The 40,805-nt window shown below is 34.3% G+C and carries 34 protein-coding genes, 4 pseudogenes and 1 riboswitch (1 of these 39 only partly in view); of the genes and pseudogenes, 29 read left to right on the top strand and 9 right to left on the bottom strand.

All coding sequences use genetic code 11. The features are described from left to right. Positions 1 to 531: IS3 family transposase (locus tag AC1M36_RS10235; RefSeq protein ID WP_479845815.1), on the top strand; the 531-nt coding region annotated here is incomplete at its 5' end. 296 nt (positions 532 to 827) lie between these two features. Here the strand turns inward: AC1M36_RS10235 and AC1M36_RS10230 are convergent. After that, positions 828 to 2,114: a TcaA 3rd/4th domain-containing protein gene (locus AC1M36_RS10230; protein ID WP_336454162.1), complete on the bottom strand. Its 1,287-nt coding sequence runs from the start codon at positions 2,112 to 2,114 to the stop codon at positions 828 to 830. A gap of 232 nt (positions 2,115 to 2,346) precedes the next feature. Between AC1M36_RS10230 and AC1M36_RS10225 the strand changes: the two are divergent. Beyond that, a pseudogene (locus tag AC1M36_RS10225) lies at positions 2,347 to 3,207 on the top strand (M23 family metallopeptidase). Positions 3,208 to 3,249: 42 nt separating this feature from the next. Here AC1M36_RS10225 and AC1M36_RS10220 read toward each other — a convergent pair. Continuing rightward, positions 3,250 to 4,548 (bottom strand): Nramp family divalent metal transporter, encoded by a 1,299-nt coding sequence (locus AC1M36_RS10220; RefSeq protein WP_336454163.1) that lies wholly within the window; start codon positions 4,546 to 4,548, stop codon positions 3,250 to 3,252. Between the two features lie 539 nt (positions 4,549 to 5,087). Between AC1M36_RS10220 and trhO the strand changes: the two genes are divergently transcribed. Further along, positions 5,088 to 6,062, top strand: coding sequence for an oxygen-dependent tRNA uridine(34) hydroxylase TrhO (trhO, locus tag AC1M36_RS10215; RefSeq protein WP_336454164.1), 975 nt, complete (start codon positions 5,088 to 5,090; stop codon positions 6,060 to 6,062). Positions 6,063 to 6,124: 62 nt separating this feature from the next. Here trhO and AC1M36_RS10210 read toward each other — a convergent pair whose 3' ends face one another. Then, entirely contained in the window at positions 6,125 to 6,457 is a 333-nt protein-coding gene (locus AC1M36_RS10210) for a DUF1877 family protein (RefSeq protein WP_336454185.1), read from the bottom strand. A 678-nt stretch (positions 6,458 to 7,135) separates the two neighbouring features. After that, complete coding sequence (locus AC1M36_RS10205; protein WP_420792384.1) at positions 7,136 to 7,339, bottom strand: GNAT family N-acetyltransferase; 204 nt, start codon at positions 7,337 to 7,339, stop codon at positions 7,136 to 7,138. Between the two features lie 226 nt (positions 7,340 to 7,565). Between AC1M36_RS10205 and panE the strand changes: the two genes are divergently transcribed. The 6 genes from panE (at position 7,566) to AC1M36_RS10175 (ending at position 16,326) form a co-directional block, all read left to right on the top strand. Beyond that, positions 7,566 to 8,498 (top strand): 2-dehydropantoate 2-reductase, encoded by a 933-nt coding sequence (gene panE / locus AC1M36_RS10200; RefSeq protein ID WP_336454165.1) that lies wholly within the window; start codon positions 7,566 to 7,568, stop codon positions 8,496 to 8,498. Between the two features lie 129 nt (positions 8,499 to 8,627). Next, positions 8,628 to 8,773: riboswitch (cyclic di-AMP (ydaO/yuaA leader) on the top strand. Positions 8,774 to 8,919: 146 nt separating this feature from the next. After that, the gene (locus tag AC1M36_RS10195) at positions 8,920 to 10,746 is read left to right on the top strand and encodes an APC family permease (RefSeq protein ID WP_336454166.1); all 1,827 of its coding nucleotides are present in this window, start codon (positions 8,920 to 8,922) and stop codon (positions 10,744 to 10,746) included. Positions 10,747 to 11,374: 628 nt separating this feature from the next. Beyond that, positions 11,375 to 12,535: a non-hemolytic enterotoxin subunit A gene (gene nheA, locus AC1M36_RS10190; protein ID WP_479845814.1), complete on the top strand. Its 1,161-nt coding sequence runs from the start codon at positions 11,375 to 11,377 to the stop codon at positions 12,533 to 12,535. A gap of 53 nt (positions 12,536 to 12,588) precedes the next feature. Continuing rightward, positions 12,589 to 13,797 (top strand): non-hemolytic enterotoxin subunit B, encoded by a 1,209-nt coding sequence (gene nheB / locus AC1M36_RS10185; RefSeq protein ID WP_431613232.1) that lies wholly within the window; start codon positions 12,589 to 12,591, stop codon positions 13,795 to 13,797. Positions 13,798 to 13,993: 196 nt separating this feature from the next. Then, positions 13,994 to 15,082: a non-hemolytic enterotoxin subunit C gene (gene nheC / locus AC1M36_RS10180; RefSeq protein ID WP_336454169.1), complete on the top strand. Its 1,089-nt coding sequence runs from the start codon at positions 13,994 to 13,996 to the stop codon at positions 15,080 to 15,082. Positions 15,083 to 15,378: 296 nt separating this feature from the next. Continuing rightward, a complete protein-coding gene (locus AC1M36_RS10175; protein WP_336454170.1) occupies positions 15,379 to 16,326 on the top strand; it encodes a sugar-binding transcriptional regulator in 948 nt (315 codons plus the stop codon). A gap of 60 nt (positions 16,327 to 16,386) precedes the next feature. Here the strand turns inward: AC1M36_RS10175 and AC1M36_RS10170 are convergent, their stop codons facing one another. After that, positions 16,387 to 16,749, bottom strand: coding sequence for a hypothetical protein (locus tag AC1M36_RS10170; RefSeq protein ID WP_336454186.1), 363 nt, complete (start codon positions 16,747 to 16,749; stop codon positions 16,387 to 16,389). Between the two features lie 164 nt (positions 16,750 to 16,913). Here AC1M36_RS10170 and deoC point away from each other — a divergent pair, with 164 nt between their 5' ends. The 4 genes from deoC (at position 16,914) to AC1M36_RS10150 (ending at position 20,652) form a co-directional block, all read left to right on the top strand. Then, positions 16,914 to 17,585 carry a deoxyribose-phosphate aldolase gene (gene deoC / locus AC1M36_RS10165; RefSeq protein WP_336454171.1) on the top strand — a complete coding sequence of 224 codons (672 nt, stop codon included), beginning with the start codon at positions 16,914 to 16,916 and terminating at the stop codon, positions 17,583 to 17,585. Between the two features lie 111 nt (positions 17,586 to 17,696). Next, on the top strand, positions 17,697 to 18,878 hold the full coding sequence (locus tag AC1M36_RS10160) for a NupC/NupG family nucleoside CNT transporter (RefSeq protein WP_336454172.1): 1,182 nt from the start codon (positions 17,697 to 17,699) through the stop codon (positions 18,876 to 18,878). A gap of 37 nt (positions 18,879 to 18,915) precedes the next feature. Further along, on the top strand, positions 18,916 to 20,217 hold the full coding sequence (locus AC1M36_RS10155) for a pyrimidine-nucleoside phosphorylase (protein ID WP_431613230.1): 1,302 nt from the start codon (positions 18,916 to 18,918) through the stop codon (positions 20,215 to 20,217). A gap of 39 nt (positions 20,218 to 20,256) precedes the next feature. Next, positions 20,257 to 20,652 (top strand): cytidine deaminase, encoded by a 396-nt coding sequence (locus tag AC1M36_RS10150; protein WP_336454174.1) that lies wholly within the window; start codon positions 20,257 to 20,259, stop codon positions 20,650 to 20,652. 140 nt (positions 20,653 to 20,792) lie between these two features. On the opposite strand, the gene AC1M36_RS10145 is transcribed toward AC1M36_RS10150, so the two are convergent. Beyond that, positions 20,793 to 21,023: a DUF896 domain-containing protein gene (locus AC1M36_RS10145; RefSeq protein WP_431613229.1), complete on the bottom strand. Its 231-nt coding sequence runs from the start codon at positions 21,021 to 21,023 to the stop codon at positions 20,793 to 20,795. Positions 21,024 to 21,527: 504 nt separating this feature from the next. Here AC1M36_RS10145 and AC1M36_RS10140 point away from each other — a divergent pair. The 3 genes from AC1M36_RS10140 (at position 21,528) to AC1M36_RS10130 (ending at position 24,111) form a co-directional block, all read left to right on the top strand. Beyond that, positions 21,528 to 22,424 carry a LysR family transcriptional regulator gene (locus AC1M36_RS10140; RefSeq protein WP_431613228.1) on the top strand — a complete coding sequence of 299 codons (897 nt, stop codon included), beginning with the start codon at positions 21,528 to 21,530 and terminating at the stop codon, positions 22,422 to 22,424. A 58-nt stretch (positions 22,425 to 22,482) separates the two neighbouring features. Continuing rightward, a complete protein-coding gene (locus AC1M36_RS10135; protein WP_336454177.1) occupies positions 22,483 to 23,331 on the top strand; it encodes a YitT family protein in 849 nt (282 codons plus the stop codon). Positions 23,332 to 23,550: 219 nt separating this feature from the next. Beyond that, positions 23,551 to 24,111 (top strand): NADPH-dependent FMN reductase, encoded by a 561-nt coding sequence (locus tag AC1M36_RS10130; RefSeq protein ID WP_479845813.1) that lies wholly within the window; start codon positions 23,551 to 23,553, stop codon positions 24,109 to 24,111. A gap of 106 nt (positions 24,112 to 24,217) precedes the next feature. On the opposite strand, the gene AC1M36_RS10125 is transcribed toward AC1M36_RS10130, so the two are convergent. Further along, positions 24,218 to 24,883: an MFS transporter gene (locus AC1M36_RS10125; RefSeq protein WP_479845812.1), complete on the bottom strand. Its 666-nt coding sequence runs from the start codon at positions 24,881 to 24,883 to the stop codon at positions 24,218 to 24,220. A gap of 293 nt (positions 24,884 to 25,176) precedes the next feature. Between AC1M36_RS10125 and AC1M36_RS10120 the strand changes: the two are divergent. Further along, positions 25,177 to 25,494: pseudogene (locus AC1M36_RS10120) on the top strand (glucose-6-phosphate isomerase); the annotation flags it as partial. A gap of 603 nt (positions 25,495 to 26,097) precedes the next feature. Then, positions 26,098 to 27,156, top strand: a complete 1,059-nt coding sequence (locus tag AC1M36_RS10115) for a lactonase family protein (protein WP_336454180.1) — start codon at positions 26,098 to 26,100, stop codon at positions 27,154 to 27,156. Between the two features lie 228 nt (positions 27,157 to 27,384). On the opposite strand, the gene AC1M36_RS10110 is transcribed toward AC1M36_RS10115, so the two are convergent. Together AC1M36_RS10110 and AC1M36_RS10105 are read right to left on the bottom strand one after the other, a co-directional pair. After that, on the bottom strand, positions 27,385 to 27,594 hold the full coding sequence (locus AC1M36_RS10110) for a hypothetical protein (RefSeq protein ID WP_336454181.1): 210 nt from the start codon (positions 27,592 to 27,594) through the stop codon (positions 27,385 to 27,387). Between the two features lie 52 nt (positions 27,595 to 27,646). Continuing rightward, positions 27,647 to 28,198: a hypothetical protein gene (locus AC1M36_RS10105; RefSeq protein ID WP_336454187.1), complete on the bottom strand. Its 552-nt coding sequence runs from the start codon at positions 28,196 to 28,198 to the stop codon at positions 27,647 to 27,649. 284 nt (positions 28,199 to 28,482) lie between these two features. On the opposite strand from AC1M36_RS10105, the gene AC1M36_RS10100 reads away from it, so the two are divergent. The 11 genes and pseudogenes from AC1M36_RS10100 to AC1M36_RS10050 form a co-directional block, all read left to right on the top strand. Continuing rightward, positions 28,483 to 28,794 carry a metal-sensing transcriptional repressor gene (locus tag AC1M36_RS10100; protein ID WP_336454182.1) on the top strand — a complete coding sequence of 104 codons (312 nt, stop codon included), beginning with the start codon at positions 28,483 to 28,485 and terminating at the stop codon, positions 28,792 to 28,794. A 12-nt stretch (positions 28,795 to 28,806) separates the two neighbouring features. Further along, a complete protein-coding gene (locus AC1M36_RS10095) occupies positions 28,807 to 31,203 on the top strand; it encodes a heavy metal translocating P-type ATPase (protein WP_479845811.1) in 2,397 nt (798 codons plus the stop codon). A gap of 20 nt (positions 31,204 to 31,223) precedes the next feature. Then, positions 31,224 to 31,427, top strand: coding sequence for a copper chaperone CopZ (gene copZ / locus AC1M36_RS10090; protein WP_336454184.1), 204 nt, complete (start codon positions 31,224 to 31,226; stop codon positions 31,425 to 31,427). A 325-nt stretch (positions 31,428 to 31,752) separates the two neighbouring features. Continuing rightward, positions 31,753 to 32,280, top strand: a pseudogene (locus AC1M36_RS10085) (helix-turn-helix domain-containing protein); the annotation flags it as partial. Then, entirely contained in the window at positions 32,277 to 32,984 is a 708-nt protein-coding gene (locus AC1M36_RS10080) for an RNA-guided endonuclease InsQ/TnpB family protein (protein WP_431613227.1), read from the top strand. The pseudogene AC1M36_RS10085 and the gene AC1M36_RS10080, both read left to right, overlap by 4 nt. Before the next feature lie 153 nt (positions 32,985 to 33,137). Further along, positions 33,138 to 33,752 (top strand): annotated as a pseudogene (locus AC1M36_RS10075) (M24 family metallopeptidase); the annotation flags it as partial. Between the two features lie 241 nt (positions 33,753 to 33,993). Continuing rightward, complete coding sequence (topB, locus tag AC1M36_RS10070) at positions 33,994 to 36,138, top strand: DNA topoisomerase III (RefSeq protein WP_336453618.1); 2,145 nt, start codon at positions 33,994 to 33,996, stop codon at positions 36,136 to 36,138. A 341-nt stretch (positions 36,139 to 36,479) separates the two neighbouring features. Then, entirely contained in the window at positions 36,480 to 37,394 is a 915-nt protein-coding gene (locus AC1M36_RS10065; RefSeq protein WP_336453617.1) for a class I SAM-dependent methyltransferase, read from the top strand. Positions 37,395 to 37,882: 488 nt separating this feature from the next. Continuing rightward, the gene (brnQ, locus tag AC1M36_RS10060; protein WP_336453616.1) at positions 37,883 to 39,235 is read left to right on the top strand and encodes a branched-chain amino acid transport system II carrier protein; all 1,353 of its coding nucleotides are present in this window, start codon (positions 37,883 to 37,885) and stop codon (positions 39,233 to 39,235) included. A 187-nt stretch (positions 39,236 to 39,422) separates the two neighbouring features. Next, positions 39,423 to 39,842 (top strand): VOC family protein, encoded by a 420-nt coding sequence (locus AC1M36_RS10055; RefSeq protein ID WP_336453615.1) that lies wholly within the window; start codon positions 39,423 to 39,425, stop codon positions 39,840 to 39,842. Positions 39,843 to 40,208: 366 nt separating this feature from the next. Next, positions 40,209 to 40,805: the 5' end (the start) of a copper resistance CopC/CopD family protein gene (locus tag AC1M36_RS10050; protein WP_479845820.1), read on the top strand. Its footprint extends 1,065 nt past the window's final position; only the first 597 of its 1,662 coding nucleotides appear in the window; it begins with the start codon at positions 40,209 to 40,211; the stop codon falls past the right edge of the window.

Here is a 40,805-nt window from a genome sequence, read left to right as displayed (position 1 = left end):
CAATATGTCGCTGAAAATCGACTTAATCGTGAATTTACGGCAAGCAGACCTAATGAAAAATGGGTAACAGATGTCACAGAGTTCAAATTAAAAAGCGGAAGAAAAATATATTTAAGCGCTATTTTAGATCTTTATGATAGCTCTATTATTAATTATGTATTGGGACATTCAAACAATAATAAATTGGTATTTCAGACATTGGACCAAGCTATCAATATATTAAAAGCGAATGAACAACCATTGATTCATAGTGATCGGGGGTACCAATATACATCACATGGATTTAAGAGAAAAATAGAAAAAGCAAACATGATTCATAGTATGTCCCGTGTAGGGAAATGTATAGATAATGGACCGATGGAATCATTTTGGGGAACGTTGAAATGTGAAAAGTATTACTTACATAAATATGAAACATTTGAAGCCTTACAACAGGCAATAGATGAGTATATCCAATTTTATAATAACGAGCGTTACCAAGAAAGGTTAAACGGCTTGAGCCCATTGGAATACAGGATTCAAGCCGCTTAAGGTTTTTTATTATTTCCACTGTCTACTTGACAGGGAGCTGTTCAAGATTGATCAAAATGGATTCTTCTTTAGCATATTTAAGTTTCGGTTTTATAAAAAAGTTTGATCATTTTTCATCTTAGATTTTCCAAAATAGCGCCCTTTTCTTGAATAAACAAATCAACATGAAATTAATAAATACCTTTGAGTTTTACTCTGTAAATGTTATTTACCTTTACTCTAAAGAAACTGCATTTTTTTAATAAAAATGCGGTTTCCTCAAAATTAATAACCACTCAGACCGTTTAACTTCAACATTAAAATGTTGTCTTTACTACTTCTTCGCTTGTCATATAGTCATCATCGATTCTTAATTGATTTCCTTCATTTTCAATAAGCCAATTTTTTTGTTTTTCATTGTACTTTAGTGTTATTAATTTCTTTAAGAACTTTTCCTGCAAAAGAGAAAGATAACCTTCTTCTGATTTTTCATGATATTCAACCGGAATTTCAAGAAGATAGCTCCCTTTATCAATTCGACATGTTACTTGTGAAAAATCGATTCTAGTGCCTAAGGCGTCGCCTTTAAAATAACGTATATTACCATCATAACGTTCAATGGTTTTTGTGTACTCCAATTTCAAATGATCTGATACATTTGTTAACTGATTAGGGTCTTTGTTTACTTTGGCTGCGATTGAATTCTTGTAAAAATCATTTATCACTGTTGTAATCTGTTTTTTTATGGTCTCATCTACTATTGGATTGGGTGCTAAATTATATTGCTTTTTCGATTTGATTTCAACTTTCTGTAGTTCACTTTTCCCTTTACCCCACGGAAATTCCGTTACTCCTTGTAACGTAATGCCATCTTTTACAGGGCCAAATTGAACATCATCTTCAATTTCTTTTGTTTTCTTACCATTTACCAATAAAGTGGTTGGAATATCGATGCTAACCGGTACTGTTTCACCGGAAAAGTTCAAACTCGCTGTTTCCTCAAAATCGTCTATATCAAAAAGTGTGACCTTTTCTTGATCCTTAACAGTTACATAATCAAAATTTTTTTGCCCTTTAATAACGTATACACCCGGTCCAAATGTACCTAACATGATTGATTCCTTATCCATGTCAATATTTTTGTCATTTAGGATAACTTTTGCTCCCTTTTCTCCATTCACTTTTAGCTTATATCCTCGTGCTTTAAGAATGTATTTATCGCCAAATAGGCTGTCTTCTTTGGTTATGTAAAATGGACCGATACTTGAAATACTATTACCAGGATATAATTGGGAAATTTTATTATTCGATATTCCTTCAGTTTCATAGTAACTTGCCTGTGCATTTAATAACATTATTTGATCTTTGAAATCGCGTTCTTCTTCATTCAAGTAATTAATAATACTTTTAGCGCTATTTTTATCCCATTGTAGCCCTTCATCGACCGTAACCAAATCCATCAACCCTTCGGCATCCCCACTTCTAACCTTTTCTTCAAATTCAGCTGAAAGATCCGATGGGGAAGGTGATTTGCCTATTACTAAAAAAATAATAATTAATACAGCAACAGTTGGTATTCCAAAGATTAATAATTTCTTTTTCATAAAATCCCCTCCTCTAATTCTCATCATTCTTATAATATGTGGGAATCTTCAGATTCATAATGGATATTTAGAATTTTAAAATCTATAAAAAAATGATGTGGAGTAACTTTATTGCTACTCAACAGTTCCTTAATCCGCCTTTCAGTTCAGACCTTCTTTTCACTATAAAAACACCCCTTTAGATAAACAGATCCAATGGGGCAAAACGTCGCGACTTTATTTAAAACATCGCATCTTTTTTATAAACTTCGTGACTTTATTTCAAATCCACAGTAGTGTAGCTATCTTTGCTTGGTGGGGAATACAAGCTTTTAGTTTCTTTTCCATCGTTATTTTAATCATCATAATAACTACAATTAGTTGGGATGTGTTTTCTAGAAGTTGTATAGATAAAATAATTATTTTTATTTTGGTTTTATCTATAGTTGGGGCTTGGCCAGCAGGATGATTTGTTGGAATAGGACAAATTGCTTACCCGGCCGATGTTTATTCAATAAAGCCAAAAGTCATGGTTCGTTTGCCATTGAATCAAGCTGTATTAGTAGGATGGGGAGGGGATGAGCTGGATACGAATTATCACGCTTGGGCACCTAATCAACGCTGGGCATACGACCTTCTCATTCCGCCAGCTGGTATAAAAAGCTCGAAGTTAGAAGATTACGGTATATATGGTGCGGAGGTAGTAGCTCCGGCTTCGGGAACAGTTATATCGGTTCATAATGATGAACCGGATTTGAAACCAGGAACTGATGATTTTGATTCGATGACAGGTAATCACATATATTTACGCTTAGAGGAAACTGGAACATACTTAATCCTTGCTCATTTGCAGAAAGGATCAGTACAAGTGAAAGAAGGGCAATATATAAACGAAGGAACAGTGATTGCAAAAGTGGGGAATTCAGGGAATTCCAGTGAACCGCACCTACATATACACCATCAACGACAAGATCCATCTAAGACGAGTTTGTTTCTTTCAGAAGGATTACCATTGTATTTTCGAGATATAGAGGGAACAGCTATGCCAAATGGAGGAGTCCGTTTGAAGGATGGTAAAGAGGTATCGATAGGGGATGTCATTTCACCTAAATGAAACAAAAAGGATGTGATACAAATGTGTATCACATCCTTTTTGTTATTGTCCTGTAAATGTTTGATACAGTAAGAAAATATTTAAAGCGATAACTAACGCAGCAATTAGCCAAGCAATTGTATTTGTAATACGATGATTCACTAGCGCGCCCATAATGTTTTTGTTACTTGTAAACAGAATAAGCGGTACTAATGCAAATGCAATCCCAAATGATAATACGACTTGACTCATAACGAGAGCGTAAGTTGGATTTACCCCTAAAGCGATAATAACAAGAGGTGGGATCATAGTAATAAATCGTCTTACATATAAAGGAATATGCATACGGATAAATCCTTGCATAATAATATCACCAGACATTGTACCGACGGAAGAACTAGATAAACCAGCAGTTAATAATCCAATTCCAAAAAGGCTAGCTGATACAGGGCCAACTAAGTTGCTAAACTCATTAAAAGCAACGTCTAAATCTTCAACATGTAAGCCGTTTTTGAAGAATAGAGCGGCTGCTACGATGAGCATACTTGCGTTAATTGCTCCAGCAATCACCATTGCGATAATAATATCAATGAATTCGAAGCGGAAAATCTTTTTTCGTTGTTCATCTGTTGTACCGACTACGCGGCGCTGCGTTAAAGCAGAATGCAAATAAATTGCATGTGGCATGACTGTTGCACCTAAAATCCCAGCTGCAAGTAAAATACTATCTACACCTTGAAATTTAGGAATAAATAGCCCTGAAAGAAGGGGGCTTAGCTCTGGTTTTGCGTAAAATACTTGTACACCAAACGCTACAACAACGATAAAGACCATTCCTGTAATAACAGCTTCTAATGGACGAAAGCCTCTGCGCTGAAACTCGAGTATAATAAATGATCCAACTGCGGTAATTAAAGCAGCGGGTAACATTGGAATGCCAAACAATAAATATAACCCTAAAGCCGCACCGATAAATTCGGCTAAATCAGTAGCCATAATCACGAGTTCACCTTGTATCCATAAGCCAATTGAAACGGGTTTTGGAAAGTGCTCACGAGCGACTTCAGGAAGGTTTTTTCCAGTTGCAATCCCGAGTTTTGCTGATAGTGATTGAATTAAAACGGCCATTAAATTGGAAGCGAGAATGACCCAAAGTAGTAAGTAACCGTATTGTGATCCAGCTGCAATATTTGTAGCAAAGTTCCCAGGGTCAATATAAGCAACAGATGCGATGAATGCTGGTCCTAGAAAAGGTAATAATCTCTTTATTCCTTTTGTTTCACCACTTAAAGCGAGTTGAGCAGATTGAACTGTTGTACTTTGTGAAGGAGCTTGTTCATCTTTTGTTATAGCTTTATTCATAGTAGTTTTCCCCTTTAGTTTCTTAGCTTAATGCAATCATTGTATGTATTCGTATTAGTTATTTCAATACATTTAAATATTTTTAGTTGATGTTTTTATTTGAACATAAGTGTTTCCTTAATGCAAATTATATGACTTAACGCAATAAAAGGTGCATTCGAAATAACTATGTAACAAAAATAAACGAGGAAGCCTAAATACAGTTATAACTTTTGGAATTGTAGGAGAATAAAGAGAGTTGACCTATAATATGGAATGGAAAAGGGTGTTTTTTAATTGTAAAATAGGATTCACAGCATATTAATTGCTGGAAACGAATTTGTATGTTATATAATATATTGGGATTACATCACAACCGTAGTGGATTGTTATGTAATCTCGTTTTTCATTTGCGTTAACTTCTGGGAAAACATTGTAAATAGGAGAAAGTTATTTGAACAATAGTTAACATATCTTTTCTTATTCTTATATGTTCCGATATGATCGTTAACTTATACATGATTTTAAAATATCGAATTTAGATAGGTGGTAAAAATAAAATGTTAAATCCAAAACCATACAGAGTGTTATTGTACTACATGTACACAACAATTGAGAATCCGGAAGAATTTGCAGCTCAGCATTTAGAATTTTGTAATTCACTTGAGTTAAAAGGAAGAATTCTTGTGGCAACAGAGGGAATTAACGGAACTGCTTCAGGTACTATTGAACAAACAGAGAAATATATGGAAGCAATGAAGAACGATCCACGTTTTGAAGGGATTGTATTTAAAGTAGATGAAGCGGATGAGCATGCGTTCAAAAAAATGCATGTGCGTCCTCGGTCAGAGCTTGTTACACTTCGCCTAGAAGATGATATCAATCCGAAAGAAACAACAGGTAAGTATTTAGAACCAAAAGAGTTTTATGAAGCAATGCAAGAAGAAAATACAGTTATCATTGATGCAAGAAACGACTATGAGTTCGATTTAGGTCATTTTAGAGGTGCAGTTAAACCTGATATTCACTCTTTCCGCGAATTACCAGATTGGATTAGAGAAAATAAAGAAATTCTCGAAGGTAAAAAGATTTTAACGTATTGTACAGGCGGTATTCGTTGTGAGAAGTTTTCAGGCTGGTTAGTTCGTGAAGGGTTTGAAGATGTAAGTCAGCTTCATGGCGGAATCGTAACATACGGAAAAGATCCAGAAGTACAAGGTGAACTTTGGGATGGTCAATGTTACGTATTTGATGAGCGTATTGGTGTACCAGTGAACCAAAAAGAACATGTTATTGTTGGAAAAGACCACTTTACAAAAGAACCATGTGAGCGTTATGTAAATTGCGCAAACCCAGAATGTAACAAACAGATTCTATGTTCTGAAGAAAATGAGGCGAAATATTTACGTGCTTGCTCACACGAATGTCGTGTCCACCCGCGTAACCGTTATGTGAAAGAACATGAGTTAACAGAAGAGCAAGTGGCTATCGCATTAGCAAAAATTGAAGAAGAAAATCAAGTGAAATTAGGATAATCGTTCACTTTAATAAAAAATGGATCTTCTCGTAAAAGAGAGGATCCGTTTTTTATTTCTATTTAGATAATGAAAAAGATTACACATTGCTTGTTTGCAGCAGCTTGTTCATATAGTTCTTGAATTTCTAAAAAGTAACTATAGGTATATTCTAATATTTCATCTGGGCCATCATCTTCAACAAGTGGATAAAGTTGTTCATCCATTAATTCTTGAAAGTTGAACATGTTGTTGAAATCAGATTTGTTTAAATCTTGTATTGCAGAATAAGCCTCTTCGACTTCACTAGCTGTAAGATAAAACGTACCGAGAGAATCGTTATCTATGATGGAATCATTAAGTGGTACGACATGTCCAAGTGGTGGTTCGCCTCCGCCAATTTCACCACATAAAATAAAATGGAGTAATTACCATGACTTATCGATATCTAACTCAGCTTCTTTAAAATAAATATCTAACTCATTGGTTTTGATTTTACTTAATTCTTCATCTGTAACTAATATATACTGTCCAATCATCCCCATAATAGCCAGCTCCTCTAAAGATTTTGAATTTAGTATATCATTTTTTATAGGTATGGATAGAATAAGTACTTTGAAAATAAGGGGAGGAAAGGGTATTTCAACTCCTTTTTAAGGGATGAGGAAATACAGATTACTTCTGGTGAATCAACACAAGAAAAGTGTTTAAATAAAAGAGTAGGTCATAAAATTTTTTGACTTACTCCTTTTATAATTATTCATTAAGAAGCTAAAACTTAATTGTTATAAGGATGTTATGGTTTTTTTTGGATTTTTATTTTTTATGAAGATATTTTCTTAGTCTCGTTAATTAAAGTTTCACTTTATTAGTAGTTAGATTTCATATTGAACAAGTAATGAATCAAAAATCTCCATTTTCGTATTATTGATATTTGCTAAAAAGAAGAGCAGCTACTTACTCTTGTTATAATCAGATCTTGTTAAACCGTAAACAACAGTATCTTCATATACTTCCCAGTACAAACAACTTTGTTTAAATGTTCATTCTTGTGTCAATCCCAATTTTGCATGACTTTAGAAGAGGCAGGGTTTTTAGTGAAAGCTGTCCCCCTTATCCATAGCTGTATGGGTAGAGGGGATCCACTCTTCTGCCCAGCCATCTGGATAAGGGTGAGGAATAATTGTAGTAGTTTTCGCCACCTCTTTATCTCCTGCTAATTCTTGAACTTTAGGAGCATCATTTAATTCAAATGGGCGTATGGTTAATCTCTTAGATAAGAACATTGGATATTGCATTTCTTCTCATCCTTTCTAACTATACAAGTTTTTACTAAGTGTATAATACATAAATTGAAATGTGACTAATCTATTCGTTAATAACATAATGAATAATATTATATAGTATATAGCCCTTAACTTTTGTTAAAAAGTTGAATTTTCTGTTTGTTTGATGGATCAGATGTATAATATAGTTATGCTACAAGGATGTAAAATTTTCATGTTTGGAAAAGAGGAGTTTTATATGCGTATTTTAGTATTAGGAGCTGGAGGCGTCGGAGGATATTTTGGTGGACGTTTAGTAGAAAAGGGGGAAGATGTCACTTTTCTCGTTCGTAGTAGGCGAAAACAACAATTAGAAGAAAAAGGTCTCGTTATTCGGAGTACGAATGGAGATTTTTCATTTCAACCCAAATTAGTAACGAAAGAAGATGTCGTTTCTCCATTTGATGTAATTTTATTCTCAACAAAGGCATATCACTTAAAAGAAGCAATACTAGATTTGAAGCCGTTTGTAGGTGATCATACAGTTATAATTCCGCTACTAAACGGTATTGCTCATTTATCACTTTTACAACAGGAGTTTGGTGAGGAAAAGGTTAGTGGTGGTTTATGTTTTATAGAGACAACTTTAAACGATGAAGGAGAAGTCGTACAAACCAGTGTTGCTGATAGACTTGTGTTTGGAGAAATGAAACACCATGATTCAGCAAGGATACAACAAATTGCTACAGTATTAACTGGAACGAAAGCGAGTTTTGTTCTAAGTGAAAATATTTTGCGAGATATGTGGCATAAATATTTATTTATTACAGTAATGTCAGGTGTGACGACGTTAATGCATGCACCGATAGGACCGATTCGCGAAAGTGATGGTGGCCGCGATTTTCTTCGAAGTGTATTTGAAGAATCAGCACAGATTATGAAAGTATTTGGTGCTCCGATTCAAGAAAATATTGTTGAGGAACATATGAAGACAATTGATAAAATTTCTTATGATATGAAGTCATCTATGCAGCGAGATATGGAAAAAGGTTCGTTAATTGAAGGAGAACATTTGCAAGGATATTTATTAAAATTAGCAAAACAACTTCGTGTAGATGCACCATTATTGAAAGCGGTCTATCAAAATTTAAAAGTATATGAAGAAATGACTTTAAATAAAGAACCGGTATAGTTTTTATAGCACCGAAATGATTGAAGGATAGAAAAAGTATCATTACTTTTCTATCCTTTTTGTATTCGGCGGGTGAAAATTTTTGTTTACTTTTTTAAAATAAAGGAGTATTATAATCCACAGTTTCAAATTTCTAAATCGCTGAAACCGCATGGTACGGGGGACCCGTTTTTATGGATTATTGCATAATCCAAGGGGTGAATCCTTGAAAAAGGTAGGGCTACTCATAGGCCCGAATCCGACAGCTAACCTCGTAAGCGTTATATTGAGAAGGAAGGTGGAGCTTGTGCGACAAAAAAATTGATGTCTACAAGTCTATTTGTTATGGCTTGTAGACATTTTTTTGTTTTCTGAAAAGATAGTTTATTAGCTTTAACTAGCAAAGAATTGTTCGTACAAAATTATTGGAGAGTGGACAGCAGTGGTTTCATCTATAAAAAGATTTTTAATTGGAAGACCGTTAAAATCAACCGAATTAGGAGAGCAAAAGCTTAACAAAAAGAAAGCGTTAGCTATTCTTTCTTCTGATGCTTTATCATCAGTGGCATATGGTCCAGAGCAAATATTAATTGCCTTAGCGACAGTGGGTGCGTTAGCATTTTGGTATTCCATTCCGATTGCAATAGGAGTATTAATTCTGTTAACAGCTTTAATTTTATCTTATAGACAAATTATTTTTGCGTATCCTCACGGCGGGGGAGCGTATGTAGTATCAAAAGAAAATTTAGGTGTGAATCCAGGGTTAATAGCTGGAGGATCCTTATTAGTAGATTATATTTTAACAGTTGCAGTAAGTGTATCGGCAGGTACAGATGCGATTACATCTGCCTTTCCTAGTTTACATGAACACAATGTAATTATTGCGATTATATTTGTATTATTTATTACAATATTAAATTTAAGAGGAGTAACAGAGTCCGCTTCTGTTTTAGCATATCCAGTTTATTTATTCGTTTTAGCATTATTTATATTAATAGGAGTAGGAATATATAATATTGTAACTGGTCACGTTTCACCAAATTTGCATACGCCAATTGGAACACCAGTTGCTGGTATCAGTTTGTTTTTGTTGTTAAGAGCATTTGCATCAGGTAGTTCGGCTTTAACAGGTGTTGAAGCAATTTCTAATGCAATTCCAAACTTTAAAGATCCAGCCCCTAACAATGCAGCAAAAACATTGCTGGCGATGGGGGCTTTACTGGCTGTTTTATTTTCTGGAATTGTTTATCTAGCTTATTATTACGGAATTACTCCTAGCAAAGAAGTAACCGTAGTTTCACAAATTGCTGAGCAAACATTTGGACGGAATTTTATGTACTTTTTTATACAAGGTACAACAGCTTTAATATTAATTCTTGCTGCTAACACCGGCTATTCAGCATTTCCTTTATTAGCAGTTAATCTTGCGAAAGATAAGTTTATTCCAAGAATGTTTACGATTAGAGGCGATCGATTAGGCTATTCAAACGGTATTATCATACTTGGAATTGCTTCTATTATTTTAATTATTGCGTTTCAAGGTCAAACAGAACATCTTATCCCGCTATATGCAGTAGGGGTATTTATTCCATTTACGTTATCTCAGACTGGAATGGTAGTAAAATGGATTCGTGAAAAGCCACAAGGGTGGATTTTGAAATTAACAATTAATTTAACAGGTGCCGTTATTAGTTTTATCGTTATGAGTATGTTCTTTTTAACTAAGTTTGCACAAGTTTGGACTGTGCTTGTTTTCTTACCTGTTATCATTTTTATTTTCCATCGAATTAAAAAACACTATGAAGCAGTAGGAGATCAGTTAAGCCTTAAAACTTGTGAATCAATTGTGCCAATCGAAGGGAACGTAATCATCGTTCCTGTAGCCGGTATGACTCATGTAGTAGAAAATTCATTGAATTATGCAAAGTCTCTTTCACCAGATCAAATTATCGCCGTATATGTTGCATTTGAAAGAGAAGATGAAAAGAATTTTGAAGAGAAGTGGAAGAAATGGCAGCCTGAAGTTAGACTGGTGACACTTCACTCTCATTACAGAAGTATTATTCAGCCACTGACCAAATTTATTGATACAGTTCAATATAAAGCAAGTGAATCAAATTACCGGGTTACTGTAGTAATACCGCAATTTATTCCTAAGAAAGGCTGGCATAATATTCTTCATAACCAGTCGAGCTTATTAATTCGTGCATTCTTGCTTTATAAGAGAAATGTAGTTATTACGACGGTACCTTATCACTTGAAAAAATAAAGAATAATAGATTTTTTTGATAGCTTTACTTGGGTAAAGCTATCTTTTTATATTTGCGGAATAATGTATATACTATGCATAATTGCATATCGGAGAAATAATTATATTAAAATAATTTTATTTCGAATTAATAAGCAGGGCTTTCTATTGTTATTTATGGGGATTTAAAGTAGATGAGCCTCTTTGATTTTATTGTGGAATAAGGACATGAACTTTTGAAAATAAAGGGAATTAAAATACTTCTTTACGATGAAAAATAGCTGTGTTTAAATGAGGCTACAGTATAAAACTTGAATTTAAATAAAGTGACTTGTTCATACTTTGACAAATTTTTGGTAAAAAATGAATAATATTTTTATGTAATATATTCAATGTATGAATGTGAAAATCTTTGTAAATAGCAAAAAATATACAAGCTTATTCATTGTTTAAAAGTATGATGAGTAGTTAATATGATATTTCTTAAGTTCAAGCAAGTACTGCAATTTAATTTTATTAAATTGAGAGAGGTGGGTATTCAACGAATTATGATGAGAACGTTTTCTGTTTTTACCTATTACAATGTACTCGAAAAATAGAACACGAAAATGAAATATAAATAGCTACTAATACATGAGGAGGAGTTAGAGTGAAAAAGACTTTCATAACAGGGTTATTGGTTACAGCAATGTCTACAAGTTGTTACACTTCTGTAAGCGCTTACAATGAAGGAGGGCAATCTGAACTGAAGCCAACATATGTACAAAACGTAATGGCTGCAAATACATTATCAAACTCGATTAGAATGTTAGGATCACAGTCACCTTTAATACAAGCGTATGGATTAGTTATTTTACAACAGCCAGATATTAAAGTAGACGCTATGAGTAGTTTGGCGAATCATCAAAAGTTTGCAAAAACGAATGTCCGTGAATGGATAGATGAATATAATCCGAAATTAATTGATTTAAACCAAGAGATGATGAGGTATAGTACAAGGTTTAATAGCTATTACAGTAAATTATATGATTTAGTAGGAAAAGTAAATGAAGATGAACAAGCAAAGGGAGAATTTGTAGGAGCGTTTAGTAGACTTCAAAGTCAAGCACAAACAATTCAAGATAACATGGAACAAACTTTACTTGAGTTAAATCGTTTTAAAGCTTTATTGGATAAAGATAGTGTAAGCCTATCTCAAAAGGCTGAAACAGCAATTCAGTCATTAAAAGGTTCAAATGGAGATATTGTACAAATAAGAGCGGATATTAAAAGAATTCAAGAAGAGATTCAAGCGGAGCTTACAAAAATTTTAAATAGACCAAATGAAATTATTAAAGGCTCGATTAATATCGGGAAGCAAGTTTTTACAATTACGAATCAAACAGCTCAAACAAAAACGGTAGATTTTGTATCAATTGGGTCTCTTAGCGATGAAATTGTAAATGCTGCTGATAGTCAAACAAGAGAAGCAGCTAATAGAATTCAGCAAAAGCAAAAAGAATTAATTCCGCTTATTCAAAAGTTATCACAAACTGAAATTCAAGCGACAGAAATTATTTTTATTGAAGATCAGGTGAAAAGTTTCACGGAGCTAATTGATAGACAAATTACGACTATAGAATACTTGGTTAGTGATTGGAAGGTACTAAATGAAAATATGCTTCAAATGAAATCCAATCTTGAAACAAGTGTTCATATCGATAGTAGTACACTTCAAAGACAATTCAGTCAGCTTAAAACAGTAAGTGATGAGGTGAAGAAACAAACAAATCAATTTGAAAATTACGTGGCAAATGTAGAAGTACATTAAATATAAGTAGATAATACCTCACAATAATTAATAAATATAGGGAGAGAAGAAAAATGACAAAAAAACCTTATAAAGTAATGGCTCTATCAGCAATCATGGCAGTAGTGGCAGCCGGTAATATTCTGCCAGCACATACATATGCATCGGAAAGCCCAACAAAACCAATTCCGATTCATGCTAGTGCATCAGATGCATCGGACAAGTACTCTGAATATTCATTAGGGCCAGACGGTCTTAGAGACGCAATGGAACGAACAGGTTCAAATGCTTTAGTAATGGACCTATATGCTTTAACAATTATTAAACAAGCAAATGTTAATTTTAATGGTATAACGACAGTTGATGATTCTTTAAAAACAAAAGTTGTTCATCATCAAGATGTGGCTAGAGGAAATGCAAATCAGTGGTTAGATACAATTAAACCGCAATTGATTTCTACGAACCAAAATATTATTAATTATAATACGAAATTCCAAAATTACTATGATACGCTAGTAACTGCTGTAGATAATAAAGACAAAGCAACACTAACAAAAGGACTTACAAGATTATCTGCTAGTATTACAGAGAATAAAGAAAAAGTAGACAAGTTAGTGGAAGGCCTAAAAAAATTCCGAAATAAAATGACAGCAGATACACAAAACTTTAAAGGTGATGCCAATCAATTAACGTCTATTTTAGCAAGTCAAGATGCTGGAATCCCACTTATGCAAAATCAAATCACAACGTATAATGAGGCGATTGGTAAATATAACGCAATTATCATTGGCTCATCAGTTGCAACAGCTTTAGGCCCAATTGCTATTATAGGTGGTGCAGTTGTAATTGCTACTGGTGCAGGGACTCCGCTAGGAATTGGACTCATTGCAGGGGGGGCAGCAGCGATAGGTAGTGGAACAGCTGGTATTGTTTTAGCGAAGAAAGAACTTGATAATGCGCAGGCAGAAATCCAAAAGATAACAGGACAAATTTCGCAAGCTCAATTACAGGTAGCTGGATTAACAAATATTAAAAATCAAACTGAATATTTAACGAATACGATCGATGTAGCTATTACTGCACTGCAAAATATTTCAAACCAATGGTATACGATGGGATCAAAATATAACTCTTTACTTCAAAATGTTGAATCTATTAGCCCTAACGATCTTGTTTTCATCAAAGAGGATTTAAGTATTGCGAAAGATAGCTGGAAAAATATTAAAGATTATGCTGAAAAGATTTATGCTGAGGATATTAAAGTAGTAGATACAAAAGCGTAATAAATCACTAATGCTTTATATAGAGATGCTTGATAATTTTTTCGGATATATAAAGTATGTGATGCAGGTCTCCTGTTCAATTTTGAGCAGGAGATTTTTAATCTCATTATTCGTGAACAGAGAGACATAGAGAATGGTTGTGATAAAGAGAACTTCAGTTAATAGAAGTTGCACTTAATACAAAGTAGGTGGAGATATGAATAAGAGGTTTTATAAGAAAATCATGTTGTCAATGATGGTTCTTGGGGTCACGACAAGTAATATCGTACCACTGCATCCCCTTGCAGCAGAACCAAAAAAACAAATCCATTCATTACAAGAAAGTGATAAAAATTATTCCCTTGGTCCTGCTGGATTCCAAGATGTAATGGCGCAAACAACATCTAGTGTATTTGCAATGGATTCGTATGCGAATACAATTCGGAATCAACAGGAAACAGATTTGAGTAGAATTAGTTCAATTAATAGCAGTTTACGAGAAAACATGGTTAAGCATCAAAAAGATGCAAAAGTGAATGCATCTTTTTGGTTAGATGAAATGAAACCTAAAATTATGAAAACAGATCAAAATATAGTGGAATTTAATGGGACGTTTCAGTCTTATTACAGTAGTCTAATAACAGCAATTGACCAAAAAGACAGAGGGAAATTGAAATCTGATCTAGAGAAACTATACAATATTATTTTGACTAATCAGAGTGAAGTGGACAAGCTATTAGAAAACTTAAAAACGTTTCGAAATAGAATGGCGGAAGATACAAAAAGCTTTAAAGACGATTCAAATCAATTAACAGCAATTTTAGCAAGTAGAAATGCTGGAATTCCACTTTTGCAGCAACAAATCAATACTTATAATGATTCAATTAAAAAAAGTAATGATATGCTAATTGCTGGGTCAGTGCTTTGTGCGGCGTTAATTACTTGTCTTGCCGGTGGACCGATGATTGCTGTTGCCAAGAAAGATATTGCAAACGCAGAGAGAGAAATCGAAAATTTAAAGACGAGAATTTCTGGGGCACAGGCAGAGATAGCTATTTTGACCGATGTGAAAAATAAAACAATAAATATGACGGAAACAATTGATGCAGCCATTACTTCTCTTCAAAATATTTCGAATCAGTGGTATACAATTGGTGCTAAGTATAATGATTTGTTACAAAATGTAAAAAGTATCAATCCTGAAGAGTTTACTTTTATTAAAGAAGATCTAAATATAGCTAAAGATAGTTGGCAGGATGTCAAGAATTATACAGAAAAATTACATGAAGATGCAAAAGTGAAATAAAGTGAAACTTGAATCAGTGGTGGTTTTCTTCATCCGCCACTGATTATTATCCTGCACCAATCGGTCTTTTACTGCCTGTTAATGTGGAATAAATAGAGAGGAAAGAATATAAGTAAGGAGAATATAGAGAGACTTGTTGTTGAAAATTTTTACGCTAAATCAGTCATTTTGAAGTGATTTATCCTAGGGAAGTTAGCTATTAATTCAGATGGTCGAATTTTCTGGAATAAAGCGGTATAATGCTTGTAAGTATGATGTATTTGAGTATAGAAAATGTAAGGAAGGATATATTTAGTATGGATAAAGAAAAACAACAACTAAGCGTTGAAGTTGCAAGATTATACTACCAATCTGATTATAGCCAACAAGAAATCGCTAATAAGTTAAAAATTTCCAGACCGACTATTTCAAGGTTGTTAAAATATGCGAAAGAAAAAGGGTTTGTTCAAATTAACATAGCAGATCCATTTGCTGATTTAGATAATGTAGGAAACTTACTTAGAGAAAAATATAATTTATTAGAAGCACATGTTGTATTTTCTCCGGTACCAGAGTATGCGACAATTACAGAATATATTAGTAAATACGCTGCTGAGTATATGGAAAAGACGGTTAAAAACGGGGACATCGTCGGAGTGAGTTGGGGAACGACAATGTATGAAATTGCTAGGAAAATTATACCTCAGCACGTAAAAGGGGTAGAAGTTGTCCAGCTGAAAGGTGGTATTAGTCATTCAAGTGTAAATACATATGCGAATGAGACAATCGCTTTATTTGCAGACGCATTTCAAACGACACCCAGAAATTTACCACTTCCAGTTATATTTGATAATGCAGTGACGAAAGAATTAGTGGAACAAGATAGACATATTCATCACATTATTGAAATGGGAAAACAAGCAAACATTGCAATTTTCACTGTCGGAACTGTGCGTGATGAAGCGCTATTATTCCGATTAGGATATTTGGATAAGGATGAAACGAGCTTGTTGAAAAAACAAGCAGTCGGTGACATTTGTTCACGTTTCTTTGATGAGAACGGCAATATTAGTAGTAAAGAAATTAATCAGCGTACAATTGGTATTGAGTTAGAAGAACTGCGATTAAAGAAACGTTCTATCCTCGTTGCGGGGGGATCAAGAAAAGTGAGAGCAATCGATGGAGCGTTAAGCGGTGGATATGCAAATGTATTAATTATAGATCAGCATACTGCAAAAGAATTATTGCATTATAAAAAAGGGTAAAATAAAAGGCTCTCTCAAAAGTAATGTTTTGGGAGAGCCTTTTTGAATATATTATCTATTTTAGTATGAGTAAATAAGGGTATAGTATCTCGTATAATATTTATAAGGGATACTCTTCGATTGATCTCCTTTTTCAAAAGTTAGGGAGTTAGCCATTATATCTCTTTCCACAAAAGTCCAACCATCTTCCTCCATCATATGGATAAACGGTTCCATTTTTCCACGTTTTACTAAGTAAGGATATTCATTATCTGTTGGTTCTACTGCTATCATTTCCTTATCTTGAATAACCATTTTTGAAATAGCTATAGCAAATGGTATTGGGTTCCCTTCTTGGAAAATTACTTTCCTTTTTTGAAAGACAAATATAGATAGTGCGATGCATATTAGTAATGCTAGTATAAAGGGCTTCGATTTTAGCAAATGGCTCACATCCTTTGTCTCCCATTTTATACTACAAATTAAGATTCGTTTTATTGGGGATAATTTCCTCCTAGAAAAGATTGAACAAAATTTCATGAGTGTATTTACATTTGTTCAAAAAGGGGTTAGAATGAAGTTGTTAAAAGATATGAGGAGTGAAGAAAATGAACATTGCAAAGTTAATTGATCATACAGTTTTAAAACCAAATACGAAAAAAGAAGATGTAATGAAAGTTTTAGAAGAAGCAAAGAAATACAATTTCGCTTCTGTTTGTATTAATCCTACATGGGTGAAATTAGCTGCTGAAGAATTAGCAGGACATGATGTAGATATTTGTACAGTTATCGGATTCCCTTTAGGTGCAAATACAACTGAAACAAAAGTATTTGAAACAAAAGATGTAATTGCAAAAGGCGCAACTGAAGTAGATATGGTGATTAATGTTGGTGCTTTAAAAGATGGTGACAATGAATTTGTTGAAAAAGATATTCGTGAAGTTGTACAAGCTGCAAAAGGAAAAGCGCTTGTAAAAGTTATCATTGAAACTTGTTTATTAACAGACGAAGAAAAAGTTCGTGCTTGTGAATTATCTGTAAAAGCTGGTGCTGATTTTGTAAAAACTTCAACTGGATTCTCAACTGGTGGAGCGACTGCTGAAGATATCGCATTAATGCGCAAAACTGTTGGAGCAAATGTTGGTGTGAAAGCATCAGGTGGCGTTCGTACACGTGAAGATGCAGAAAAGATGATTGAAGCTGGTGCTTCTCGAATCGGTGCAAGTGCAAGTGTTGCAATCGTATTAAATGATCAAGAAGGCGCTTCAGATAACTACTAATTCATAAGGAATGGGAAGTAATAGATACACAAAATGTTAAAGAGCATAGTGTATCTATTACTTTAATAATTGAAAATATGTAAGCGGATACGGAAAAGGAGGGAGAATGTTATGAAATATGTAATCGGTATCATAGGCTTGATTATTGTGTTAGGTATTGCATGGCTTGCTAGTAATAATAGAAAAAAAGTGAAATATCGTCCTATTATAACGATGGTTGTGCTTCAGTTTATTTTAGGTTTCTTATTATTAAACACAAGCATTGGAAATGTACTAATCGCTGGAATTGCAGATGGTTTTGGACAATTGTTAAAGTATGCTGGTGATGGTGTTAATTTCGTATTTGGCGGGTTAGTGAATCAAAAAGAATTTTCGTTCTTTTTAGGGGTATTAATGCCAATTGTTTTTATATCAGCTTTAATCGGAATCCTGCAACACATTAAGGTGTTACCATTTATTGTGAAATATATTGGTTTAGCTTTAAGTAAAATAAATGGGATGGGGAAACTTGAATCGTATAATGCGGTGGCTTCAGCAATTTTAGGACAATCAGAAGTGTTTATTTCTGTTAAGAAGCAACTAGGTTTGCTATCGGAAAGAAGATTATATACATTGTGTGCGTCTGCAATGTCTACAGTTTCGATGTCCATCGTTGGATCGTACATGGTTTTATTAAAACCGCAGTATGTTGTAACCGCTTTAGTACTTAACTTGTTTGGTGGATTTATTATTGCTTCTATCATTAACCCTTACGAGGTTACTGAAGAGGAGGATATGTTAGAAGTACAAGAGGAAGAGAAAAAGAGCTTTTTTGAAGTGTTAGGCGAATATATAATAGATGGCTTTAAAGTTGCTATTACAGTAGCAGCTATGTTAATTGGATTTGTTGCTTTAATCGCTTTCGTTAATGCTGTGTTTAAAGGTGTAATTGGTATCTCATTCCAAGAAATTCTTGGTTATGTATTTGCGCCGTTTGCATTTATTATGGGAGTTCCTTGGCATGAAGCTGTGAACGCAGGTAACATCATGGCGACGAAACTTGTATCAAATGAATTTGTAGCTATGACAAATTTAGCACAAGGAAACTTTAATTTCTCTGGAAGAACAACAGCTATTATATCCGTGTTCCTTGTTTCATTTGCGAATTTCTCTTCAATTGGAATTATTGCAGGAGCTGTTAAGAGCTTAAATGAAAAACAAGGGAATGTAGTAGCAAGATTCGGTTTGAAATTACTTTTCGGTGCAACGTTAGTAAGTTTCTTATCGGCAACGATTGTTGGTTTAATATATTAAAAGTTTCATAGAATACAAAAAAGGAATGGTGATTAAGATGAGAATGGTAGATATTATTGCGAAAAAACGTGATGGTAAAGAGTTAACAACAGAGGAGATCGGGTTCTTTATTAAAGGATATACAGATGGATCAATACCTGATTATCAAGTGAGTGCACTGGCAATGGCTATCTTTTTCAAAGACATGTCTGATCGAGAACGTGCTGATTTAACGATGGCTATGGTAAATTCAGGAGAAACAATTGATTTATCAGAGATTGAAGGAGTTAAAGTAGACAAACATTCAACTGGCGGTGTTGGGGATACAACAACATTAGTTTTAGGACCATTAGTAGCTGCGTTAGATGTACCAGTTGCAAAAATGTCTGGTCGAGGTTTAGGACATACAGGTGGTACGATTGATAAATTAGAAGCAGTAGAAGGCTTCCATGTTGAAATTACGAAAGAACAATTTATTGATTTAGTGAACCGTGATAAAGTTGCAGTTATTGGACAAACAGGAAATTTAACACCTGCTGATAAAAAAATCTATGCATTACGCGATGTAACTGGAACAGTGAATTCCATTCCGTTAATCGCAAGTTCAATTATGAGTAAAAAAATTGCAGCTGGTGCTGATGCAATTGTTCTTGATGTTAAGACAGGTGCAGGTGCATTTATGAAAACAGAAGAGGATGCAAAAGAATTAGCACATGCGATGGTACGAATCGGAAATAATGTTGGACGTCAAACAATGGCTGTTATTTCAGATATGTCACAACCGCTGGGCTTTGCAATTGGTAATGCTCTTGAAGTGAAGGAAGCAATTGATACGCTAAAAGGAGAAGGACCAGAAGACTTAACAGAATTAGTGCTTGTATTAGGAAGTCAAATGGTTGTGCTTGGTAAAAAAGCAAATACATTAGAAGAAGCACGTGAAATGTTAATAGAAGTTATGAAGAACGGAAAAGCAATTGAGAAATTTAAAGAGTTTTTAAGCAATCAAGGCGGAGATAGCTCAATTGTAGATCATCCAGAAAAGTTACCACAAGCAAAATATGTAATTGATGTGCCAGCTAAAACTTCAGGTGTGGTTTCTAACATTGTGGCTGATGAAATTGGTATTGCTGCTATGCTTCTAGGTGCAGGTCGTGCAACAAAAGAAGATGAAATTGATTTAGTGGTTGGCTTAATGCTACGCAAAAAAGTGGGAGAAGTTGTTAAAGAAGGAGAACCACTTGTTACGATTTATGCAAATCGTGAAAACGTAGAAGATGTAAAAGCTAAAATTTATGAAAACATTTCTGTATCAGAAAATGCTGAAACTCCTAAATTAATTCATACAATTATTACTGATTAAGAACTATTAAAATGAACTGTACTTTGAGGAGGAAATAACATGGATAAAAAAAGATATATTGAAGAAGCGACTAAAATGTTAGAAAAAGCTTATATTCCATATTCTAAATTCCCTGTTGGTGCAGCGTTAGTTACGAAAGAAGGTAAAGTGTATACCGGTTGTAACATAGAAAACGCTTCTTACGGTTTATGTAATTGTGCGGAAAGAACAGCTATATTCAAAGCGGTATCAGAAGGGGAACGTGATTTCAGTTATTTGGTAATCACGGGTGAAACAGATGGCCCGATTTCGCCATGCGGGGCTTGTAGACAAGTTATTGCCGAGTTTTGTGATCCCCAAATGCCGGTATTACTAACAAATCAAAAAGGTGATGAAAAAGAAGTAACGGTGGAACAATTGTTGCCAGGTGCTTTTACAATAGCGGATTTATCTTGAGTGTAAAAGTGTTTTAAATTATGAAGTAATCGGATTAGAGACAATGAGATTATATGTTAAAAAGAGCCATGATTTCTAAAGATAGAAATTAGGCTCTTTTTATGTTTTATCAAATTTTTTCGTTACATCCATTTGAGTATTCATTTTCCAAGTTTCAAGCGATTTTTTGCATGCTGTAAAGCAAGCGGAGTTACGTTTTCTCCGTTAGGATCCACAATTGTTGTGTTTAATAAAATAGAGTCTAAACTCCCGCGAAATTCTTTCATATAGCTTTGTCGTAACATCTGTTGTTCCTGTTTTTCAGTTTCTTTTAGCCCGGAAGTTCTTTCTTTTTTTGCTAGTTCATTAATGCGAAATAATATATTTTTCATTATACTCACCTCTCGTTTTTAACTTTAAATTAGTAACTTACTAATTTAAAGTTATTGTAATGTTTTTGTTTGATTATGTCAATAGTGGCAAATAAAAAAGACGCTCTTTTTGAAAGAAGAGTGTCTAATTGTAGTATATTTAATTTACCCATCATTTTTATAAATGATTTCTATTAAAATAATTCATTTTATTTATTTGTAGTCTAAATATATAATAGCGATTAGATGAGTGTAAAGGAACAGCTGTTTCATGGATGATTTAAATAGAGAATAAAAGGTCCTCAGAGACTTGCTCAGTGTGAACATATGTGAGTTTGTGTGTAAAACCAACTAAATTCATGAGAATGATTATTTTTGTTGGTGTCTCGTTACATAATAGACTGCGTTTTCGAGTAAATGGAAAACGATATAACTTACATATTCATTTTCTCATTAATATAGAGATATGGTTATAAAAAGAAAAAAATCGAGAAGATATAGGATCGTACAACAGGAGGAGTAAGTATGGAGCTGCGCCATTTGAAAACTTTTATTATTGTAGCGGAAAGCGGTGGCTTTACACGGGCTGGAGAACAACTTGGGTATACGCAATCGACAATCACCAATCATATTCGATCGTTAGAAGAAGAGATTGGGAATCCATTATTTGATCGCCTTGGTAAAAAAGTAATTTTAACTGATATAGGGGAGCATATGCTTTCTTATGCGCATAAAATATTGGAATTATCAAATGAAGCATTGGAATCATCTCAAATGAACGGGGAATTTTCAGGGACAATACGCATTGGAGCAAATGAGTCTTTAATGATTTATCGATTACCTGCTGTTTTATATGAATTTAAAAGGAAGTACCCGCAAGTACATATCATTTTACAACCATCAGAGAGTCAAGAATTGCACAATGAGCTAAAATCAGGGAAATTTGATTTCGCTTTATTTACACATCCAGAACAACTAGGTGCGGATATCGTTACCCATTCTCTTGTTCAAGAGAAGATTGTGCTTATTGCTCCGCCGAAACATTCACTCACAAAAAAAGTGAGCGTTAGCCCTGCTGATTTAGAAGGAGAAATGTTGTTGCTTACAGAGCCAGGGAGCTATCGAGATTTGTTAGAAAGACGGATTAAAGAAGATGGTATTAATTGTTCTCATATTCATTTTTGGAGTATTGAAGCGATTAAGCAAACTGTTATGTGTGGGCTAGGGATATCTTATTTACCGTTTATAACGGTAAAAGAAGAAGTCGAGCAAGGTAAGCTTAGTGTATTACCATGGACGTATAGTGAAGATTTCGTCACAACTGAATTGGCATATCACAAAAGTAAATGGTTAACTCCTGCAATGAAGAAATTAATTGAAATGATAGAAAAGCATGCAGAGAAATGGAAAGAATTCGCTTGATTCTCTGATCTAAAAGTAGCTGAAAAAATATATATTGGGGTAGATAGGGGGAAAAAGAATGAATGATAGAGTAATGAATGAGAGAGTAAAAGAAGTAGCGCTTGTCGTAATTGGATCATTATTATTTGCGATTGGAATTAACTTTTTTGCGATTCCAAATCGATTATCTGAAGGTGGCATTATTGGACTTACAGTTATTACATATTATTTATTTGAATGGTCACCAGGCACTGTAAACCTGTTAATAAATGCAGTACTACTTGCAATTGGGTATAAGTTTTTTGATAAAAAGACAATGGTGTATACAATACTTGGTATTGTCTCTTCATCTTTCTTTTTATATATCACAGAAGATATTGCGACTCCGGTAAATCATGATACATTATTAGCTGCTCTATTTGCGGGTGTTTTCGTTGGCGTTGGTTTAGGATTTATGTTCCGTGCAGGTGGTACATCAGGTGGATCTGCAATCATAGCACAATTAGCAAACCAATATTTAGGCTGGAGTGTTGGAAAAGGTGTATTAATTATTGATATCGTCGTTATTGCAGGTTCAGTATTTATTATTGGACAGGAAAAAGCGATGTATACGCTTGTAGCGGTATTTATCGGTGCAAAGGTTATTGATTTTATTGTAGAAGGATTGAATACAAAGACGGCTGTAACAATTATTTCAAACAATCCAGACATGATTAGAGAATCTATTATGAAGAATATGACACGTGGTGTAACAGTATTAGAGGGAAAGGGCGGTTATACAGGAAATAATAAAGAAGTATTATATATTGTCATTAATAAACAAGAACTTATGCAATTAAAGAAAGTCGTGAGTCAAAAAGACGAAAATGCATTCGTTGTTATTCACGATGTACGTGATGTGTTAGGTGGCGGCTTTAAAGCGAGTTAAAAAAAGCTAGTCTTCAATTTTGAAGACTAGCTCTTTTATTGAAATCGGTAAAAACTAGATGAGTAGAAGCGTGTAAATCATTTTTAAATCTATGATTCGTTTTAAAGTGAATAACATGTATACAAAAAGTAAAAGCTATGGATTGTGAAATTATAAAATACAGATGGACTTTTTAACTCTCTATCTGCATTTATATTACGATGAATATGGAGGAAAGACATGACTAGAATAGGAATTATTATTGGAAGTACACGTCCAGGGCGTAACGGTGAAGCAGTTGCTAAATGGGTATACGATATGGCAAAGAAACGCAGTGACGCTGAGTTTGAACTTGTTGATATTGCTGATTATAATTTGCCATTGTTGGATGAGCCGGGTTCTCCAGCGACTGGACAATATACTAAGTCACATACAAAGGTATGGTCTGGAAAAATTGGGTCACTTGATGGGTATGTTTTTGTGACACCTGAGTATAACCATGCAACATCGGGAGCGCTTAAGAACGCACTGGATTATTTATATAATGAGTGGAATAATAAAGCAGCTGGTTTTGTAGGGTACGGTGGAATGGGGGGATCTCGTGCAATAGAGAATTTAAGATTAATCATGGGTGAGCTGCAGGTTGCTGATGTGCGTAACCAAGTCGGATTTTCGTTATTCACAGATTTTGAGAACTTTACTGTTTTTAAACCTGCTGCGCACCATGAAGGCGCAGTCAATAACATGATCGATCAAGTTATTGCGTGGAGTGATGCGTTAAAGGTTTTACGAAATAAATAAGAGATGCTGTGTGGGGAATATTCATAGGAGTCATCGAGAGTATAAAGATCATGGGTCGTTTGAATTTTCTATATGATGAATACAATTTGATGATGTGGTAGAGAGTTTAATCCAAATCACCATTCGTTCTAGTTACTTCTTTTTTAGAAATAAGATCATAATAAATACGATAACTGCTAATATAGTAGTTAGCATCTTGCATTCCTAAAATATTTGCTTCTTTTATAGCTTCCATTTTTGGTAATTTACCTATTAATTCAGGTAAATAATTTTTCGTTTGTGTCGACATAACAGTGGTCAATAATGCTGTGCCAATTGCACCAGAAACCATACGAGCTGTATTAGCTGCTGCAGCACCATGACGACTCATAGAGGGCGGAAGTTGATTTAATCCAAATGTCATTACGGTCATCATAATAAATGAGATACCGAACATAAAAGTAGAGTACAGAACGGTTACATATAATAAACTGGAATCCAAACTTAAAGTTGTATACAGCCAAGATGTTCCTATAATCGTAAGCATTCCAATAAAAGTTAATGGACGTATGCCATAACGATCTAAAATAATACCGGTTATAGGTGACATAATTCCCATCACAATTGCACCAGGTAATAAGATTAATCCTGTTTGAAATGTAGAATGGCCTAAAATATTTTGAATATATACAGGTGTTAGGAGTTCAACACTATACATTGCAAGTGCAACAAAAGCACCGATTCCAATCGTTATAGAAAACTGTTTGTTTTTAAATACGGATAAGTTTAGCATTGGTTGTTCAGCTACTAACTCTCTCCATATAAATAGACCGATAAAAATAAAACCAATTGTGATTGTAATAATAACTTGTTGAGCACTCTAACCTACGCTACCGGCCATAGAAAAACCATATAATAGTGAACCTAAACCAATTGTCGATGTAATGACACCTAGTAGATCAAACTTTGGATTTCCCTTTTCTGTAACATTACGTAAAAAGAAGAAAGCTAAAATTAAATCTATTATCCCAATTGGTATAATAATGTAAAATAGTACTCTCCAAGAATAGTGTTGTAGAATCAGCAAACCTGGATGGTTTGAACTTTTTAGCTGGAAAAACAATGGATGAAATTAACAAAAAAGCGTTCCAAGGAACAGTATTAGCTCATGTAGATGGTGGTGTACCAAACATGGTTGTTGAATTAGATCAATTGAATGAATTTACATTTGGTGAAATGGTGTACTTCTTTGAGAAAGCTTGTGGAATTAGTGGATTGTTGCTAGGGGTAAATCCATTTAATCAACCAGGAGTTGAAGCATATAAAAAGAATATGTTTGCCTTACTTGGTAAGCCAGGTTTTGAAGCAGAAAAAGCGGAATTGATGAAGCGCTTATCCAAATAAAGTGAAACTTTAATCAGTGGGATTTTCTTTATCCTCCACTGATTATTATCCTTCACCGATTAGACTTTTATGGGCAGACCTAACCTCCTTGCTTTCGCGGAATGTTGAGGTGAGAGTTTTACTGCCTGTTAATGCGAGATAAAATTGTAAATGTTAAAAATTTAGACCCTTATCGAGACTTTGGCTACGATTTTGATAAGGGAGCTTTTTTATGAAAAGAATTATTTGTGTAGGATTATGTGTCTATGGTTGTTGTTAGTTCTATGAAAGGGATTTTAATTCCATTTTTGTGGTAGAATGTCGTAAAGTGAAACGTTGATTAGACCTCACCATTGCACGTTTACCCCGCTTTAACGGGCTGTAATACTCCCACCTCAAAACTGAAGAGAATACGAAGAAGTTTAGGTAGGAGATAAACAAGCCCATAAAAGCCCGATTGGTTTAACTAACAATCAGTAGGGGATGGAGAAAACCCCCACTGATTGAAGTTTCACTTTATAGATAGTTGATCCCTATTTAATATCTTTGCAATTGTTACATGTTACGGCGGGGGCTTATTATTCGTTAATGCGGGTTAAATTATTTTAAGGGAGGATATTAAGAATGAATAACGGTAAATTGCTTGGGTATATCGGAACATATACGCGAGGGGATAGCGAAGGGATTTACAAATTTACATTGGATACAAGGGCAGCGACAATTAAAGAGGTTAGTCTAGCGGCTAAATTAGATAATCCTACATATTTAGCTATTAGCGAAGATAATCAATTTTTATATTCCGTCATAAAAAAAGGTGAATCAGGTGGAGTAGCAGCTTTTTCTATTAACCATCCTATTAACAGTCTTGAAGTAATAAATAGCCAAGTATTAGATGGGGCATCACCATGTCATGTGAGTATTGATAAAACAAATCAAGTAGTAGTTACGGCAAACTATCATAAAGGGACAATTGAATCTTATATAGTAAATAGAGAAGATGGAGCTTTAGATTCGGCGACATCTATTATAGAGCATAAAGGTTCAGGTCCAAATAAAGAGAGACAAGAAAAGCCACATACCCATTACGCTGGATTTACGCCTGATCATAAATACGTAGTAGCTGTGGACTTGGGAATTGATCAATTAATTACGTATAAAGTAAGTAGCGGTATTTTAACAGAAGTTAATCGATCGTCAGTTCAGCCTGGAAGTGGTCCAAGGCATCTTGTATTTCATCCAAATGGAAGATACGTCTATGTGATGACAGAACTGAGTTCGCAGGTAATCGTTTTAACATATAATGCTGAGAATGGTGGATTTAAAGAAGTTCAATATATCTCCACTATTCCAAATGAATATAGTGGAAATAATCAAGGGAGTGCAATTCACATATCTTCCGATGGTCGTTTTGTATATGCAGCAAACAGAGGGCATAATAGTATTGCTGTTTTCAGTGTGAATCAAGATTCAGGGGAGCTTACTTTTGTTGAATCTGTATATACAGAGGGGGATTGGCCCCGAGATTTCATATTAGATCCTACTGAGAAATTCCTTATCGTTATAAACGAAAGAACTAATAACCTTGTGCTATTTTCAAGAGACGAGTCTTTTGGAAAATTAAAGCTTTTGCAGTCTGATGTTGTAGTACCTGACCCGGTATGTGTTAAGTTTTTGAATATGTAATGTATTGGTATTACTGTATTTATGTAATGAAATATTTTAAGGTGAAGCGTATGTTTCTTTCTATAAGCATACGCTTTTTATTAACCATTTTAACTGGGAAGCCTCCTCATCTAAATAAAGTGAAAGGGGGAATAGGTCAATGAGGGCTTGCTATTGATGCAGGATAAAAAGAAAAATATTTTTTTGACGAGAAAATAATTAAAGTGTACTGTGTTTATGTAAAGTAATTTAAAAAAGTAAGAAATGAAAACGAGCAGTTTCGAAACTACAATATCGAAACTGCTCGTTTTCATTTCTTTTAACTAAACCTTCAGCACTAAATTTCATGAGCGACAAAGTAATTCGCAAAACAAACAAGATTTGGATCATTGCTTGTGGAAAAGCTGCTAAACGTTTTGTATATATTATCCAGTATTTGTGGGTTTTAAATTGTTGCACTGAGTCTTTTTCTCCCAATATTATAAAACGTTGAGAGAATTGATTATAGGTGTTAGTTGTTATATATATGTTGTTCATGTTTGGTTGGAAGTGAGGGGGTATGCTCTGGGAATGTTACAAATACAGTTAGAACAATTGCTGTGCCAATTGAAAGTAATAATAGGAACCAGCGATGAATATAGGAAGAAAAAGCTTCTGATAAGAATTGGATGATGCATGATGTAGTAATGGTTATCGTAAGCATGATACTAATAAGAAGTATACTGTGTGCTTGTTGAGCGCTTAACATTTCTGTAATCATAGTTCCCATCATACTAGCCATCATTCCAGAGAACATGCCTTCTAAAGCAGAGTATAGATGAAAACGGAGCCCAACTAAAAATCCAATTATGCTACTAATCAAAATAGAAAACAAAGTAGAATATAACAAGTCGCCTTTGAAAATAATACCAAAATAAAATCCGATACTTAATCCTATGCTCATACTAAAAGACATAATAAATACCATATACTCCATTAGGGTACCTTTGGATTTAGAAATATAAGCAGTAGAAAGAACCAAGATAAAACAAAGTGTTAAGGTAGTCAATGTATAAGTGGATATAGTAATACCTCCCTGTCCTTTTGTTCACTTCATCATATGAGGGAGTATAGAATATTTATGCCTATATATATCTGCAAAGTATCTGCATAATTTAGAAGGTTTAACGATAAATGAGATTCATTATAGAGATGATTATTTCAGCATTATGAAAAAGACAGAATCATCGATACAATAGCATATGCTTAAAAATTTTTAAAAATAGGCTTGTAATCAGTTGCAAATTATACCCCTTACCCGTATAATGTATGTAAAGAAAGCTAATTTCAATAACTGAGGTGATATTGATGGGGCATTGTGAAGGGAATGAAACAAATCCAAAAATGGTTCCTCGAACAGAAGAGGAAGTTCAAAATGTTATAAAACGTTTAAAGCGTATTGAAGGGCAAGTCCGTGGGGTTCAAAAAATGGTGGAAGATAATCGGTACTGTGTTGATATTTTAATTCAAATTTCAGCAATTAATGCAGCTTTAAATAAGGTAGGTTTTTCTTTGTTAGAACGTCATACAAAACATTGTGTAGCAAAGGCGATTCATGAAGGGAATGGAGATGAGTCTATTCAAGAATTGATGAATGTCATGAAACAATTTTCAAAGTAGGAGGGGTATACAATGGATAAACAAAAACATGTTACGCTTGGCGTTACAGGAATGACATGTGCAGCTTGTGCAACTCGGATTGAAAAAGTATTAAATAAAATGGATGGAGTAGAAGCTAATGTAAATTTAGCTATGGAGAAAGCAAGTATCAAATATGATCCATCCCAGCAAGAAATCTCTACTATAAAAAATAGAATTAAAAAACTAGGCTATAACGTAGCGGAGGAAAAAGTTACGTTAGATATTGAAGGAATGACATGTGCAGCTTGTGCAACTCGAATTGAAAAAGTGTTAAACAAAATGGAAGGCGTTTCGAATGCAACTGTAAATTTAGCTACAAACAGCGCGGTTGTAGAATACAATGAAGGCTTACTTTCTACAGAAAAAATCTTAGAAAAAATAAAGAAAACGGGGTATAAGGGACAAATACGTAGTGAAGATGTAGATCGTTCAGAGAGAAAAGAAGAGGTAATTAAGGAGAAGAAGCGTCAACTTATCATTTCTATTATCTTATCCTTACCTTTACTCTATACAATGGTAGGGCATATGCCATTTGATACGGGTCTACCGATGCCACATATTTTAATGAATCCATGGTTTCAACTTCTATTAGCAACGCCGGTTCAATTTTATATTGGTGGTCATTTCTATGTTGGTGCTTATCGTGCTCTTAGAAACAAAAGCGCGAATATGGATGTACTAGTTGCCTTAGGAACATCAGCAGCTTACTTTTATAGCTTATATGAGGCATTGAAAACATTGGGAAATCCTGCGTATGTGCCGGATCTTTACTTTGAAACAAGTGCAGTTTTAATCACATTAATTTTAGTTGGAAAGTATTTTGAAACATTAGCAAAAGGACGTACAACAGAAGCGATTTCTAAATTATTGAGTTTACAGGCTAAAGATGCACTTGTTGTGCGTAATGGTCAAGAAATACGAGTACCCCTTGAAGAAGTAGTTATTGGAGATACGATTATTGTAAAACCAGGTGAAAAAATACCTGTGGATGGTATGGTAACTTCAGGGGTATCTTCCGTTGATGAATCTATGATTACTGGAGAATCTATTCCAGTTGATAAAAAAGAGGGAGACGCTGTTATTGGCGCTACTATTAACGCAAACGGTGTTCTGACTATTAGAGCTGAAAAGGTTGGAAAAGATACAGCTTTAGCAGGCATTATCAAAATTGTTGAAGAAGCGCAAGGTTCTAAAGCGCCTATTCAAAGATTAGCAGATGTTATTTCAGGTATTTTTGTACCGATTGTTGTAGCTATTGCCTTAGTTGCTTTTATTGTATGGTATTTCTTTATCACACCAGGGGATTTACCAAAAGCATTGGAAGTTGGGATTGCTATCCTTGTAATTGCTTGTCCATGTGCGTTAGGTCTGGCTACACCAACTTCTATTATGGTTGGTACAGGAAAGGGAGCAGAGAAAGGAATTCTCTTTAAAGGAGGTGAATTTTTAGAAGGGACGCATAAAATCAATGCTGTGTTACTTGATAAAACAGGAACAGTAACAAAAGGGAAACCGGAAGTTACTGATGTGTTAGAATTTGAAGAAGGTATGCTCGATTATGCTATTTCAGCTGAAAGTGCTTCTGAACATCCATTAGCGCATGCCATAGTTGAATATGGAAAGAAAAATGAAATTGTCTTGAAAGATTTAAAACATTTTTCAGCAATTCCAGGCCATGGGATTGAAGCAAGCATTGAAGATAAAAAGGTTCTTGTTGGAACACGTAAATTAATGAATGAACAATCAGTAGAAATATCACAACATGAAGAAGTTATGAAAGAATTAGAGTATCAAGGTAAAACAGCAATGCTTGTCGCAATTGATGGGAAACTTGCTGGAATGATCGCTGTAGCTGATACAGTAAAAGAAAGCTCAAAGTATACGATTCAAACATTAAAAGAAATAGGGATTGAAGTATACATGGTGACGGGGGATAATAAACGTACAGCTGAAGCGATTGCGAAGCTAGTTGATGTTGATCATGTATATGCAGAGGTATTACCAGAAGATAAAGCTAAAATTGTAGATGATTTACAAAAGCAAGGGAAACGAGTAGCGATGGTAGGAGACGGTATCAATGATGCGCCGGCTCTTGCGAAAGCTGATATTGGTATGGCGATTGGAACTGGTGCGGATGTAGCGATTGAAACTGCAGATGTCACTTTAGTTGGCGGTGACTTGTCACATATACCAAAAGCGATTGAATTAAGTCGTAAGACAATGAAAAATATTCGTCAAAATTTATTTTGGGCACTATTCTATAATGCAATTGGAATTCCGGTAGCTGCGGCTGGATTATTAGAGCCTTGGGTAGCAGGGGCTGCAATGGCATTTAGCTCAGTATCTGTTGTGACTAACGCGCTTCGCTTGAAACGCGTCAAAATATAAATTAAATGGAGGAATGTATGATGACTATCACATTAAATGTACAAGGAATGACATGTAACCACTGTAAAATGGCAGTAACAAATGCACTAACAGAGTTAGAAGGAGTACAAAATGTTGAGGTGCATTTACAAGAAGGAACTGTAAATGTAGAGTATGATAACGCAAAAGTAGATGCAGACAAAATGAAAGAAGTTATTGAAGATCAAGGATATGATGTGAACTAAAAGATAATCTCAATTATCTTTTAGGAAAAAGGCCGCTTTATAAAAGGGGTCTTTTTCTTTTAACATATGTTCCGAAAAGAAGTCCCCTTCCTCAAGGAGCGAGAAGGGCGTGGCCCAGCGAGTAGGTGGGGGGTGAATTTTCGGTAGGCGGTAGCTTACATGTTTTTTGTACACGATTTTTTGATCCTATACGATATAATAAATATGAAAATAGAAAGAAAGGAGAACGTATATGGCAACCACAAAAGAGGGTGTATATATCAAAGGAACGAAAAAGTCACTGCCAGATGGATGGGTCACCTATGCCTTTTGATACGCCCTTTTCCCCACACAAGAACAAGCCGCAAGATTAGAAAAAGCGTTCGGATGTGAACGAAAAGTGTATAACGAATATGTTTCTGGTTTGTATGAATATCTAGAATCGATTGCCTTTGAAGGTGGGTTCATTCGTTATAAGGTGCCGAATCACACAACGATTACTGCTAAATATGATTACTTAGATAAGAGTAACGATTCTTTTGTGTATAATGACGCAAAAATGAGATTCCAGGCAGCCATTAAAAAATATAATGAGACGTATGCAAAACGCCCCGTACAATACAAAAAAGCAGTGCGAAAAAAGATGAAAACAATCGGATATGTTCCCACGTTAAAAGACATCAAAGGTATGCCCAAGTTCCACAGTAAAAAACAAGGAAAATTCAGCTATACGACAAATCAAACAAATGGAAATATTAAAATGAAGCAAGTAAATGAATCTTATGTGTTATGTATTCCGAAGTTCCAAGAAGGTATTTCGATTCATCTTCACCGAGAATTATCGATTGGCGGGATCATAAAAAAGCAACCGTGAAACGAGAAGGCACGAACTACATTGTTTCTCTTTCTGTTGATTCGTTTTGTCCACATGAAAAACAGGTAGAATTCCTTACTTCTGAAGAGGTAATTGGATTAGATTACAGTCAAAGTGAATTGTATGTAGACAGCGAAGGACGAACCGCGCAGTATAGCCGATACAACAAAATCATTGAAAAACGACAACGAAGAATGAACAAATCCTTAGCGCGCAAGAAGAATCATGCGAAAACAGATGAAGCAGGGCACACCCTATATAGTCAGAATTATGAAAAACAAGTGAAGGGATATCAAAAAGTAACAACAAAAGCAAAAAACCAAAGAAAAGATTTTCTACACAAGAAAAGTAATCAGATAACCAATGATTACCATGCTATTGTTGTAGAAGATTTGAACTTAAATAACTTGGCGCAATGTTTACGTTTAGGAAAAAAACTACACGACAATGGATTTGGTATGTTTCGTACGATGTTGCAATACAAATCTAAGAAAAAAGGTAAACATTACATTGTTGCAGATCCGTATTTTGCATCAAGTAAATTATGTAGTACGTGTCATCACAAAAAAGAGATGTTGAAGTTATCGGAAAGAATCTATACGTGTGACAATTGTGGCACGAAAATCGATAGAGATTACAATGCGGGTCGGAATCTAAAATATTATGGCCTTCGTGTTTTACACGAACAAGGTCTGCTCGCATAGTTTGTATCGATTTTTGGTAGCGGTAGGGACGCCGCGAATACAAGGCTTTGGACATGAGCCAGTAGGCTTGTAGGTGAAGGAGCAATAAAAGAGAAAGTCTTTTGGCTTTTGAAGCCCTCACTTCAAACAAACTGTAAGGTTGTTAAGTGGGGGGAGTTCACTACGATTTTAGCGAGTGGTAAAAATGCAACTGTGCTACATTATGAAGATAATGATTCCAAAATTAATAAAGGCGACCTGGTGTTGCTTGATCTTGGAGCTCAGAAGGACTACTATAATGCTGACATTAGCTATACGTTCCCTGCAAGTGGAACATTTTCGAATCGCCAAAAACAGATTTATAATATTGTGTTAAAAGCATTGAGAGAAACAATTGAGATCGTGAAGACGGGATTAAAATTCGCTGCGTTAAATGAACATGCAAAAAAGGTGCTCGCTGAAGAGTGCAAGAAAATCGGTTTAATTCAAGAGAGCTCGGAACTATCCAATTATTATTATCATGGAGTGAGCTATTTCCTTGGTTTGGATACTCACGATGTAGGTTCATACAAAGACCGAGTGCTAGAGGCTGGTATGGTCATTACAGTGGAACCTGGTTTATACATTGAAGAAGAGGCGATTGGAATACGTATCGAAGAGGATATTCTAGTTACTGAAGAAGGATATGAAAACTTGTCAAAAGACATGATTAGAACGGTTGAAGAGATTGAGAATTTCATGGGAACATATAATTCATATGTGAAGGAAAGACAGATTATTGCAAAATAATAAAGGGTAAAAGGCGCTCGATTTCGGGCGTCTTTCTTATTTGAGAAGTGTATAATAGAAGGTATATGTATGATATATAATGAGTTCTTATTGTGAAGGTGTGAAGGTTAAGCGTATAATATTATAGGTCTAAAAAATATAAGACAAATTGTGAATGATAAAAATGATAGATATTTTTTCATCACTTATAAAAAAGAGATAAAATGAGAGTAACACTGGAATTCAGATAGGGAGTTATAAAATGAAATTAATTATTGCCGAGAAACCCGATCAAGGTTTAGCTCTTGTTTCTCAATTTAAATATCGCCGAAAAGATGGTTATTTAGAAGTAGAAGCAAATGAGTTATTCCCCAATGGAGCTTACTGTACATGGGCAGTTGGTCATTTGACACAGTTATGTAATCCAGAACATTATCATGCCGAGTGGAAAAAATGGTCATTAAATACATTGCCAATGATTCCGGAACGGTTTCAATTTGAAGTCACAAAATCAAAATATAAGCAATTTAATGTTGTGAAACAGCTGTTACATAATCCGCAAGTGACGGAAATTATTCATGCGGGCGATGCGGGGCGTGAAGGGGAATTAATTGTACGAAATATTATCAATCTTTGTAACGTACAAAAACCGATGAAACGTCTTTGGATTTCGTCTTTAACGAAGCAAGCGATTTATCAAGGGTTTAAAAACTTACTTGATGAGTCAGATACGATTAATACGTATTATGAAGCATATACAAGGTCATGCGCTGATTGGGTCGTTGGGATGAACGCATCACGTGTCTTTAGCATTTTGTTAAAGAAAAAGGGAATGAATGATGTGTTTTCGGCTGGCCGTGTACAAACGCCGACATTAGCTTTAATTGTAAAGCGTGAAAAGGAAATTGAAAATTTTAAATCAGAGCCGTTTTGGGAAGTGTTTGCAACCTTTAATATAGAAGGAAAGAAATATGAAGGAAAGTGGGAGAAAGATAATGAGTCTCGCTTAAAAGATCCTGATATGGCGAATAAAATTGCAGCATTTTGTCAAAATAAACCGGCTGAAGTAAAGGAAATGAAAACGGAGCGGAAAGAGTTTCAGCCACCGTTATTATTTAATTTGTCATCACTGCAAGCAACAGCGAATAAAGCATTTAAATTTTCACCGAAAAAGACCCTTGATATTACACAAGCGTTATATCAAAAAGGGATTGTGTCGTATCCACGTTCGGATTCTAACTATGTAACACAAGGAGAAGCAGCGACGTTTCCTGACATCTTACAAAAGTTAAGCCAGTTTGATGAGTATAAAGATTTGTTACCTGCACCGATTGAGTCCATTATGAATAATAAGCGGTATGTGAATGAAAAAAAAGTTACGGATCACTACGCCATCATTCCAACTGAACAAGTAACAAATCCAAGTAAACTATCTGGTGATGAAAAGAAAATTTACGATATGATTGTTAGACGATTAATTGCGGCACATTATGAAGTTGCGATTTTTGATTATACAACAATTACAACGCTTGTAGATGGACGTGCGGAATTTATTTCAAAAGGGAAACAACAAATTCAAGAAGGATGGCGCAAAGTTATTTTCCAAGATGATAAAGATGATGAAACGATTCTTCCAATCGTAGCAGAAGGTGAACAAGGAAAAGTCGTAAAGGTGAAAGTGAAAGAAGGGAAAACACAGCCGCCAAAGCGTTATACAGAAGGACAACTTATTACATTAATGAAGACGGCTGGAAAGTACTTAGATAATGAAGAGCTTGAGAAAGTATTAAAGAAGACAGAAGGCTTAGGTACAGAAGCAACTCGTGCAGGCATCATTACAATGCTAAAAGATCGTAAGTATATTGATGTGAAGAAAAACCAAGTATACGCAACGGATAAAGGGAAAGTATTAATTACTGCAATTGGGGATAAAATTTTAGCTTCTCCAGAAATGACGGCAAAGTGGGAACAGCGTCTTGCAGAAATTGGAGAAGGTACAGCTTCACCAGCAACTTTTATGGAACAAACGAAAAAGCTATCAGCCAAAATTATTGAAGATGCGATTGAAATGTCTGAGAAATGGGATTTTACCGGATTGAATGTAGAGTCAATCGAACGTAAAGGATCGAAATTTACAACAGGTAAAAAAGTCGGAACATGTAAAAAATGTGATGGCGATGTAATCGATAAATCGACTTTTTACGGTTGTTCAAACTATAATACAACCCAATGTGATTTCACAATCTCCAAAAAAATATTAGGAAAAACGATTTCGCAAAAGAATATGACGAAGCTATTAAAAGGTGAACAAACAGATTTAATTAAAGGTTTTAAAAAGAATGATAAAAGCTTTGATGCGAAGCTGGAGTGGAAAGAGAATAAAATTAATTTTGTGTTTGAGAAATGAGGAAAGGTGTTGCGATGATACGTAACACTTTTTTATAGTGATTTGAAATTATTGTTTGGTGACAAAAAGTTATTTGCTGAGAGGTTGCCATTATGAATTAATCGCAATTACGTCTTATTAAAAAGCGATACGATTATCTCGTTAATTTTGTTGCAAAGTGCGGACTGTTCATATAAAACTTACCAGGTGTCAATATTTGTACGGAAATAGTCGTAAGCGTAAAGTTTGACAAAATAATTTATTTATGCTATAATTTACTTTTATTTAATTCGGTTATATAATAGGGTTCTCCTGGCCAGGGGAACCCTATTTTTTGTTCTAAAATGAAGGAGTGTGCTTGAATGAAAAAAGATGAGTCCAGTTTAACTGCATTAATATCAGCTTTTGGCAGAGCATATCATAGCAAATTCGATACACCTAAAATTTTTGATGACTATATAGCCAAAGATTTAATTTCACAAAAAGAATTTAATGATATCAAAGAGAATATGGTTCAAGGCATCCATTTCTTCAACAAAGATATAGCTCAAAAATTTAAGGAAGACACAGAAGAAATATTAAAATGGATTACACAGACTCAACTTTCTCCAACACCCTTGGCACGTGCTGCATATTGTGAAAAAGTATTACTTCATGAAATTATGTTAGGATTAAAACAATATGTCATACTTGGAGCCGGGTTAGATACTTTCTGTTTCCGACATCCAGAATTAAAAAACAATCTAGAAATATTTGAAATTGATTACCCTGCTACACAGGAATTTAAAAAGAAAAGGCTGGAAAAAGCTAATTTTAAAATTCCGAATAATCTTCATTTTGTTTCTATGGACTTCACTAAAAAGTTTTCCTATCAAAATCTAATAGATGAAGGATTTGATAACCAAAAAACTTTCTTTAGTCTTTTAGGTGTTTCTTATTATTTGACAAAAGAGGAAAATTCAAGTTTGATTGATCATTTATTTGCCAAAGTACCTTCAGGAAGTTCCATAGTTTTTGATTATGCAGACGCAAACCTGTTTAAAGAAAAAGGTATATCTAATAGAGTTGAAAACATGGTGAAAATGGCTTCAGCAAGCGGAGAACCAATGAAATCGTGTTTTTCTTATATTGAAATTGAGAAAATGTTAGAAAAATCAGATTTGCTAATTTATGAACATTTATCACCAACTAAAATAAATGAACTTTATTTTGAAAATCGAAGCGATTATCTATCAGCTTTTGAAACGATTCATTATCTGCATGCTGTCAAAAAATAAAACACATGATAGATATATTTTCCCTTAAAAAGGGTAACCCCTGTAAAATGACCGAACGATCTCTTGTTAGAGTTTGTTCGGTCATGTTTGTAAAAAAGCTTCCTTCCTGTTGCACGCTTTATGTCAACTGTGCCATAGTACTGTGTTTTTTATTAGTAAAGAACTTTTTTTGTCATGAAATTTGTATGTGTGAAATTTGAGAATAGGTGCATCGTAAACAACTGTAGTTGCATTTATTAATTATATAATCGTTAATAAAGGTATGCGAGTGGTTGATAGTATGTGGATTGTTTATGCTGCAACTTTTAAATGTTGTTAAAATATGTATAATGAAAAAATAAAAGAAAAGTTTGAAAATAATATTGCAATATATTATCCTTCAAACTATAATAAGTAAAAGAATAGTTAGACTTCAAGTTAAATATTCAGAATCTTCAATTAGTTAAAAATGGAAATGAGATAATGTATTTTGTAATGGAGGTTGTATCATGACGAATAAAGTCCCTTTTTCGTTCATAGTAGTTATCGGATTAATGTTATTCGCTCTCTTTTTTGGAGCAGGAAATCTAATTTTCCCTGCCATGTTAGGTCAATCAGCTGGAACAAATATTTGGTCAGCGAATGCGGGGTTTTTGGTAACTGGGGTTGGGTTACCGTTACTTGGTGTATTAGCATTTGGAATTTCAGGTAAAGAAGATTTACAATCATTGGCAAGTCGTGTTCACCCTGTTTTTGGAATTGTATTTACAACAATTTTATATTTAGCAATTGGTCCATTATTTGCAATACCGAGAACGGGTAACGTTTCATTTGAAATTGGTCTTAAACCTTTTGCACCAGAAAGTTTAGGTTCTATACCTTTAATTATTTTTACAATTATATTTTTTAGCATTACTTGTTTTTTTTCGCTCAATCCTGCGAAAATTGTCGATATTGTTGGAAAAATCTTGACGCCAATTAAACTAACGTTCATTGGAATTTTAGTAATTGTTGCTTTCATTCATCCGATAGGGGATATGCAAGCACCTGTTGAAACGTATACATCTAACGCCTTCTTCAAAGGGGTTCAAGAAGGATACTTAACAATGGATACGCTTGCATCTTTCGTATTTGGCATCATTATCATTAATGCTATTAAAGAAAAAGGTGCAAAAACGAAAAAACAAATTATGGCTGTTTGTGCAAAAGCAACGATTATTGCAGCGACAGTATTAGCAATTCTGTATACAGCGCTTTCTTATATGGGAGCTTCAAGCGTAGCAAAACTTGGGCATTTAGAAAATGGTGGGGAAGTTTTAGCGAAAGTATCAAACTATTACTTTGGTTCATATGGTGGAATCCTATTAGGGTTAATGATTACAGTAGCTTGTTTAACGACTAGTGTAGGACTTGTTTCAGCATGTTCTTCATTTTTCCACAAACTATTTCCAAAGGTATCTTACAAAAAAATCGTTGTTATTTTATCTGTTTTTAGTGCAATTGTTGCGAATATAGGATTAACACAACTCATTGCAGTTTCTGTTCCAGTATTAACAGCGATTTACCCATTAGCGATTGTACTAATCTTTTTAACATTTTTCCATTCATTATTTAAAGGAAGAAGGGAAGTGTATCAAGTAAGCTTACTGGTAACGTTTATTATAAGCTTATTTGATGGATTAAATGCAGCTGGAGTAAATATCCAAGTAGTGAATCATGTATTTACTAAATTTCTTCCGATGCATGAAGTTGGTCTAGGGTGGATCTTCCCGGCTATTATTGGTGGATTTATTGGATACGGTATTAGTCATTTGAGAGTGAAAAATGAAATTCATTCTAACGTAGCAAAAGTAAATAAGTAATGGTATGCAATAAAAAAGTTGTAGAATTCGTTTCTACAACTTTTTTATTCTTATACAAGATAAACTATGGGGGTTTTAATGAAAATTACCTGTATAATGTAATACATGTAGCGATCTGAATCTTTCATAGATGGCTATCCGGGTAAATATTATTTTAAAGAAGAAAAGTGAATTTAGGAGAAATATAATGAACAAAAAAATTGATCATATCGGTATTGCTGTTCGTGATATAGATAGTAGTATACGTTTTTATGAAAAAGTCTTATCAGGAACATTAATAGATCGTTATGTAAGTGAAGCAGCAGGTGTCGAGAGTGAAGTAGCTATTCTTGAAGTGAATGGAGACAGAATTGAATTGCTTGCACCGACTAATAATACTACTTCGCCGATTGCAAGATTTATAAAGCAGAAGGGAAAAGGTGTACATCACATTGCTTACCGTGTAGATAATTTGGATCGAGCATTGGAAGAACTAAAGCAACAAGGAGTTCGAATATTGGAGCATACACTCCGTATAAATAAGCACGGTAGAAGGTTAATTTATCTTAACCCTGCAGATACAGAGGGGACAATTATTGAATACTGTGATTATCCAAAAGAACAATAATTTGTATATGAAGAGAAAGGTATTACGCATTGGCATAATACCTTTTTCATTTTTTGTGAAGAACTATACTGTATGAAGGTAGATTTCACACTTTCTTCACAAATGATTCACTGTTTCTTTTCTTCTTTAAAAGCTTGTATTTATATATTATATGCTATAATCGTAACTGACTTTCTAAAGATAAGTCGTATTTGTAAATATAGTAGCTTTATAAGTGTAAGTTCAAGGCGGTATGTGAACAGTGCATAATGATTGTATTTTATTGTTTAATACTTAATGAGGTTAATTTCTGGAAAAGAAAATAAAAATATAGATACTTTATTAACTTCCAAGTGGAATTACAGTGATGCAAAAGAAAGAAGTGAAATGAATATGAGTGTATTAAGAAAACTAGGAACCTGGATGGTAATGGTAATGGTATGTGTGTTAATGATGTTGGTACCGAACGCGGCTTCCGCTCACGCTTATATTGTTAAATCGAATCCTGCAGAAAATGAAACATTAGAGAAAGCCCCTTCTATTGTAAGGATTGAATTTGATGAAATGCTTCAGTCTTCACACTTTAATACAATAGTCGTAAGGGATTCTTCAGGGAAACGAGTAGATTTAAAAAATGCTCACATTGATAAGAAAAACCAAAAATTATTAGAAGCTGGAGTAAAACAGAATATACCGAATGGTACGTATTCCATTCAGTGGAAAGCCATTTCTGCTGACGGACATCCAATCCAAGGTGTCATTCCGTTTCAGATTGGGACAGAGGGAAAGGGAACGAGTGATATACAAGCAGAAGAAATTGGTTATGTCCCACAGTTAGATATGCTGATAGAAAGAGGGATTCTATATACAAGTTTTTCTCTCTATATAGGTGTTTTATTTTTTAATCTTATTCTATATAAGGGAAATTTGAGTAAAGTGCAATTAAGAGGTAATAAATTAATCTGGATTTCTTTGTTTGGCATA

It is taken from the genome of Bacillus sp. Medicinal_06, from assembly GCF_056711665.1.
The sequence above is the reverse complement of the archived record's forward strand: the minus strand, read 5'-3'. Positions and strand labels throughout refer to the sequence as shown.

Bases quoted from the DNA above. Each gene is read 5' to 3' on its own strand.
- AC1M36_RS10230 (WP_336454162.1), bottom strand. From the start codon at position 2,114: ATGAAAAAGAAATTATTAATCTTTGGAATACCAACTGTTGCTGTATTA.
- AC1M36_RS10220 (WP_336454163.1), bottom strand. From the start codon at position 4,548: ATGAATAAAGCTATAACAAAAGATGAACAAGCTCCTTCACAAAGTACA.
- trhO (WP_336454164.1), top strand. From the start codon at position 5,088: ATGTTAAATCCAAAACCATACAGAGTGTTATTGTACTACATGTACACA.
- AC1M36_RS10205 (WP_420792384.1), bottom strand. From the start codon at position 7,339: ATGCAATATCCAATGTTCTTATCTAAGAGATTAACCATACGCCCATTT.
- panE (WP_336454165.1), top strand. From the start codon at position 7,566: ATGCGTATTTTAGTATTAGGAGCTGGAGGCGTCGGAGGATATTTTGGT.
- nheB (WP_431613232.1), top strand. From the start codon at position 12,589: ATGACAAAAAAACCTTATAAAGTAATGGCTCTATCAGCAATCATGGCA.
- nheC (WP_336454169.1), top strand. From the start codon at position 13,994: ATGAATAAGAGGTTTTATAAGAAAATCATGTTGTCAATGATGGTTCTT.
- AC1M36_RS10175 (WP_336454170.1), top strand. From the start codon at position 15,379: ATGGATAAAGAAAAACAACAACTAAGCGTTGAAGTTGCAAGATTATAC.
- deoC (WP_336454171.1), top strand. From the start codon at position 16,914: ATGAACATTGCAAAGTTAATTGATCATACAGTTTTAAAACCAAATACG.
- AC1M36_RS10160 (WP_336454172.1), top strand. From the start codon at position 17,697: ATGAAATATGTAATCGGTATCATAGGCTTGATTATTGTGTTAGGTATT.
- AC1M36_RS10155 (WP_431613230.1), top strand. From the start codon at position 18,916: ATGAGAATGGTAGATATTATTGCGAAAAAACGTGATGGTAAAGAGTTA.
- AC1M36_RS10150 (WP_336454174.1), top strand. From the start codon at position 20,257: ATGGATAAAAAAAGATATATTGAAGAAGCGACTAAAATGTTAGAAAAA.
- AC1M36_RS10145 (WP_431613229.1), bottom strand. From the start codon at position 21,023: ATGAAAAATATATTATTTCGCATTAATGAACTAGCAAAAAAAGAAAGA.
- AC1M36_RS10140 (WP_431613228.1), top strand. From the start codon at position 21,528: ATGGAGCTGCGCCATTTGAAAACTTTTATTATTGTAGCGGAAAGCGGT.
- AC1M36_RS10135 (WP_336454177.1), top strand. From the start codon at position 22,483: ATGAATGATAGAGTAATGAATGAGAGAGTAAAAGAAGTAGCGCTTGTC.
- AC1M36_RS10130 (WP_479845813.1), top strand. From the start codon at position 23,551: ATGACTAGAATAGGAATTATTATTGGAAGTACACGTCCAGGGCGTAAC.
- AC1M36_RS10125 (WP_479845812.1), bottom strand. From the start codon at position 24,883: ATGCTAAACTTATCCGTATTTAAAAACAAACAGTTTTCTATAACGATT.
- AC1M36_RS10115 (WP_336454180.1), top strand. From the start codon at position 26,098: ATGAATAACGGTAAATTGCTTGGGTATATCGGAACATATACGCGAGGG.
- AC1M36_RS10100 (WP_336454182.1), top strand. From the start codon at position 28,483: ATGGGGCATTGTGAAGGGAATGAAACAAATCCAAAAATGGTTCCTCGA.
- AC1M36_RS10095 (WP_479845811.1), top strand. From the start codon at position 28,807: ATGGATAAACAAAAACATGTTACGCTTGGCGTTACAGGAATGACATGT.
- copZ (WP_336454184.1), top strand. From the start codon at position 31,224: ATGACTATCACATTAAATGTACAAGGAATGACATGTAACCACTGTAAA.
- topB (WP_336453618.1), top strand. From the start codon at position 33,994: ATGAAATTAATTATTGCCGAGAAACCCGATCAAGGTTTAGCTCTTGTT.
- AC1M36_RS10065 (WP_336453617.1), top strand. From the start codon at position 36,480: ATGAAAAAAGATGAGTCCAGTTTAACTGCATTAATATCAGCTTTTGGC.
- brnQ (WP_336453616.1), top strand. From the start codon at position 37,883: ATGACGAATAAAGTCCCTTTTTCGTTCATAGTAGTTATCGGATTAATG.
- AC1M36_RS10055 (WP_336453615.1), top strand. From the start codon at position 39,423: ATGAACAAAAAAATTGATCATATCGGTATTGCTGTTCGTGATATAGAT.